General features: G+C 72.3%; 53 protein-coding genes and 1 pseudogene (1 of these 54 only partly in view). 35 read left to right on the forward strand and 19 right to left on the reverse strand.

Annotated elements, in window-relative coordinates:
• Positions 1-254, reverse strand: a 254-nt coding sequence (locus AB0O11_RS24185) for a condensation domain-containing protein (RefSeq protein ID WP_363390620.1), incomplete at its 3' end; no start/stop codon positions are given.
• A 327-nt stretch (positions 255-581) separates the two neighbouring features.
• Between AB0O11_RS24185 and AB0O11_RS24190 the strand changes: the two genes are divergently transcribed.
• The 10 genes from AB0O11_RS24190 (at position 582) to AB0O11_RS24235 (ending at position 16,167) form a co-directional block, all read left to right on the forward strand.
• Entirely contained in the window at positions 582-1,784 is a 1,203-nt protein-coding gene (locus AB0O11_RS24190; protein WP_363390623.1) for a pyruvate carboxyltransferase, read from the forward strand.
• A complete protein-coding gene (gene leuC, locus AB0O11_RS24195) occupies positions 1,781-3,256 on the forward strand; it encodes a 3-isopropylmalate dehydratase large subunit (RefSeq protein ID WP_363390626.1) in 1,476 nt (491 codons plus the stop codon). Before AB0O11_RS24190 ends, leuC begins: the two co-directional genes overlap by 4 nt.
• The gene (leuD, locus tag AB0O11_RS24200) at positions 3,253-3,891 is read left to right on the forward strand and encodes a 3-isopropylmalate dehydratase small subunit (protein ID WP_363390629.1); all 639 of its coding nucleotides are present in this window, start codon (positions 3,253-3,255) and stop codon (positions 3,889-3,891) included. Before leuC ends, leuD begins: the two co-directional genes overlap by 4 nt.
• Entirely contained in the window at positions 3,888-5,042 is a 1,155-nt protein-coding gene (locus AB0O11_RS24205; RefSeq protein WP_363390631.1) for a pyridoxal phosphate-dependent aminotransferase, read from the forward strand. The genes leuD and AB0O11_RS24205 overlap by 4 nt, the downstream gene beginning before the upstream one ends.
• A gap of 45 nt (positions 5,043-5,087) precedes the next feature.
• Positions 5,088-6,125, forward strand: a complete 1,038-nt coding sequence (locus tag AB0O11_RS24210) for an isocitrate/isopropylmalate family dehydrogenase (protein WP_363390634.1) — start codon at positions 5,088-5,090, stop codon at positions 6,123-6,125.
• Positions 6,126-6,188: 63 nt separating this feature from the next.
• Positions 6,189-7,214, forward strand: a complete 1,026-nt coding sequence (locus AB0O11_RS24215) for a TauD/TfdA family dioxygenase (protein ID WP_363390637.1) — start codon at positions 6,189-6,191, stop codon at positions 7,212-7,214.
• An 85-nt stretch (positions 7,215-7,299) separates the two neighbouring features.
• A complete protein-coding gene (locus AB0O11_RS24220) occupies positions 7,300-9,090 on the forward strand; it encodes a non-ribosomal peptide synthetase (protein WP_363390640.1) in 1,791 nt (596 codons plus the stop codon).
• Positions 9,091-9,148: 58 nt separating this feature from the next.
• Positions 9,149-9,910 carry an alpha/beta fold hydrolase gene (locus AB0O11_RS24225; RefSeq protein WP_363390643.1) on the forward strand — a complete coding sequence of 254 codons (762 nt, stop codon included), beginning with the start codon at positions 9,149-9,151 and terminating at the stop codon, positions 9,908-9,910.
• Positions 9,911-9,937: 27 nt separating this feature from the next.
• Positions 9,938-10,684 carry an aspartyl/asparaginyl beta-hydroxylase domain-containing protein gene (locus AB0O11_RS24230; protein ID WP_363390646.1) on the forward strand — a complete coding sequence of 249 codons (747 nt, stop codon included), beginning with the start codon at positions 9,938-9,940 and terminating at the stop codon, positions 10,682-10,684.
• A gap of 83 nt (positions 10,685-10,767) precedes the next feature.
• Positions 10,768-16,167 (forward strand): amino acid adenylation domain-containing protein, encoded by a 5,400-nt coding sequence (locus AB0O11_RS24235; protein ID WP_363390649.1) that lies wholly within the window; start codon positions 10,768-10,770, stop codon positions 16,165-16,167.
• Between the two features lie 185 nt (positions 16,168-16,352).
• Here the strand turns inward: AB0O11_RS24235 and AB0O11_RS24240 are convergent, their stop codons facing one another.
• A complete protein-coding gene (locus AB0O11_RS24240; protein WP_363390652.1) occupies positions 16,353-16,514 on the reverse strand; it encodes a hypothetical protein in 162 nt (53 codons plus the stop codon).
• Between the two features lie 220 nt (positions 16,515-16,734).
• Here AB0O11_RS24240 and AB0O11_RS24245 point away from each other — a divergent pair, with 220 nt between their 5' ends.
• The 10 genes from AB0O11_RS24245 to AB0O11_RS24290 all read left to right on the forward strand — a co-directional run bounded on the left by AB0O11_RS24245 (position 16,735) and on the right by AB0O11_RS24290 (position 25,874).
• Positions 16,735-17,556, forward strand: coding sequence for a 4'-phosphopantetheinyl transferase superfamily protein (locus AB0O11_RS24245; protein ID WP_363390655.1), 822 nt, complete (start codon positions 16,735-16,737; stop codon positions 17,554-17,556).
• 241 nt (positions 17,557-17,797) lie between these two features.
• Positions 17,798-18,658: an alpha/beta hydrolase gene (locus tag AB0O11_RS24250; RefSeq protein ID WP_363390658.1), complete on the forward strand. Its 861-nt coding sequence runs from the start codon at positions 17,798-17,800 to the stop codon at positions 18,656-18,658.
• 216 nt (positions 18,659-18,874) lie between these two features.
• Complete coding sequence (locus AB0O11_RS24255; protein WP_363390661.1) at positions 18,875-19,384, forward strand: hypothetical protein; 510 nt, start codon at positions 18,875-18,877, stop codon at positions 19,382-19,384.
• Between the two features lie 268 nt (positions 19,385-19,652).
• Positions 19,653-20,543, forward strand: coding sequence for a hypothetical protein (locus AB0O11_RS24260; protein WP_363390664.1), 891 nt, complete (start codon positions 19,653-19,655; stop codon positions 20,541-20,543).
• Positions 20,544-20,611: 68 nt separating this feature from the next.
• Positions 20,612-21,481 (forward strand): hypothetical protein, encoded by an 870-nt coding sequence (locus AB0O11_RS24265; RefSeq protein ID WP_363390667.1) that lies wholly within the window; start codon positions 20,612-20,614, stop codon positions 21,479-21,481.
• A complete protein-coding gene (locus tag AB0O11_RS24270; RefSeq protein WP_363390670.1) occupies positions 21,478-22,320 on the forward strand; it encodes a hypothetical protein in 843 nt (280 codons plus the stop codon). The genes AB0O11_RS24265 and AB0O11_RS24270 overlap by 4 nt, the downstream gene beginning before the upstream one ends.
• The gene (locus tag AB0O11_RS24275; RefSeq protein WP_363390672.1) at positions 22,317-23,279 is read left to right on the forward strand and encodes a hypothetical protein; all 963 of its coding nucleotides are present in this window, start codon (positions 22,317-22,319) and stop codon (positions 23,277-23,279) included. The genes AB0O11_RS24270 and AB0O11_RS24275 overlap by 4 nt, the downstream gene beginning before the upstream one ends.
• A gap of 176 nt (positions 23,280-23,455) precedes the next feature.
• The gene (locus tag AB0O11_RS24280) at positions 23,456-24,091 is read left to right on the forward strand and encodes a hypothetical protein (protein ID WP_363390675.1); all 636 of its coding nucleotides are present in this window, start codon (positions 23,456-23,458) and stop codon (positions 24,089-24,091) included.
• A 233-nt stretch (positions 24,092-24,324) separates the two neighbouring features.
• Positions 24,325-25,524: a transposase gene (locus AB0O11_RS24285; RefSeq protein WP_363390958.1), complete on the forward strand. Its 1,200-nt coding sequence runs from the start codon at positions 24,325-24,327 to the stop codon at positions 25,522-25,524.
• 47 nt (positions 25,525-25,571) lie between these two features.
• Positions 25,572-25,874, forward strand: a complete 303-nt coding sequence (locus AB0O11_RS24290; RefSeq protein WP_363390678.1) for a hypothetical protein — start codon at positions 25,572-25,574, stop codon at positions 25,872-25,874.
• A 223-nt stretch (positions 25,875-26,097) separates the two neighbouring features.
• On the opposite strand, the gene AB0O11_RS24295 is transcribed toward AB0O11_RS24290, so the two are convergent.
• On the reverse strand, positions 26,098-26,997 hold the full coding sequence (locus AB0O11_RS24295) for an endonuclease/exonuclease/phosphatase family protein (protein WP_363390681.1): 900 nt from the start codon (positions 26,995-26,997) through the stop codon (positions 26,098-26,100).
• 173 nt (positions 26,998-27,170) lie between these two features.
• Positions 27,171-27,803, reverse strand: coding sequence for a M15 family metallopeptidase (locus tag AB0O11_RS24300; protein WP_363390684.1), 633 nt, complete (start codon positions 27,801-27,803; stop codon positions 27,171-27,173).
• A gap of 143 nt (positions 27,804-27,946) precedes the next feature.
• Between AB0O11_RS24300 and AB0O11_RS24305 the strand changes: the two genes are divergently transcribed.
• Positions 27,947-28,630 (forward strand): response regulator transcription factor, encoded by a 684-nt coding sequence (locus AB0O11_RS24305; protein ID WP_363390687.1) that lies wholly within the window; start codon positions 27,947-27,949, stop codon positions 28,628-28,630.
• On the forward strand, positions 28,627-29,790 hold the full coding sequence (locus tag AB0O11_RS24310; protein ID WP_363390690.1) for a HAMP domain-containing sensor histidine kinase: 1,164 nt from the start codon (positions 28,627-28,629) through the stop codon (positions 29,788-29,790). Before AB0O11_RS24305 ends, AB0O11_RS24310 begins: the two co-directional genes overlap by 4 nt.
• 261 nt (positions 29,791-30,051) lie before the next feature.
• Here the strand turns inward: AB0O11_RS24310 and AB0O11_RS24315 are convergent, their stop codons facing one another.
• Positions 30,052-31,155 carry an NADH:flavin oxidoreductase/NADH oxidase gene (locus tag AB0O11_RS24315; RefSeq protein ID WP_363390693.1) on the reverse strand — a complete coding sequence of 368 codons (1,104 nt, stop codon included), beginning with the start codon at positions 31,153-31,155 and terminating at the stop codon, positions 30,052-30,054.
• 153 nt (positions 31,156-31,308) lie between these two features.
• On the opposite strand from AB0O11_RS24315, the gene AB0O11_RS24320 reads away from it, so the two are divergent.
• Positions 31,309-31,752, forward strand: coding sequence for an NUDIX domain-containing protein (locus AB0O11_RS24320; protein WP_363390696.1), 444 nt, complete (start codon positions 31,309-31,311; stop codon positions 31,750-31,752).
• A gap of 129 nt (positions 31,753-31,881) precedes the next feature.
• Here AB0O11_RS24320 and AB0O11_RS24325 read toward each other — a convergent pair whose 3' ends face one another.
• The 5 genes from AB0O11_RS24325 to AB0O11_RS24345 form a co-directional block, all read right to left on the reverse strand.
• The gene (locus AB0O11_RS24325) at positions 31,882-33,267 is read right to left on the reverse strand and encodes an MFS transporter (protein WP_363390699.1); all 1,386 of its coding nucleotides are present in this window, start codon (positions 33,265-33,267) and stop codon (positions 31,882-31,884) included.
• Between the two features lie 390 nt (positions 33,268-33,657).
• Positions 33,658-34,314, reverse strand: coding sequence for a TetR family transcriptional regulator (locus AB0O11_RS24330; RefSeq protein ID WP_363390702.1), 657 nt, complete (start codon positions 34,312-34,314; stop codon positions 33,658-33,660).
• Complete coding sequence (locus AB0O11_RS24335; protein WP_363390705.1) at positions 34,311-35,273, reverse strand: quinone oxidoreductase; 963 nt, start codon at positions 35,271-35,273, stop codon at positions 34,311-34,313. Before AB0O11_RS24335 ends, AB0O11_RS24330 begins: the two co-directional genes overlap by 4 nt.
• A 140-nt stretch (positions 35,274-35,413) precedes the next feature.
• The gene (locus AB0O11_RS24340) at positions 35,414-36,241 is read right to left on the reverse strand and encodes a MerR family transcriptional regulator (protein WP_363390708.1); all 828 of its coding nucleotides are present in this window, start codon (positions 36,239-36,241) and stop codon (positions 35,414-35,416) included.
• A 283-nt stretch (positions 36,242-36,524) separates the two neighbouring features.
• The gene (locus tag AB0O11_RS24345; protein WP_363390711.1) at positions 36,525-38,021 is read right to left on the reverse strand and encodes a zinc ribbon domain-containing protein; all 1,497 of its coding nucleotides are present in this window, start codon (positions 38,019-38,021) and stop codon (positions 36,525-36,527) included.
• 138 nt (positions 38,022-38,159) lie between these two features.
• Between AB0O11_RS24345 and AB0O11_RS24350 the strand changes: the two genes are divergently transcribed.
• Positions 38,160-38,465, forward strand: coding sequence for a hypothetical protein (locus tag AB0O11_RS24350; RefSeq protein ID WP_224285364.1), 306 nt, complete (start codon positions 38,160-38,162; stop codon positions 38,463-38,465).
• Positions 38,466-38,546: 81 nt separating this feature from the next.
• Here the strand turns inward: AB0O11_RS24350 and AB0O11_RS24355 are convergent, their stop codons facing one another.
• From AB0O11_RS24355 to AB0O11_RS24375, 5 genes are all read right to left on the reverse strand, one after another.
• Positions 38,547-40,223: a DUF4157 domain-containing protein gene (locus AB0O11_RS24355; RefSeq protein ID WP_363390714.1), complete on the reverse strand. Its 1,677-nt coding sequence runs from the start codon at positions 40,221-40,223 to the stop codon at positions 38,547-38,549.
• A 320-nt stretch (positions 40,224-40,543) separates the two neighbouring features.
• The gene (locus AB0O11_RS24360) at positions 40,544-41,098 is read right to left on the reverse strand and encodes a hypothetical protein (protein ID WP_363390717.1); all 555 of its coding nucleotides are present in this window, start codon (positions 41,096-41,098) and stop codon (positions 40,544-40,546) included.
• Between the two features lie 14 nt (positions 41,099-41,112).
• Entirely contained in the window at positions 41,113-41,529 is a 417-nt protein-coding gene (locus AB0O11_RS24365; RefSeq protein WP_363390720.1) for an ATP-binding protein, read from the reverse strand.
• A 158-nt stretch (positions 41,530-41,687) separates the two neighbouring features.
• Positions 41,688-42,176: an NUDIX hydrolase gene (locus AB0O11_RS24370; protein ID WP_363390723.1), complete on the reverse strand. Its 489-nt coding sequence runs from the start codon at positions 42,174-42,176 to the stop codon at positions 41,688-41,690.
• A gap of 14 nt (positions 42,177-42,190) precedes the next feature.
• Positions 42,191-42,397 carry a hypothetical protein gene (locus AB0O11_RS24375; RefSeq protein WP_363390726.1) on the reverse strand — a complete coding sequence of 69 codons (207 nt, stop codon included), beginning with the start codon at positions 42,395-42,397 and terminating at the stop codon, positions 42,191-42,193.
• A gap of 178 nt (positions 42,398-42,575) precedes the next feature.
• On the opposite strand from AB0O11_RS24375, the pseudogene AB0O11_RS24380 reads away from it, so the two are divergent.
• From AB0O11_RS24380 to AB0O11_RS24410, 7 genes and pseudogenes are all read left to right on the forward strand, one after another.
• Positions 42,576-42,740, forward strand: a pseudogene (locus AB0O11_RS24380) (helix-turn-helix transcriptional regulator); the annotation flags it as partial.
• A gap of 18 nt (positions 42,741-42,758) precedes the next feature.
• Positions 42,759-43,364: a DUF5753 domain-containing protein gene (locus AB0O11_RS24385; protein ID WP_363390961.1), complete on the forward strand. Its 606-nt coding sequence runs from the start codon at positions 42,759-42,761 to the stop codon at positions 43,362-43,364.
• Entirely contained in the window at positions 43,357-43,566 is a 210-nt protein-coding gene (locus AB0O11_RS24390; protein ID WP_363390729.1) for a DUF397 domain-containing protein, read from the forward strand. The genes AB0O11_RS24385 and AB0O11_RS24390 overlap by 8 nt, the downstream gene beginning before the upstream one ends.
• Before the next feature lie 73 nt (positions 43,567-43,639).
• Positions 43,640-43,849: a DUF397 domain-containing protein gene (locus AB0O11_RS24395; RefSeq protein ID WP_363390732.1), complete on the forward strand. Its 210-nt coding sequence runs from the start codon at positions 43,640-43,642 to the stop codon at positions 43,847-43,849.
• A 248-nt stretch (positions 43,850-44,097) separates the two neighbouring features.
• Positions 44,098-44,526 carry a peptidase inhibitor family I36 protein gene (locus AB0O11_RS24400; RefSeq protein ID WP_363390735.1) on the forward strand — a complete coding sequence of 143 codons (429 nt, stop codon included), beginning with the start codon at positions 44,098-44,100 and terminating at the stop codon, positions 44,524-44,526.
• 49 nt (positions 44,527-44,575) lie between these two features.
• Positions 44,576-45,013 carry a peptidase inhibitor family I36 protein gene (locus tag AB0O11_RS24405; RefSeq protein ID WP_363390738.1) on the forward strand — a complete coding sequence of 146 codons (438 nt, stop codon included), beginning with the start codon at positions 44,576-44,578 and terminating at the stop codon, positions 45,011-45,013.
• A 45-nt stretch (positions 45,014-45,058) separates the two neighbouring features.
• Positions 45,059-45,493 (forward strand): peptidase inhibitor family I36 protein, encoded by a 435-nt coding sequence (locus AB0O11_RS24410; RefSeq protein WP_363390741.1) that lies wholly within the window; start codon positions 45,059-45,061, stop codon positions 45,491-45,493.
• A 248-nt stretch (positions 45,494-45,741) separates the two neighbouring features.
• Here the strand turns inward: AB0O11_RS24410 and AB0O11_RS24415 are convergent, their stop codons facing one another.
• The 3 genes from AB0O11_RS24415 to AB0O11_RS24425 form a co-directional block, all read right to left on the reverse strand.
• Positions 45,742-47,136, reverse strand: a complete 1,395-nt coding sequence (locus AB0O11_RS24415) for a hypothetical protein (protein ID WP_363390744.1) — start codon at positions 47,134-47,136, stop codon at positions 45,742-45,744.
• A gap of 558 nt (positions 47,137-47,694) precedes the next feature.
• Positions 47,695-48,414, reverse strand: coding sequence for a hypothetical protein (locus AB0O11_RS24420; RefSeq protein WP_363390747.1), 720 nt, complete (start codon positions 48,412-48,414; stop codon positions 47,695-47,697).
• A 151-nt stretch (positions 48,415-48,565) separates the two neighbouring features.
• Entirely contained in the window at positions 48,566-49,957 is a 1,392-nt protein-coding gene (locus AB0O11_RS24425) for a solute carrier family 23 protein (RefSeq protein ID WP_363390750.1), read from the reverse strand.
• A gap of 368 nt (positions 49,958-50,325) precedes the next feature.
• On the opposite strand from AB0O11_RS24425, the gene AB0O11_RS24430 reads away from it, so the two are divergent.
• From AB0O11_RS24430 to AB0O11_RS24440, 3 genes are all read left to right on the forward strand, one after another.
• On the forward strand, positions 50,326-53,196 hold the full coding sequence (locus AB0O11_RS24430) for an AfsR/SARP family transcriptional regulator (protein WP_363390753.1): 2,871 nt from the start codon (positions 50,326-50,328) through the stop codon (positions 53,194-53,196).
• Positions 53,197-53,286: 90 nt separating this feature from the next.
• Positions 53,287-53,772, forward strand: a complete 486-nt coding sequence (locus tag AB0O11_RS24435) for a hypothetical protein (protein ID WP_363390756.1) — start codon at positions 53,287-53,289, stop codon at positions 53,770-53,772.
• Entirely contained in the window at positions 53,769-54,068 is a 300-nt protein-coding gene (locus AB0O11_RS24440; protein ID WP_363390758.1) for a hypothetical protein, read from the forward strand. Before AB0O11_RS24435 ends, AB0O11_RS24440 begins: the two co-directional genes overlap by 4 nt.
• Positions 54,069-54,106: 38 nt before the next feature.
• Here the strand turns inward: AB0O11_RS24440 and AB0O11_RS24445 are convergent, their stop codons facing one another.
• On the reverse strand, positions 54,107-55,135 hold the full coding sequence (locus AB0O11_RS24445) for a YihY/virulence factor BrkB family protein (RefSeq protein ID WP_363390761.1): 1,029 nt from the start codon (positions 55,133-55,135) through the stop codon (positions 54,107-54,109).
• A 318-nt stretch (positions 55,136-55,453) separates the two neighbouring features.
• Between AB0O11_RS24445 and AB0O11_RS24450 the strand changes: the two genes are divergently transcribed.
• On the forward strand, positions 55,454-56,595 hold the beginning of the coding sequence (locus AB0O11_RS24450) for a phosphocholine-specific phospholipase C (RefSeq protein WP_363390764.1). 1,978 nt of this gene lie beyond the right edge of the window; only the first 1,142 of its 3,120 coding nucleotides appear in the window; it begins with the start codon at positions 55,454-55,456; its stop codon lies beyond the right edge, outside the window.

The raw sequence follows: 56,595 nt of genomic DNA on the forward strand, positions 1-56,595 counted from the left end.
TTGCTGAGGTCGAGGTGGTCGACGGTGACGTGCCAGGGGTCGTCGATGATCTGGACGGGGTCGCCGTCGGGGCCGGTGGTGAACCGGGTCCGTAGGACCTCGTGACGCTCCACGAGCGCGTCCAGCGCGGTGTTCAGGGCGGTCGGGTCCAGGGGGCCTTCGACGCGGAAGGCGGTGGGGACCACGTACTCCGCGCTGCCCGGGTCGAGCTGGTCCAGGAACCACAGACGCTGCTGCGCGAACGACAGCGGCACCTCCCGCACCCCTTCCCCACGACGGGGAATCCGGACGGCCGCACTCGCGCACCGCATGCGAGAAAGAAGGCGTGCCTCGGAAGAGAAATCACCCATTAAAATCACTCCTTGATTCACCGCTCGATGCAAATGGAATTGCGCGTTGAAGCCCATTATCCAATAGCCCTCCATTCGCTCGCTATCGGCGCCCTATTTCGCTGGAAAGGCTTGACGGAGGGCCCTCCGGACTGCGTAAAGTCTGGGTCGCTGGCCACAAGCCCCCGCCGCCGCACAGTTCGACCGTCCGGTCCTGTGCCCTTATGGCGGCGTTCCCGAAAGAGGCGAAAAATGACTTCGAACTCTCCTGCCCCCGCACGCCGGCTCCGGGTCTTCGACTCCACGCTCCGCGACGGCGAGCAGGCCCCCGGCAACGCGATGAACCCCGAGCAGAAGCTCGAACTGGCCCTCGCCATCGAGGCCACCGGCGTCGACACCATCGAGTCCGGTTTCCCCAGCTCCTCCCCGAGCGACCTCGAGGCCACCAAGCTGATCGCCCAGGCGCTCACCACCGCCAAGGTCGCCACCCTCAACCGCGCGGTCCGCGAGGACATCGAGCTGGCGGCCGAGGCCGGCGGCATCGACCACCAGGTCCAGATCATGGCCACCGGCAGCGACGTGCACCTGGAGCACAAGCGCGGCCTCACCCGCGTCGAGGGCATGAAGGAGATCATCGACAGCATCAAGTTCGCCCGTGAGCTGGGCTTCACCGACATCACCCTCGGCATCGAGGACGCCAGCCGCGGATCCGACGACATGCTGCGGCCGCTGATCGAGGCGAGCGTCGAGGAGGGCGCCCGTACGGTCGCGCTCGCCGACACCACCGGCTGCCTCATCCCGTCGGAGTTCGGCGCCCAGGTCGCCCGGGTCCGCTCCTGGGTCCCCGACGACGTCATCCTCTCCACCCACTGCCACCAGGACCTCGGGCTCTCCCTCGCCAACGCCCTGGCCGGCGTCGAGGCGGGCGCCGACGAGGTGCAGGCCACCCTCGCCGGAATCGGCGAGCGGGCCGGCAACACCCCGCTGGAGGAGCTCGCCGCCGTCCTCCTCTACAAGGGCGAGCAGCTCGGGGTCACCAGCCGCCTGCGCACCGAGAAGCTGTACGACGCCTATCTGATCCTCGGCCGGATCATCGGAATGTCCGCCCCGCGTAACAAGGCCATTTTCGGAGAAAACGCCTTCGCGACGCAGGCCGGTATCCACCAGGCCGGAATGCTGCGCAACCCGGTGACGTACGAGTACGTGGAGCCGCACCTCTTCGGCCGCGAGCGCGGAATTCTCATCGGCCGCCACTCCGGGCGCAACGTCATCCGGAACATGTTCGACCAGATGGGGCTGGGCGTGGAGCGGGAACTCCTTGACGAGATCTACGACACCTACATCGCCGGCCGCAAGGACGGCACCTGCATCGAGCTGGGCGAGTTGCGCCAGATCATCACCGGCCGGCTGCGCCGCGCCACCGCCCCCGCCGAGCTGGCGGTGGCCGCGCGATGACCGCCACCACCGTCGAACGCAACCTGATCGAGAAGGTCTGGGAGAGTCACATCGTCGACCAGGCGCCCGGCGAGCCCGACCTCCTCTACATCGACCTCCACCTGCTCCACGAGGCCAGCTCCCCGCAGGCCTTCGACGGCCTCCAGCTGGCCGGACGCCGCGTCCGCAGGCCCGACCTGGCCCTCGCCCTCGAGGACCACAACGTGCCCACCAACACGCTGTTCGTGAAGGACGCGATGGGCAGCGCCCAGCTGGAGCGGCTCCGCGAGAACTGCGAGGAGCAGGGCATCGAGCTCTTCTCGCTCGGCGACGACCGGCAGGGCATCGTCCACGTCGTGGCCCCGGAGCTCGGCTTCGTCCGCCCCGGCATGACCGTGGTCTGCGGCGATAGCCACACCTCCACGCACGGCGCCTTCGGGGCCCTCGCCTTCGGCGTCGGCACCAGCGACGTCGAGCACGTCCTCGCCACCCAGACCCTCGCCCTCCAGCGGCCGAAGACGATGTCGGTGGAGTTCGTCGGCGAACCGCCGGCGGACGTCACGCCGAAGGACCTGATCCTCGCGCTCATCGCCCACATCGGCGCCAACGGGGCCAACGGATACGCCATCGAGTACCGCGGCAAGGCCGTCGAGAACCTCTCCATGGAGGGGCGCATGACGGTCTGCAACATGAGCATCGAGGCCGGCGCCCGCGCCGGGCTCATCGCCCCGGACGACACGACGCTGGAGTACCTGCGCGAGCGCTGGGACCCGGCCGCCGAGGCCGACTTGGAGGAAGCAGCCGCCTACTGGCGGTCCCTGCGGACCGACGAGGGCGCCGCCTTCGACCGCGCCGTCGAGCTGGACGTGACCGGCCTCAAGCCCTTCGTCACCTGGGGCACCAACCCCGGCCAGGCCGTCCCGCTGGACTCCGAGGTCCCCGCCCCCGAGTCCTTCGGCACCGGCGCCGAGCGCGACGCCGCACGGCGGGCCCTGGAGTACATGGGCCTCGAACCGCACGTCGCCCTGCGGGACATCGAGATCAACACGGTCTTCCTCGGCTCCTGCACCAACGGCCGCATCGAGGACCTGCGCGCCGCGGCCGACGTACTCCGCGGCCGCAAGGTGGCCCCGTCGATCACCATGCTGGTCGTCCCCGGCTCCATGGCCGTGCGCGCCCAGGCCGAGGAGGAGGGTCTCCACCAGGTCTTCCTCGACGCGGGCGCCCAGTGGCGGCTCTCCGGCTGCTCCATGTGCATGGGCATCAACGCCGACCGCCTCCAGGGCATCCAGCGCGTCGCCTCCACCTCGAACCGCAACTACGAGGGCCGCCAGGGCACCCACGCCCGCACCCACCTGGTCTCGCCGGTCGTGGCAGCCGCCACCGCCGTCGCCGGCCGCCTGGCCGCGCCGACCGAGCTGCCGGCCCCCACCGACACCACGACCGCCGACCCGATCGGCGGCACCACCGAAGCGCAGGGGAAGAAGGCATGAGAGAGCCGCTGAAGGCGCACACCGGCCAGGCCGTGGCGCTGCGCAGGGACGACGTCGACACCGACCAGATCATCCCCGCCGAGTTCTGCAAGCGACTGACCAAGTCCGGTTACGCCGACACCCTGTTCGGCCACTGGCGCAAGGAGGACGACTTCGTCCTCAACCAGCCGGAGCACCAGAGTGCCAGCGTCCTGGTCGCGGGCCACAACTTCGGTACCGGAAGCTCCCGCGAGCACGCCGTCTGGGCGCTGCGCGACTGGGGATTCCGCGCCGTCATCGCCACCAGCTTCGGCGACATCTTCCTGCGCAACGCGCTGAAGAACGGCCTCCTCGCCGTGGCCCTGCCGGTGCCGGTCGTCGCCGAGCTGACCGAACTGGCCCTCGCCGACCCGGCGTTCGAGATCACCGTGAACCTCCAGGAGCTGACCGTCAGCGCCGCCGACCGGACCTGGGAATTCGAGGCAGACCACCGCGCCCGCTGGCTGCTCCTCAACGGCCTCGACGACATCGACGTCACCCTCCGGAAGGCCGACGCCATCGCCGCGTACGAGGCCCGCCGCCCGGCCTGGATGACCAGCATCGCCCGCGGTGCCTTCTCGTCGCCGGACGCGGCGAAGCTGCGGCGGGCATCATGAGGCCGGCGGTCTCCGCCCGGGCGGACCGGGTCCCCAAGGGCAGCCTCGCCGAGCTGTTCGTGCTGGCGCGGGCCCGCGGGGCGATCGACCTGGCGGTCGGCACCCCCGAGGCGCCCGAGACGCCGCGGTCCCTCGTCGAGGAGGCGGTACGGGCCCTGCGCGGCGGCGCCAACCAGTACGAGTTCCCCCAGGGCGGCGCGGACGTCCGGCGGGCCATCGCGGAGTCCTTCGCGACCCCTGCCGACCCGGACACCGAGCTGACCATCACGGTCGGCGGCACCGAGGCGCTGTGCGTGGCTCTGTTCTCGCTGGTCGACCCGGGCGACGAGGTCGTCCTCCTCGACCCGTACTACGAGAATTTCCTCGGCGCCGTCGAACTGGCCGGCGCGCGGCCCCGGTTCGTCCGGATGCGCGAGCCGGGCCCGGACAGCCCCGACTGGCGGCTGGACCCGGAGGAGCTGGCCGCCGCCTTCGGCCCGGCCACCCGGGCGGTCATCCTCAACACTCCGGCCAACCCCACGGGCCAGACCCTCACCGCCGAGGATTTGGAACTGATCGCCGCGCTGTGCGAGCGGTGGGACGTGACCGTGATCGCCGACGAGGTGTACTCCCAGCTCGTCTTCGACGACCGGCCGCACCTCTCGGTCGCCGACGTGCCCGCCCTGCGCGACCGCAGCGTCGTCGTCGGCTCGCTGTCCAAGAGCCACGCCATCAGCGGCTGGCGGCTCGGCTTCCTCCGGGCCCGCCCCGAACTCACCGCCGTCTTCCGTCGGGTCCACGAGATCACCACCAACGGCGCAGCTGCCCCGCTCCAGCTGGCCGCGGGCCTCACAAACCTCTTCGACGCGGGCACCCTCACGGCGGCGAAGGAGCTGTCCCAGGCCCGCGACGAGATGGCGGACATCCTGACCCGGATGGGGCTGACCTTCCGGATGCCCCAGGGCGGCTGCTTCATCCTGGCCGACATCCGCAGCGCCACCGACGACGACTGCCGGACATATGCGCGGCGCGTCCTGGCAGAGTCCTCCGTGCTCCTCGCGCCCGGCACCCCGTTCTTCGCCGATGAGGAGCGCGGCCGGAACTACGTCCGGGTGGCGTTCAACCGCACCCCCGAGACCCTCACGGCCGCACGCCGCCGGCTGCTGCCCTGACCGCAGGCCCGACCACCCGACCCCGCAGAAACGGTGAGACCCCTCATGACGAAGACAGTGGCCGTCATCCCCGGTGACGGCATCGGCCCCGAGGTGACCCGCGAGGCCCTGGAGACCCTCGACTCGCTCGGCCTCGACCTCCGCTTCGACGTCCTCGACCACATCAACGCGGACACCTACCTCCGTACCGGCGTCTCCCTCTCCGACGAGGACTTCGAGCGGGTCAAGGCCAGCGACTCGGTCCTCTTCGGCGCCATCGGAGACCCCCGCGTCACCACCTCCGACTACGGCCGCGGCGTCCTGCTCCGCCTCCGCTTCGACCTCGACCTGTACGTCAACCATCGTCCCGCCCAGCTGCTCCACGAGAAGCTGAGCCCGCTGCGCGACGACCGCAGCCGCGGCATCGACTGCGTCATCGTCCGCGAGAACACTGAGGGCCTCTACACCGACATCGGCGGCGTGCTGCGCAGCGGCACCGAGCACGAGACCGCCATCGACGCCGACGTCAGCACCCACATGGGCGTCTCCCGGGTCATGGAGTACGCGTACTCCATCGCCAAGCGCGGCGTCTGCATGGTCGACAAGTCCAACGCCGTCCGCCACGGCGGCCAGGTCTGGCAGCGCGCCTTCAAGGAGGCCGCCGCCCGCCGCCCGGACCTGCGCTCCACCCACCTCTACGTCGACGCCGCGGCGATGAAGTTCATCTCCGACCCCTCGCAGTTCGACGTGATCGTCACCAACAACTCGTACGGCGACATCCTCAGCGACCTCGCGGCCATGCTCGCCGGCGGCCTGGGCAACGCGGCCTCCGCCAACATCAACCCAGTCACCGGGTTCGGCCTCTACGAGCCGGTCCACGGCAGCGCCCCCGACATCGCCGGCCAGGGCATCGGCAACCCCTTCGGCGCGATCCTCAGCTCCGCCCTGATGCTCGAGAACCTCGGCTGGGCGGCCGAGGCCGGCGCGCTCCGCCGGGCCGTCGGGGTGGCCATCGGCGCCGGCCAGGTCACCCCCGACCTGGGCGGGAACCTCGGCACCAAGGAAGCCGGAGAGGCGCTCCGCAACGCCCTCGCGCAGGTCTAGCCGAAGGCACACGGAGCACGCCACCGCCCCGATCTCCCGACAACACCACGAAAGGACACCCTGGTGAGCACCACCACCGTACGAGAGGCCGCCGCGCTCGACTGGCGGACGGCCCCCGGCAAGCCGGCCACGGCGGAGGCCCCCGCGTTCGCCGGCATCGACGAGGCATGCGCCTGGCTGAAGGACCGCCTGCCCGAACTGACCGCGGCCCTGCACGTACACGGCGCCCTCTACCTGCGCGGGCTGCCCGTCCGGACCGTGGAGGACTTCGCCCGGGTCCGCGACGTCCTCGTCCCCGAGCGCACCCCGTACCGCGAGAAGGCCACCCCGCGCAGCAGCTTCGGCGACGACGTCTTCTCCTCCACGGACCTGCCGCCCTCGCAGTCCATTCGCATGCACAACGAGAACAGCTACACGCTGACCTTCCCCCGGGCGCTGCTGTTCGGCTGCCTCGTCGCCCCCGCCGAGCAGGGCGCGACCCCCGTCGCCGACGTCCGCCAGGTCCTGGCCCACGTCCCGCCGGCCCTCGCCGACAAAATGCGCGCCCACGGCTGGCTGCTGCATCGCAGCTACTCGGAGTACATCTCCACCGACTGGAAGACGGCCTTCGCCAGCGAGGACCCGGCCGACGCCGAGCGCTACTGCGCCGAGAACCTCATCGCCCTGGAGTGGCAGGAGGACGGCAACCTCCGCACCAGCCAGCTCCGTCCGGGCACCATCCACCACCCGGACACCGGTGAGGAGGTCTGGTTCAACCACCTCGTCTTCTGGAACGAGTGGGCCCTCGACGAGGAGCTGCGCGAGACCCTCGTCGACGAGTTCGGCCGCGAGGGCCTGCCGTTCAACACCTCCTTCGGCGACGGCACCCCGCTCACCCGCGAGGAGCTGGACGCGCTCCAAGAGGCGTACGACAAGGCGACCGTCCGCGAGCAGTGGCAGGTCGGCGACGTGATGCTCGTCGACAACATCCTCACCTCCCACGGCCGGGACCCCTTCCGCGGCGACCGCAAGATCGTCGTCGCCATGGGCAACCCCATCGGGGTCGAGGAGTGCCGGCCCTCCGTCGCGCCCGCCGCCCGTTTCGCCTGAGTGCCACGCGATACGCGTCCTCCGCACCCTCCGCGCCTTCCGGCACCCATCCCACCGGCCCGTCCCGTACCAAGGAGCGTCCTCCATGACCGCCGCCCCGCACGAGCCGCCGCTCGACGCGCTCGCCCGCTTCCTGCGGGTAGCCCGAAGCCACCCCGACCGCCTCGCCGTCCACGGCCCCGACGGCGCCCTGACCTTCGCCGCCCTCGAAGAACGGACCCGCCTCCTCGCCGGCGAGCTCATCGCCCTCGGCATCACCCCCGGCGACCGGATCGGCGTCCACCTCCGGCGCGGCACCCAGCTCGTCGTCGCCCTGCTCGCCGCCTGGCGCGCCGGGGCCGCCTACGTCCCCCTCGACCGGGCCTACCCGCACGACCGGCTCGCCTTCATGGCCGAGGCGGCCGGCATCCAGGCCCTCGTCACCGACGACCCCGCCGCGACCGGCTTCGCCCCGGCGGGCGTCGTCACCGTCGACCCGGCCGCCCTGCCCGGGCGCACGCCCGTCCCCGTCCCCTTCGATGACCTGCCGCCCGCCGACGCCGCCGCGTACGTCATCTTCACCTCCGGCTCCACCGGCCGCCCCAAGGGCGTCGCCGCCACCCGCGCCGGAGTCGCCTCCCTCCTCGCGGCCCTGGAGGAGTTCGGCGCCTACGCCGACGAGCCGCGCACGGTCGCCTGGAACGCCAGCGTCTCCTTCGACGCCTCCGTCCAGCAGTGGGCCCGCGTCTGCCGGGGCGACAGCGTCGTCGTCCTGGACGAGGACATCCGCAAGGACCCCGAGCGCCTGGAGGAGCTGCTCGACCGTCTCGCCGTCACCGACCTCGACCTCACCCCCTCGCACTGGGAGATGCTCCGCACCGCCCTGCTGCACCCCCGCGCCGACGGCCGCACCCTGCGTCTCTTCATGGGCGGCGAGCCCGTCCCGGAGCGCACCTGGTGCGAGCTGTCCGCCGCGGCCGCCGAGGGCGTCCTCGACGCGGTCAACCTGTACGGGCCGACCGAGTGCACCGTCGACGCCACCGCCGCCTGGATCACCGGGCCCGGCCCGCACATCGGCGACGCCCTGCCCGGCAACGTCCTACGCATCCTCGATGAGGAGGGACGGCCGGTCCCCGACGGGGAGAGCGGCGAGCTGTACATTGCCGGCCCGCGCCTGGCCCTCGGCTACGTCAACCAGCCCGAGCTGACCGCCGAGCGCTTCCCGCAGGATCCGTTCGGCGTGCCCGGCACCCGCATGTACCGGACGGGCGACCTGGTGCGGCGCACCGCGCACGGCCTGGAGTTCCTCGGCCGGGCCGACCGGCAGGTCAAGTTCCGCGGCTACCGCATGGAGCTGGGCGAGATCGAGTACGCCCTCGCCTCCCACCCGGACGTCGCCAGCGCCGTCGTCCTGGTCCGCGCCGACGACGGCGGCGACCGGCTGGTGGCGTACGTGGTCCCCGCGGCGGGTGCCGAGCCGAGCCCGGCGGCGCTGCGGACGTACGCGGCGCTCACTCTCCCGGAGTTCATGCTCCCCTCCGACCACGTCTTCCTCGACGCGCTGCCGCTGACTCCCAACGGCAAGCTGGACACCGCCGCCCTGCCCGCCCCCGAGACCTCGGCCGCGCAGGCCGCGGGGACCGCCGGCCGGGCTCCGGCCACCGAGACCGAGCAGCTCATCGCGGGCGTCTGGTCCGAGGTCCTGGGCCGCCCCGAGATCGGCGCCGACGACGACTTCTTCGCACTCGGCGGTCACTCCCTCATGGCGCTCCGCGTGATCGGACGCCTCAAGAAGCACCTGCGTCGGCCCGTCCCGGTCAAGGACATCTACAAGCACCCGCGGCTGAGCAACCTCGCCGCGTACGTGGACAGCCTGCGCGACACGACCGCCGCCTGAGCCGACCCCTCCCACCGAACCCCCGACCGAAACCCCCACCGTAGAAAGGAACCGGACCGTGCAAGACACCATCGTGGTCCGTCCCCGGCAGGTCCCCGACGCGCGCCTCAGGCTCATCTGCCTCGGCTTCTGCGGCGGCGGCGCCGGATCGTACGTGCCGTGGGCGGACGTGCTTCCCGAGGACGTGGAGCTGGCCGCGATCTGCTACCCCGGCCGCGAGGGCCGCTTCGCCGAGGACTGCGCCGAGAACTGGGACGAACTCGCCGAGGACGCCGTCCAGGCCGTGCTCTCCGCTGCCGACCGGGACTACGTCCTCTTCGGCCACAGCATGGGCGGCTGGATGGCCTTCGACGTCGCCGCCCGCATCGAGGAACGCGGCGGCCCGGCGCCCAGGGCGCTCGTCGTCTCCTCCGCGAACGCGCCGAGCCGGGGCCTCACTGTCCAGGACATGTTCCCCGCCCGGCGGGACACCGACGAGCAGATCATGCACTGGATGGAGACGTTCGGGCTGCTGCCCCAGTACGTCCTCGACGACCCGGACCTCCGTGACATGGCCCTGGAGCTGATGCGGGCCGACGTACGGGTCCGCGACACCTTCTACTACCGCGACGGCTCCACGGTCACCGTCCCCGTCCACGTCCTCAGCGGGGACTCCGACGAGGTCATCGACGCCCGCGCCCCCGAGCAGTGGCGGGCCCTGGCCGCCGGCGACTACCGCCACGACGTACTGCCGGGCGGCCACTTCTACACCCCCGAGATCTGGGCCTCGCTGCCCACCCGGATTTCCGCCCTGTACCCGGAGCCGGCCCTCGCGGTCTGACGGACGCACGGGCCGAAGGAGACAGACATGACCCCCGAGATCGACCAGCTCTTCCAGGACGTCAAGGACCGGCACGGAGCCGACTCCATCACCCGCGTCGAAGAGATGCTGTACATGAAGCAGCAGGAGCGCCACCCGCTCCAGCGCGACGCCAAGTGGGTCATGCCGGGGATCTCGCAGACCCCCTGGCACGACCCGTACGGACACCCCGAGATCGAGCCGGTCGTCCGCGCCTTCGAGGCCGGGCACGCCGCCATCAAGCGGGAGCTGGACGAGGCATGGGCTGAGCGCAAGAGTGCCTTCTCCGACTACGAGCACTACCTGACCCGGCAGGAGAACTGGCAGGCCCTGTACCTGTTCCGGGACGGCGCCCCCGTCGAGTCCTCCGCGCCGCTCGTGCCTACCGCGTACGAGATCCTCACCCGCGAGGTCGTGGAGCAGGGCAAACTCTGCCCCCTTCTGGAGAGCCACTTCTCCACCCTGCTGCCCGGCGCCTCGATCGCCCCGCACTGCGACCTGTGGAACTTCAGCATCAACCTGCATCTCGCCGTCGACATCCCCGAGGGTTGCGGCATCACCGTGGCCGGCGAGACCCGGCAGTGGAAGGAGGGCGAGTGTCTGCTCTTCGACTACTCCTTCGTGCACGAGGCCTGGAACGAGGGTGTGCGGCCGCGCACCTGCCTCCTCGTGGACCTGTGGCACCCGGAGACGACCGTCGCCGAGCGCGAGGCCCTCGTCGGCCTCATCACCGAGATCCGCAAGCTCATGGCCTAAGGGCTGCCATTCCTGCGTAGCAGCCCGGCAGCAGCCCGCTTGACCCATCCGGAATTTCTTTTCGATCAACGACTGAGGAGTGAATGGTGAACGTGTCCGTGCAGGAGGAGATTCTGTGTGGGTTGTTCGGTGATGTGCTGGGCGTGGAGCGGGTGGGGGTCGATAGCAACTTCTTCGCGCTCGGCGGGCAGTCGCTGCTCGCCACGCGGCTGGTGAGCCGGGTGCGGGCGGTGCTCGGCTGCGAGGTGGGGGTCCGGGACCTGTTCCGCGCCCCGACGGTGCGGGAGTTCGCGCGGCACCTCGCGTCGGCGTCGGCCGGCGAGCGTCCGGTGCTGGCCCCGGTGGAGCGCCCGGCCGGTGGTGCCGCCGAGCTGCCGGTGTCGTTCGCGCAGCAGCGGCTGTGGTTCCTGGGGGAGCTGGAGGGGCCGAGCTCCACGTACAACATGCCGTGGCTGATCCGCCTGGCGGGGCGCCTGGACGTGGACGCCCTGGAAGCGGCGGTGAACGACGTGGTGGGGCGCCACGAGGCGCTGCGGACGGTGTACCCGTCGGTCGGCGGCGAGCCCTGGCAGTCGGTGCTCCCGGCCGAGGAGGCCCGGGTGCCCGTCCAGCGGGTGGACGTGGCCGCGGGAGAGGTGGACGCGGCGGTGGCCGCCGCGGCGGAGCGGGTGTTCGACCTGTCATCCGAGATTCCGGTCCGCGCGTGGGTGTTCCGGGTTTCGGAGGACGAGCACGTCCTGCTGCTGCTCCTGCACCACATCGCCGGCGACGGCTGGTCGGTCGGCCCCTTCGGGCGTGACCTCAGCGCGGCGTACGAGGCCCGCCTGGTCGGGGCGGACCCGGCGTGGGAGCCGCTGCCCGTCCAGTACGCCGACTACGCGGTCTGGCAGCGCGAGCTCCTCGGGACCGCGGACGACCCCGAGAGCGTCGAGGGCCGCCAGCTCGCCTACTGGCGCGGCCAGTTGGCCGACCTGCCGGAGGTCCTGGCCCTGCCCACCGACCGCCCCCGCCCGCAGACCGCCTCCCACCGGGGCGGCATCCACCGGCTCGGCGTGCCGGCGGCCCTGCACGGGCGGCTGGCGGAGCTGGCGCGGGAGAACCAGTCGACGCTGTTCATGGTGATGCAGGCGGCGGTGGCGGCGCTGCTGACGCGGCTGGGTGCGGGGACCGACATTCCGATCGGTGCGCCTCTGGCGGGTCGTACCGAGGAGGGTCTGGACGACCTGATCGGTTTCTTCGTGAACACGGTTGTGCTGCGGACGGACACGTCGGAGGATCCGACGTTCCGGGAGCTGCTGGGCCGGGTGCGTGCGACGGACCTGGAGGCATACAGCCACCAGGACATCCCGTTCGACCGTCTGGTGGAGGAGCTGAACCCGGCCCGCTCCACCACACACCACCCCCTCTTCCAGGTCATGCTGGCCTTCCAACACTCCTACGAGGGCCGGATCGCCCTACCCGGCGCCGAGGTCACGTGGACCGACGTTCCGGGCGGGACCGCGAAGTTCGACCTGTCCGTGTCCGTGGCCGAGCAGCACGGGACGGCGGGCGAGCCAGCCGGTCTCACCCTGGAGTGGAACTACACCACGGACCTGTACGACGAGGACACCGTCGCCGCGCTCGCAGGCCGTCTGATCCGCTTCCTCGAAGCCGCCGCCGCCGACCCGGACGGCCGTATCGAGATGCTCGGCCGGACCGCCGAGTCCGCCGCCTCCGCCGGTTTCGCCGGCACCACCGACATCGAGGACGCCCTGCGCACCCACGAGCAGGTCGCCGACGCCGTGGCGCTGGTGCGCGCGGACGCGGACGGCGGCAGGCGGATCGTCGCGTACGTCGTGCCCGAGACGGGCGCAGCCCTCGACGAGGCCGCCGTACGGGAGCACCTCGCGGCCGTCCTGCCCGCCGCCCGGATCCCCGCCGCCTTCGTCCTGCGCGCCACCGCCCCGGCCGGGGACTCGGACGGCTCCGGCTCCGCCGCCCCGGCCCGTACCCCTGCGGCCGCGCTGACCGCCCAGGAGGAGATCCTCTGCGGCCTGTTCGCCGAGGTCCTCGCCCTGGAGCGGGTGGGGGTCGACGGCAACTTCTTCGCGCTCGGCGGCCACTCGCAGCGCGCCACGCGGCTGGTGAGCCGGGTGCGTGCGGTACTCAACTGCGAGGTGGGGGTGCGCGATCTGTTCCGCGCCCCGACGGTGCGGGAGTTCGCGCGGCACCTCGCGTCGGCGTCGGCCGGCGAGCGTCCGGTGCTGGCCCCGGTGGAGCGCCCGGCCGGTGGTGCCGCCGAGCTGCCGGTGTCGTTCGCGCAGCGGCGACTGTGGTTCCTGGGGGAGCTGGAGGGGCCGAGCTCCACGTACAACGTGCCGTGGCTGATCCGCCTCGCCGGACGCCTGGACGTGGACGCCCTGGAAGCGGCGGTGAACGACGTGGTGGGGCGCCACGAGGCGCTGCGGACGGTGTACCCGTCGGTCGGCGGCGAGCCCTGGCAGTCGGTGCTCCCGGCCGAGGAGGCCCGGGTGCCCGTCCAGCGGGTCGACGTGGCTGCCGACAGCGTCGACGAGGCCGTCTCCGCCGCCTCCCGCGCCCCCTTCGACCTGTCAAGCGAGATCCCCGTGCGCGCCTGGGTGTTCCGCATCTCGGACGACGAGCACTTCCTGCTGCTGCTCCTGCACCACATCGCCAGCGACGGCTGGTCGGTCGGCCCCCTCGGGCGTGACCTCAGCACGGCCTACGCGGCCCGCCTGGTCGGGGCGGACCCGGCGTGGGAGCCGCTGCCCGTCCAGTACGCCGACTACGCGGTCTGGCAGCGCGAACTCCTCGGGACCGCGGACGACCCCGAGAGCGTCGAGGGCCGCCAGCTCGCCTACTGGCGCGGCCAGTTGGCCGACCTGCCGGAGGTCCTGGCCCTGCCCACCGACCGCCCCCGCCCGCAGACCGCCTCCCCCCGCGGCGGCATCCACCGCTTCGGCGTGCCGGCGGCCCTGCACGGGCGGCTGGCGGAGCTGGCGCGGGAGAACCAGTCGACGCTGTTCATGGTGATGCAGGCGGCGGTGGCGGCACTGCTGACGCGGCTGGGTGCGGGGACCGACATTCCGATCGGTGCGCCTCTGGCGGGTCGTACCGAGGAGGGTCTGGACGACCTGATCGGTTTCTTCGTGAACACGGTTGTGCTGCGGACGGACACGTCGGAGGATCCGACGTTCCGGGAGCTGCTGGGCCGGGTGCGTGCGACGGACCTGGAGGCATACAGCCACCAGGACATCCCGTTCGACCGTCTGGTGGAGGAGCTGAACCCGGCCCGCTCCACCGCACACCACCCCCTCTTCCAGGTCATGCTGGCCTTCCTCCAGGCGACCGACGGCGACCAGCTCGCCCTGCCGGGCCTTACCACCAGCTGGCACGACGTCCTCACCCACACCGCCAAGTTCGACCTCGACTTCGGCATGACCGAGCGGCACACCGCCGACCGCGTGCCCGCCGGCATCGACGCCCACATCGAGTACCTCTCCGACCTCTTCGACCACGCGACGGCCGTCACCATCGCCGACCGTCTCCTGCGCTTGCTCGAAGCCGTCGCCGCCGACCCGGACCAGCCGATCGGTGCCGTCGACGTCCTCGGCGACGAGGAGCGCGCGGCCCTCCTCCGCACCGGCGGCGACACCCGCGTCGACCACGCGGACGAGCAGCCCGTCCACCGGCTCTTCGCGGCGCGTGCCGCGAAGACCCCGGACGCCGTCGCCGTCGTCTGCGGGGACACCGAGCTCACCTACCGGGAGCTCGACGTCCGCTCCAGCCGGCTCGCCCGCCACCTCGTCGCACGGGGTGCGGGTCCGGAGATCCCGGTCGCGATCTGCCTGGAGCGCGGGCCGGAGATGATCGTGGCGATGCTCGGCGTCCTCAAGGCGGGAGCCGCGTACGTCCCGCTCGACCCGGCCAACCCGGTGCGGCGCCTCCAGTTCATGCTGGACGAGACCCGAACCCCGATCGTCGTCACCCAGGAGTCGGTCGCCTGCCGGCTGCCCGTCTCGGCCAGTCGGCAGACGCTCCTCATGGACCGCGACCGCCCGCTCCTCGACGCCCTCGACGGATCCGACCCGGCCATCCCGGTCGGCCCGTCCTCGCTCGCGTACATCATCTACACGTCCGGTTCCACGGGCACGCCCAAGGGCGTGATGATCGAGCACCGTTCGATGAGCAACCGGCTCCAGGAGATGGGCCGACGCTACGGCCTCGGCCCCGCCGACCGCACCCTGCAGTTCGCGTCGATCAGCTTCGACGCGGCGGCTGAGCAGATCTTCCCGACGCTCATGGCCGGCGGCCGGATCGTCCTGCGCGACGGCGAGACCTGGACGCCCGCGCAGAGCCTGCGGGTGATCCGAGAACAGGGCATCACCGTCGCCGAGTTCACCCCCGCGATGTGGCAGCAGATCGCGGCGCGCCTGGAGTCCGGCGACACGCACGGCGACACCTTCCGGCTCCTCGTCCTCGGCGGCGAGGCGGTGCCGGTGAACCTGGTCGAGCAGTGGTTCCGTACGACCTCGGTGCCTATCTGCAACACGTACGGCCCCACCGAGACGACCATCTCGGCGACGGCGTTCACGCTGACCGGACCCGTCGACCGGGTCCCGATCGGCCGGCCCATCGGCAACACCGAGGCGTACGTGATGGACGCGCGGGGCGGACTCGTGCCGACCGGGGTCCCCGGCGAGCTGTGGCTCGGCGGCGTCGGTGTCGCCCGCGGCTACTGGGAGCGGCCCGAGCTGACCTCCGGGGCATTCGTGCCGCACCCCTTCTCGGCCGACCCGGACGCCCGCCTCTACCGCACCGGCGACCTCGTGCGCTGGCTGCCCGACGGGAACCTGGAGTTCCTCGGCCGCATCGACCACCAGGTCAAGCTGCGCGGTCTGCGGATCGAGCTCGGCGAGATCGAGGCGGCGCTCGCCGCCCAGGAGGAGATCGCCTCGGCGGTCGTCCTGGTCCGGGAGGACGAACCGGGCAACACCCGGCTCGTGGCCTACGTGGTGCCCGCGCCGGGGCGGTCCGTGGACGTGCCCGCCGTCCGGCTGCGCTGCAAGGACGCCCTGCCCGACTACATGATCCCGGGCGCGTTCGTGGTCATGGACGCGCTGCCGCTCACCACGAGCGGGAAGATCGACCAGCGGGCGCTGCCGGCGCCGGCCGCCGAGCGCGAGCACCTCGCGAGTGGGTACAGCGCCCCGCGCAACGAGGTCGAGGCGGTGCTGGCGGAGGTGTGGAAGGACGTCCTGGGCATCGAGCAGGTGGGCATCCACGACAGCTTCTTCGAGCTGGGCGGCCACTCGCTGCTCGCGACCCGGGTGGTCAACAGGGTCGAGCTCCTCACGGGTCTGGAGACCTCTCTCAAGGAGTTCTTCGCGGCGCCGACGGTGGCGTCGCTCGCCGCCCGCCTCCTGGAGCTGATCGCCCTGGAGGACGACGAGGAGCCCGTACTGGAGAACGCCGGGGCCTGACGGGCCCCGGGGAGCCGGAGGGCCAAACGGCCTTGACCGCGCTCACCGGACGCTCCGGGATTCCGGGAGCGGTGAGCACGGCCAGGGCCGGTCGGACCGGCGAAAGATCAGGCGCCGGTACACGCACCGATGAAGTCGCAGGCGCAGGCACGGACGGACGCGGTGGGCGCGGCCGCCGGGCCGGTTCAGCCCCACGGGTTGTGCGGGTCGGGGGACTCGGTGATGACGACCGTGGGCTCGTTCTGCGGGGTGGTGGCGTCCTCGGCGTAGGCGTTGCCGGAGAGGGATGCGGCCGCGGCGACGAGGAGGGCGAGACCAGCGATGCGGAGCGCGACGTTCTTGATCATCTTCTACTGACTCCAAGTCCGTGAAGTGCGGCCGACCGGCTGCTGCTTGAGGAATGCCTGAAGCTTGGCAGCCCCGGCCATCGGGTCACTATTGATGCATTTCCAGGACGGATAGGCGATCCATGGGACCGCATCTGACCTGGCCTTTCGAACCTATCGACAGCTTCGGACAGTGCGTTTGACGCGCGATTCGTTGTCACCTGAGGATTTGAGGATTCGCATGAAGCTGATGAACCCGCCGCGGGTCGCACCGGTTACCGCGCCGGCCGGGGGGAAGACCCTGTCGCCGGTGGTCGACTGCCATGTCTGGCTCTCCCGCGTTCCGGACCGCCCGGAGCTGAGGTTCGACCTGCTCGACGAGACGGAACGGGCCCGCTGCTCGCAGTTCGTGAACGGGCGGGACCTCGCCCTCTTCGTCACCGGCCGCACCCTCGCCAAGTCGGCGGTGGGACTCCTCGCCGGCATCCGCCCCGAGGAGGTGCTCCTGCGGGCCCTGTGCCCCGACTGCGGCGGCCCGCACGGCAAGCCGTGGGTGGAGGGCAAGGCGGCCGGCTGGGAGCTGTCGCTCTCCCACGCCCGGGACATGGTGGCGGTGGCGGTGGCGCACGGCCACGCGGTGGGCGTGGACGTCGAGTACTTCGTCCCGGCCGCGACCCCCGGCGTCCCCGTCGAGTACGAACTCGTGCTCACGCCCGCCGAGCGCGCGGTCGTGGAGGCCCTGCCCGTGGAACGGCGTGCCAAGGCCTGTCTGACGCTGTGGACGCGCAAGGAGGCCGTCCTGAAGGCGACCGGCGAGGGCCTGAACACCTCGATGGAGTCCTTCACGGTGTCCCCGGCGTTCACGCCGCCCGAACTGATCGCCTGGCACGGTCCGGACGCGCCCGGCCGCCCCCGGCTCGCCCTGGCGGACCTGCCGAGGGTCGGCGACTGCCACGGAGCGCTCGCGGTGATGGGTGCTCGATCCGTAGTCGTTGACGTCCGTACGGACACGGGACCGGGCTCGGGAACGGGTTTGAAGACGGGCCCTAGTACTCCACTGTGACTTTGAGATCTTGCGATGGAGCCGGGTGAGAACGGCAACGGCCACCGCGTGATCATCAGTATTAGAGGAGCTGACAGAACTGCGTAGCGCCCATGTCTGTTCGCCCGTCGGCTCGTTGCGGAGACCGCGGGGAAGCGACCGCCGTGATCGGTGTCGGACGACCTGTGGGGCCGGACGCCTCCGGAACGCCCCCGGCCGGTAATCCGTGGCGGGCGGAGGTGGCCGGTGCCAGGATGACCGGATGCCGACATTTCCTGCTCCGGACGGAACCCGCCTCGCCTACCGCACCGTGGGGGAGGGCGATCCGCTGATCTGTCTCCCCGGAGGCCCGATGCTGGCCTCCGCCTACCTCGGTGACCTGGGTGGCCTGCCGGCCGCCGCGGGGCGCTCGCTCGTGCTGCTCGACCTGCGTGGCACGGGGGAGTCCGGGACTCCGGCTGACCCGTCGAGCTACCGCGTCGACCGGCAGGTGGACGACATCGAAACGCTCCGGGCTCACCTCGGGCTGGAACGGATCGACGTCCTGGCCCACTCCGCCGCCGGCGACCTCGCGTTGCTCTACGCCGGCCGGTATCCGCAGCGGATCCGGTCGCTGGTGCTGGTGACCGCCCGGGCCCGGGCGGCCGGCATCGAGTTCCCGCTGGAGGGACGGCGCGAGGCGCTCGCGCTGCGCAGCGGAGAGCCCTGGTACGACGAGGCAGTGCCCGCCTTCGAGCGGGCGATGGCCGGGGAGGCGACCAAGGACGATTGGCGGTTCCTGGACCGCCTCATCTACGGCCGCTGGGACGCGGAGGCGGAGGCCCACGCCGCCTCCGGCGAGGACGGCCAGAACGAGGAGGCCGCTCACGCCTACCCCGGTCCCGGCGCGTTCGACGACGCGGCTGCGGTGCGTGAGGTGCTGACCGAGCTCGACGTGCCGGTGCTGGTGCTCGCGGGCGAGCTGGATCCGTCCCCTCGCCCGGACAAGGCCGCGGAGGTCGCGGCGCTCTTCCCACGTGGGGAGTTCGTCGTCCAGCCGGGTGCCGTGCATTTCCCGTGGCTGGACGATCCGAAGTTCTTCGTCCGGACCGTCGGCGAATTCCTGAGCCGCAGCGATGCGTAGCGGTCGGCTCCGGAGTCAACCCCCGAAGGATTCTCGGCGCTGATCGCTCGGCTCCGCACGGAGCCGACCCCGGGAACCGGTCGGCGGGGGCTCGGCCGGCCGGTGACCATCCGCCCGCCGTCCTCCAGCCAGACGCGGGTTTCGTGGCCGTCCGGGTAGGGACCGCCGACCGGGCGCTCCTCGTCGAACTCCCGTCCGTCCACGTTCCAACGGTAGGTGCAGCCGTACGTCCTGGCGCCCAGGCCGCCGCCCTCCACCGGCAGCCGGCCGGTCACCCGGCAGTGCGTCACCACCGCCGGCACGCTGCGCGGCTCGTGCACCCGCACCTGGACGGTGTGGACGGCCTGGGCCGTCGCGAACGCCGCACCCCAGACGGCCGCGAGCAGCAGCACCGCCCACACGCAGAGCCCCGTGTACGGGCCGCCGCCCGCCCGCCGGCGCAGCGGGAGCGAGGCGGTCACGGCCACCGCCAGTGCGGCGGCGCACAGCCATGGCAGCCACCCGCCCACCGGCTCGTCCAGCGACCACGCCCACACCGCCGGCGCCCCGGCGGCGGCCGGCACCGCGAGCCCCGCCGCGGCCGGTACCGCCCGCCGGCGGCCGCACTCCTCCTCGGCCATGGCTCTCTCCTTCCCTCCCGTCAGGTGGCCTCTGCCCGTTCCTGACGCCGTCCGGCCCCGCGGGCGGGCCTTGGTGCGGAGCGGTGACGGGACCGCGACATCGTGACGGGCCGGACGGGGCAGCCGTGTTCGAAATCGATGTGTCGACACTGCGTCATCACCGCAGGACAGCGGCCCATTGCGGTTCGATCACGACGTGCCCGGTTCATCGAACATTGGGTGAGAGTGTGGTGATTGATTGCTTTGGCAGCGCTGTCAGCCGGCTCTCATAATTCCTGGCGACACGCGTGACGGAACGGCCGGAACCCGCTTGGGGAGTGGTTCCCGCGAGGGGCCCGCGCGTGAGATTCCGCATTCTTCCTGGGGGGATTCCCTTGCCCGAGCCCGAGAACGAGAGCGCCGCCGCCGGACCTCCGGCACCGGCCGAGCCGGCTGCCGTGGCGCCGCCGGTCGCCGTGCCGGAGCAGACCGCCGCCGAAACCGGGGGCGTCGCGTCCGTCCCGGAGCCGGCCCCGCGCCGGCTGCCGCGCGCGGTCGGCGTCGCGCTGGCCACCGCCGGCCTGCTCGCCGTCACCGCGGCCAGCGCCGCGGTGACCGTCGCCGTCGGCAAGCCCGACGCCCGCCCGGCCGCGACCGCAGCCGCACCCGCCCCGTCGAAGCCGGCCGCGAGTGCCACCGCGAGCGCCACGCCCTCGGCCGCGCCCGTCCCGGTGCCCACCGCCGTCCCGGCCGAGCCCGCCCCGGCCAGCACCGTCAAGGGCACCGTCAACGGCGGCAAGCACGAGGGCGACCTGCGCTACTTCCTGCTCCCCATCCCGGCCGGCGGCGAGTCCTACGGACCCGTGGACGGGATGACCATGACCGACGACGACGTCGCCGCGCTCTTCGGCAAGCAGGACGGCATCATGGACATCCTCAAGTCCTACGGCTACAAGGGCGGCGCGACCCGGATGTACCGGACCGCCGACGGCAAGGCCGAAGTCACCGTCACCCTGCTGAAGTTCGGCTCCACCGCGATGGCGGACGACTTCGTCAAGGGCTACAAGGTCAAGTCGCTGGACCCGTTCGACATCGACGGCGACCCGGGCGGCCGCGGCTACCTGAAGGACCCCAAGCAGCAGGCGTACACCGGCTCGATGAGCGGCATCTCCAGCCAGGGCGACGTCCAGTACACGATCGACGTCGACGTGAAGGGGACGCCCGACAAGGCGCTGCTGAACGAGCTGATGAAGCGCCAGCGCGAGTGGCTCACCACCGGCGGCTGAGCCCGGCTCCGCCCGCCCGTACGACGCCACCCCCTTCCTCTTCCTCCTTCTCCTCTGGAGCCACTTCCGTGACCACCGAACCCGCGGAGCCGGCGCCCGCCGCACCCGCGTCCGGGCCCGCAGCGCCTGCCGCGCCCGCTGTTCCGCCGCCGCCGCCCGCCGCGCCGCCCGCCGCGCCGCCCGCCGCGCCGGAGCTCGGCGAACCCTTCACCCCTGCCGAGCCGTTCGAGCCGTCCGAGGCCGGTGCCGCCCCCGCCCCGCGCGGCCCGCGCCGCCCCCGCCCCGTGCTGCTGACCGCCTGCGCCCTGGTGCTGGGTGCCCTGGCCGGCGGCGGCGTCGGCTACGCCGTGCAGGCCCAGCGCCCGCCCACGCCGCTGCCGCCGCTTCAGGTCGCCCACCCGTCCTACCCGGCCGACACGGTCGACCCGGCCGCCCTCGCCGCCGAACAGCCCAAGCCGCCGGCCATCGACGGCGACCTGACCAAGCTGCTGATCGCCGCCCCCGAGGGCAGCACCCCCTGGGCGGACTTCGCGGACAAGCCGAGCTGGATCTCGATCGGCGAACTCGCCGAGGAGAGCGGCAAGGAGGCCGCCACGTTCAAGAACCTCGCCTCGCACGGCTTCCGGCGCGCGGCCGAGGTCAACTGGAAGAAGGACGGCGTCCTCTACCGCGTCCAGCTGGTCCAGTACACCGCGGAGCACGCCGACGAGGCGAAGTCCTTCGACTGGCAGCAGCAGTTCGCCGAGGGCGCCAACGGCGGCTACAGGGTGGACACCGAGCCCCACCACTGGGCCGAGAGCACCGAGCAGTACTACTACGGCGAGGCCATCGCCAAGCGCGGCACGGTGCAGATGACGATCGAGATCTTCGACACCCAGCCGGTGAACCCCGACACCCTCAAGGACCTCGCCAAGCGGCAGTGGGAGCGGCTCGTATGAACGACAACACCGTGACCACCGCCGTCCCGGGCGCGCCCGAGCCGGCGCCCGAAACCCTGCCCGCCGCACCCGCCGCACCTGCCGCACCCGCCGGGCCGAGCCCCGCCTCCCGCCGGCTGCTGCGCGCCGGCGCCGCGACGGCCGCGGCCGCGCTGGTCGGCGTGGCCATCGGCGTCGGCATCATCAAGACCCAGTACGACGACCCCGCACCGGCCACCGCCGCCGCCCCGTCCACCGCTCCCACGCCCACCGCGACCGCCACGCCGTACGGCGCCAAGTCCAACGGCAGCCACTTCGGCTCCCTGCGCGACCTGCTGCTGCCCGTCCCGGCCGGCTACGAACCGGGCCCGGACGACGGCGGCTACGGCAACGACACCGAGCTGAGCGGCGAGCAGCTGTCCGCCGAGCTGGACGCCGACCTCCAGCAGCTCCCCAAGGAGAAGCGCGACAAGATGCGCTCCTACTGGGAGGGCATGCACGTCAAGGCCACCGGCGTGCGCACCTACCGCGCCGCCGGGAACGACCTGGTGGTCAGCCTGAAGCTGCACCAGTTCAACCAGCAGGAAGTGCAGCGGATCAACGAGTACACCGCGGTCTTCACCGGCGACACCGGCCTGTTCCGGATCGGCCCGGCCATCCCGGGCCACCCCGAGGCGCACTGCTACCTGATGCCCGCGCCGCCGTCCGCGGCGATCGACTACCTGGAGTGCTCGGCCGCCGAGGGCGACCTCCTGGTGATCATGAACGCCGAGGGCGTGGCACCGCTGCCCAAGGACAAGATCGTCGCCCTCTTCACCTTCCAGCTCGACCGCCTCGCCCGCCCGGGAGCGTCCGCATGACCGACCACGCCACCCCGCCGCCCGTTCCCGAGGCCGTCGCGGACCCCGCCGTCCCCCTCGTTCCCGAGGACCCGGCCGTTCCCCTCGTTCCCGAGGACCCCGCCGTCCTCGCGGAGCAGGAGGCCCGCCGCACCCGCCGCCGCAAGGCCGCGCTGCGCTGGAGCTGCGCCGCCCTGGTGTTCGCCCTCGCCGGCACCGGCACCGCGCTGGCCGTCACCGCGCCCGAGCGCACCGACCTGCCCGGGCTGGCCACCGCGAGCGACGGCCGCTACACCTTCGCGCCGCTGACGCTGCCGCCGCTGCCCGCCGGCAAGGAGGCCCCGGGCGGCAAGGACAGGTCCCCGCACCACGCGGACCTGCGCTACCTGCTGCTGCCCGCCCCCAAGGAGGCCGGTGGCTCCCTGACCCCGCCCGTCTTCCTGGCCCCCACCCTCGGCCCCACCCCCTCGGGATCGCCGACGGCCTCCCCGACGCCCTCGGCCTCCGCCACCGCGCTCGCCCCCGTCTCCGAGTTCGGCCAGTGGGTGCCCTGCGACGCGATCGCCGAGGAACAGCAGGACCCGGCCAAGATGCGCTCCCTGCTCCTGGAGGACGCCTGCCGTGCGGCCACCGTCCGGGAGTGGACCGCCTCCGACGGCACCCGCACCCAGATCCGGCTGCTGCGCTTCGGCTCCTACCGGGAGTCCTGGGACGCCTTCACCGGCCTGCGCGGCAAGGCCAACCCCAAGGCCGCACCCGACACCAGGGCCACCCCCCGCTCCGACTGGGACACCGTCGACGGCATCATCCGCACCGTCATGGAATCCACCACGGCCGGCCCCAAGGGCGACCCCACCGCCCGCTTCGCCTACGTCTCCGCCTCCGACGTCCTCGCCGTCATCACCATGACCAACCCCGCGGGCGTCCCGACCGTCCCGTTCCGACAGGTCGTCACCCTCCAGTCAGACCTCCTCGCCTGACACGACCTCAGTACACGTACCACCGGGCCGGATCCCCTCGGGGAGCCGGCCCGGTGGCTTTCTCCGCCTTCTGGAACAAGATCGGGATATTTCCCGCACCGGCTCGTGAACGACCCCCACGTACGGTGGTCACGCATCACAGACCCGCACCACCCGAACGACAGCAGGAGAGCCTCATGCGCACGCGCCGCCTCGTCCTCACCGCCGCCGCCGTCGCGGCGATCGCCGCCACCGCAACGGCCTGCGGACCGGACAACAGCGACGCGGCCCCCGCGGCCACCGCTGCACCCACCACCGCTGCACCCGCCACCGGCGCACCGGCCCAAGCCGCACCGACGCAGACCGCCGCCCCCAAGTCCTCCGCCCCCGCCGCCTCCACGCCCTCCGCCCCCGCCGCCGACAAGAGCGGGTACGGCCAGGCCTGCGGCGCCAACGACCTGGTCTTCGGCGCGAAGGCCGAATCCCAGGCCGGCGGCTACATCCTGATCAGCGCCAAGGCCAAGCCGGGCATCACCTGCACGCTCCCCGCCGGCCACCCCGTCATCGCGTTCGGCTCGCGCGGCATCGAGGCCGCGGCCTTCGAGCACGCCGCCGGTGAGCCGATCACCCTGAGCGGCGCCAAGACCGCGTACGCGGGCATCATGGCCAAGACCACCAAGGGCAACCAGGCGGTCGAGTTCACCGACGTCACCATCGGCATCGGCAACCCCGACCCGAACCCGGCGAGCGTCCCCGTCGGCACCACCCCGGTCGACAAGCCGGTCGTCACCAACTGGCACACCGCACCGAAGGACGCCGTGCCCGCGAACTGACGGCAGATCACGGAAGTGACGTCGCTGCCTGATCCCGGTATCTGTCAGGCCGTTGCCCGGTCATGATCCCGGGCGGGGCAGTTGATCGGCTGCCATCCCTGATCTTCGGAGGGTATCCCCGGCTTCAGCCGGGGAGGGAATCCGATTCCGGGACGCGGCGGAGCGCTCGTGGTGTCTTCTGTCAGTGGTGTGTGGCATGTTGATTGCGGCGGCGGTGGAGGGGGTGGGTCGTGTTGATTCGTGCGTACAAGTTCATGCTGCGGCCCACCGTGGGCCAGCAGCAGGCACTGACGGAGATGCTGCGGGATCACTGCTCGCTCTACAACGGGGCGTTGCAGGAACGCCGGGATGCCTGGCGGCATGTCTCCGGGACGACGGTCCGCTATGGCGATCAGTCCGCGCAGCTCAAGGAGATCCGGGCGTTCGACCCGGAGTGTCAAGGCCGCTGGTCCTTCTCCTCCCAGCAGGCCACGCTTCGACGGCTGGACAAGGCGTTCGCCGCGTTCTTCCGCCGGGTCACGTCCGGCGGGAAACCCGGATACCCACGCTTTCGCGGCGTGAACCGGTTCGACACGGTGGACTTCCCCCAAGACGGTGACGGCTGCCGCTGGGACTCAACCCCGCACGACCCGGTGACCCGTGTCCGTTTCCAGGGCGTCGGCCACGTCAGGGTGCATCGGTACCGGCCGGTGGTCGGCAGGGTCAAGACGATCTCGGTCAAGCGTGAGGGCAAGCGCTGGTACGTGGTGTTGACGGCCGAGCAGGCCCGGCCCGGGCCGCTGCCCGCGACCGGATCCGTGGTCGGCATCGACATGGGCATAGCCAGCTTCCTCGCCGACTCCGACGGCGGGTTCGTTCCCAACCCCCGCCACGGCCGGAAGGCCGCCGCGAAGCTCGCAGCCGCCCAGCAGGCCCTCTCCCGGTGCAAGCGCGGGTCGAAGCGCCGCCGCAAGGCCGTGGAGACCGTCGCGCGGCTGCACCGCAAGGTCCGCCGTCAACGGCTCGACCATGCCCACAAGACCGCCCTCGGTCTGGTCCGCGCGCATGATCTGATCGCGCACGAGGACCTCAGGATCCGCAACATGGTCAAGGCTCCCGCGCCGAAGCCTGATCCCAAGCGGGCGGGCGTGTTCCTGTCGAACGGGGCTGCGGCCAAGGCGGGGTTGAACCGTTCGATCAACGATGCCGGGTGGGGGGTGTTCCTCACGATCCTGCGCGCCAAGGCTGAAAGCGCCGGGCGGGAAGTGATCGCTGTGGACCCCCGCAACACCTCCCGGACGTGCCCCGCATGCGGGCACGTCTCGGCGGAGAACCGGCCCACCCAGGACACCTTCCACTGCGTCAGCTGTGGCCATGCGGCGCATGCTGACACGGTGGGAGCCGTCAACGTTCTCCGGGCCGGGCTGGCCCGTCGCAACGCCCGCCCGGGTTAGCGAGAAGCCCCCGGCTTCAGCCGGGGGAGGAGTCACATCCTTCTGCCATGGCGAACTGGCGGCGGTCCCTGGGGGATGTCTTCTGGGCTGTGGATCGTGCCCTGGGCGGGCAGAAGCGTCCGACGCGGATCCAGAAATGGGTGGCCCGGCACCCGATAGGCACGGGCCTTTGCATGGCCGTGCCCTTCACACTCTTCTTCTTGATGCTGTCGCGTGAGGAGGAACCCGGTGATCCCCTGTTCGCTGTAGTGTTCGGGCTGCTCTTGGGGCTTGTCTTCGGTCTCACGGCCGTGTCAGAGCGGCTCCGGCAGCGTCGTCTCAAGCGCCTGGGGATGTGGGACGGGTCTTGAGGGCCGGGGGCCGAAGGGACGGCTTCCGGCCTCAGCCCCCGGGCGGTGGGACGTGCGTGGGTCGGCCGGCCTTCGCCGGTTCTTCGGCCCGCGCCCGCGTCGGTCAATCCCGGGCCCGCGACGCGCCCCCGGCCTGGCGGCCGGGAGGTGCCCCCACCTCCGCCTCGCCCTGCACGCACCCCAACGCCGAGAGCCGGCCCGAGCCGCCCGCCGGGGCCCACCGTCACGCCGACAGCCTCGCCGCCACCGGGCGGTGGTCGCTGGGGGTGGCGGGCAGGGCCCAGGTGGCGGTGGCCGGCAGGCCGCGGGTGAGGACGTGGTCTATGCGCACCAGGGGCAGTGCGGCGGGCCAGCTGAAGCCGAAGCCGCTGCGGGCCGGGGTGAGGCGGCTGGTCAGCGGGGCGAGGGCGCGGTCGTCGGCGGCGGTGTTGAGGTCGCCCAGCAGCACGACCCGGCGCAGCGGTTCGGCGTCCAGGGCCCCGGCGAGGGCGCCGATGTCGCGGTCGCGGTGGGCGGTGGCGAAGCCGGTCACCGTGGTCCGCACCGAGGCGAGGTGGGCGACGTACACCGCCACCGGCCCGCCCGGGGCGCGGACCTCGGCCCGCAGGGAGCGGTTCCACCCGGGGTCGATGACCAGCCGCCGGGACTCCGTCACCGGGTAGCGGCTCCACAGGGCGACGGTGCCGGTGCGGGCGTGGTGGGGCAGCGCCTGGTCCAGCACGCCCCGGTAGGCGGGCAGGGCCGCGTCGGTGACCTCCTCCAGCGCGACCAGGTCCGGGCCGGCGGCGAGCAGCGCGCGGGCGGTGCCGGCCGGGTCCGGGTTGGCGGCGTTCACGTTGTGGGTGACCACCGTCAGACCCGGCCCGCCGGCCCCGCCCGCCGGCGCCCCGCCGGACAGCAGCAGCGGCCCGAACACCACCGCCCACACCACGGCCAGCACCCCGCCCGCGCAGGCCGCCGCCGGTGCCCGGCGCAGCGCCGCGCACAGCAGCGCCGCCACCGCCACCAGGCCGCTCCACGGCAGGGCGCTCTCCCACAGGCTGCCCAGGCCCAGACCCAGGTCCGGCACCAGCCGGTGGCCGCCGAGGGCGAGCGCGGTGAGCAGCCCGAGCGCGGCGGGCACGCGCCCGCGCCGCCACCGGGGCACGGCCCGCCACACGGGTGCGGCCCGGCGCCCCGGTGCGGTCAGCCGCCTCGGTGCGGCCCGCCACCTCGGTACGGTCCGTCGCCGCCGGTCCGGCGGGCCGGCCTTCGTGGGCGTTTCGGAAAGCGCGGAAGACGTCACGGCGCGCCCCCTCACCCTGCGGCGTCCGGCAGCGGAGCCGGGCAGGTCCCACCCGGCGGGGTGAGCAGTTCGAAGTGCCAGATCTCGTTGTTGTACACCTGGCACAGCCCGTACTTCGCGCCGTGCTGGATCAGCCAGTAGTCGGCGTTGGTCGGGCCGACGTCCACCGCCTTGCCGGTGACGTGCGCGGACTTCTCCGGCGTGTTGACGAACCTGCGGGCCTGCTCCACGCTCCCGTACTTGACCACCCCCCGGTCCAGCAGCCGCTGCTGGTAGGCCTTGCTGCGCCAGCCGGAGGTGACGGTCATCTCGATGCCCTGGGCCCGGGCGTCGTCGGCCGCCCGTTGCAGGGCCTCGCGCAGCGGCTTGTCCAGGTTGCGCACGGCCGGGGCCTCGGTGTCGAAGGGGCTCAGCGTCCGGCCGTCGGGTACCTCCCCGTCCGCCTCACCCCCGGCCGTGACGGGTTGGGCGGTGACGGTGGAGGCCAGGGAGCGCAGGGCGGCCTCGGTGCCCGGCGGGTCGGCGGCGTACACCCCGGCCAGGGCCAGCACCGCCGCCGCCGAGCCGCCCGCGGCCAGCCACCGCCTGCCCCGCGCCGTCGTCGTTGCCGTGTCCTCTTCCGTCCGCGTCTGCGTCGAGTCCATTCCTGCCTCCCGGTGTGCTCGTCCGTTGCGGACCATTGGAGGAGACACGGTGTTGCGAGGACGTCTGCGCAGGCCGATACGTTTTCGATAGGCCCCATCCGGTCCAATGGGGTGTGCGAACGGCGACGACGGGAGAACGGCACGTGCGGGTCCTGGTAGTGGAGGACGAGATCTACCTCGCGGAGGCGGTCCAGGCGGGCCTGCGGCTGGAGGCGATCGCCTGCGACATCGTCACCGACGGCGACGCGGCGCTGGAGCGCCTGGCCGTCCACAGCTACGACGTCGTCGTCCTCGACCGTGACATCCCCGGCACCCACGGCGACGACGTCTGCCGCAGCATCGTCGAGCGCGGCCTCGGCTGCCGGGTGCTGATGCTCACCGCCGCCGCCCGGCTGAACGAGAAGGTCGCCGGCTTCGAACTCGGCGCCGACGACTACCTCACCAAGCCCTTCGACCTCGCCGAACTCGTCGTACGGCTGCGCTCGCTGGCCCGCCGCCCGGCCCAGGCCGCCCCGCCCGTCCTGGAGTACGCCGGGCTGCGCCTGGACCCCTTCCGCCGCGAGGTCTACCGGGACGGCCGCTACGTGGGCCTGTCCCGCAAGCAGTTCGCCGTCCTGGAGGTCCTGATGACGGCGCGCGGCGGCGTCATCAGCGCCGAGGACCTGCTGGAACGCGCCTGGGACGAGAACGCCGACCCCTTCACCAACGCCGTCCGCATCACCATCTCCGGCCTGCGCAAACGCCTCGGCGACCCGTGGGCGATCCAGACCGTGCCGGGGGTGGGCTACCGCCTCACCGGCCCGGGCGGGGAAGGCACCCCACGATGAAAAAGCCCCCTCGTGCCGAGCACCCGCCCGGCAAGCGCCGTCCGGGAAGCCGCCCGCGCCGCCTGACCGCCCGGATGCGCCTGACCCTCAGCTACGCCCTCTTCGCCGTCACCGCCGGCACCCTCTCCCTCGCCGTGGTCTACGTCGGCATGCGCTACGTCCCCAACTACCCCCTCACCTCCTCCAACCCGCGCTACCGCTCCGACGCACCCTCCCGCCAGGAGATCCTGCGCTCCCTGCTCACCGCCAGCGGCTACGCCCTGGCCCTGCTGACCGCCGTCGGCCTGGCCGGCGGCTGGCTGATCGCCGGCCGGGTGCTGCGCCCGCTGCAGGACATCACCCGCGCCGCCCACACCGCCGCGAGCGGGGCACTGGAGCACCGCATCGCCCTCACCGGGCCGCGCGACGAGTTCACCGATCTTTCCGACGCCTTCGACGAGATGCTGGCGCGCCTCCAGCGTTCCTTCGAGGCCCAGCAGCGCTTCGCGGCCAACGCCTCCCACGAACTGCGCACCCCGCTGGCGATCACCCGCACCATGCTCCAGGTCGCCGCCGCCGACCCGTCCGGCCAGGACTGGGGAAAGCTCGTCACCCGGCTCCAGGACACCAACCAGCGCGGCATCGAGATCAGCGAGGCCCTGCTCCAGCTCGCCGACCTCGGCCACGCCCCGCCCGACCTCGCCCCCACCGACCTCGCCGCCGCGACGGGGGAGGCGCTGGCCGCCGTCCGCGACGAGGCCGCGGCCCTCGGCATCACCCTCACCACCGACCTGCGCCCCGCCCCGACCACCGGCAACCCCGTCCTGCTGCGCCAGGCGGCCGTCAACCTGCTGCACAACGCGCTGCGGCACAACCTGGCCTCCGGCGGGCGGGTCACCGTCGCCACCGGGGCCGACCCGCAGCGGCCCGGGCGGGTGCGCCTGACCGTCGCCAACACCGGCCCGCAGCTGACGGCGCAGGCCGTGGCCACCTTCACCGAACCGTTCCTGCGCGGGCGCGGGCGCACCGCCGAGACCGACCCGGCCCGCCGCGGCCACGGCCTGGGCCTGGCGATCGTCGCCGCCGTCACCGAAGCCCACCACGGGGAACTCCACCTCGCCCCCGACCCGGCCGGCGGCCTGCGGGTGACCCTCGACCTGCCGGGCTCGCCCGAGGGGTAGGCGGTTCGGACGGGCTCGGGGAAGCGGTCGAGTTGCGCTCCACCCAGGTGCGCAGGTGCGCCGGCGGGACGCAGGCGTCCACGCTGACGAGGAGACCCCCTGATGGCCGAGATGCCCGCGACGCCCGCCGCCGCATGACCGAGGTGATCGACAAGGCGGCCCGGGTCCACCCGGACGAGGGCCGGCTGCCGGCCGCCCGTACCCACGGCCGCGACCGGTTCCACCGGCCCGGCCGCTTCCCGCCCCGGCTGCTCGCGGGTGTCAGATGCGGTGGTACTGGACGGGGGTGGCGACCTCGCCGCCGAGTTCGGCGGCGGCGTGGCGGGCCCAGTAGGGGTTGCGCAGCAGTTCGCGGCCGAGCAGGACGGCGTCGGCGTGGCCGTCGGTGAGGATGGCCTGGGCCTGGGCGGGGTCGGTGATCAGGCCGACGGCCGCCACCGGCAGGTCGGTCTCGCGGCGCACGGCCTCGGCGAAGGGCACCTGGAAGCCGGGCGCGGCCTCGATGCGGGCGTCGGGGACGATGCCGCCGGTGGAGACGTCGAGCAGGTCGACGCCGTGTGCCCGGAGCTCCTTGGCGAGACGGACGGTGTCCTGCGAGGTCCACCCCTCGCGGCCGTCCTCCGGGTTCTCGGTGAGCCAGTCGGTCGCGGAGACGCGGAAGAAGACCGGCAGGTCCTCGGGCCACACCGAGCGGACGGCGTCGACGACCTCCAGGGCGAAGCGGATGCGGCCCTCGAAGGAGCCGCCGTAGCCGTCGGTGCGGTGGTTGGCCGCGGGGGAGAGGAACTCGTGGACCAGGTAGCCGTGGGCGCCGTGGATCTCGGCGACCTGGAAGCCGGCGTCGAGCGCGCGCCGGGCGGCGTCGGCGAACTGCCGCACGATGTCGCCGATCTGCTCCTCGGTCAGCTCGTCCGGCGTGGTGTGGGCGGCGGAGAAGGCCTCGGCGCTGGGGCCGACCGGGGTCCAGCCGTGCTCCTCGCCCGGGGCGACGGGGCGTCCGCGGTCGACCCAGGTGCGTTCGGTGGAGGCCTTGCGCCCGGCGTGGGCGAGCTGGATGGCCGGGACGGTGCCCTGGCTCTTCAGGAAGGAGGTGATCCGGCGGAAGGCCGCGGCCTGCTCGTCGTTCCAGATGCCGAGGTCGTACGGGCTGATGCGCCCCTCGGGGCTGACGGCCGTGGCCTCCGTGATGATCAGCCCGGTGCCGCCGGCGGCGCGGGCCGCGAGGTGGGTGAAGTGCCAGTCGGTCGGGACGCCGGCCGCGTCCCCGTCCGGGGCGGCGCTGTACTGGCACATCGCCGGCATCCAGACCCGGTTGGAGACGGTCAGGGCTCGCAGGGTGAGCGGGGCGAAGAGAGAGGTGCTCATGTCGGACTCCCGGTGGGGTCGGCTGGCGCCAGGACAAAGGGGCGAGCATGCAACTTTTGCGGCTGCATTTACATTCATGAACAATAGTTGCATGCGCAGAGACTTGCAAGGGTGTCCCGTCGGCGCACCCTCCCACCTGCGACAATCCCTTCCATGATCGACTCCGCCGCCACCAGCACACCGGCCACCCCGACCGCACCGGCCACCCCCCTCGCCGTCGCCGCCGCCGCGATCATCCAGGACGGCCGGCTCCTGGTCGTCAGCAAGCAGGCCGCCCCCGACGTCTTCTACCTCCCCGGCGGCAAGCCCGACCCGGGCGAGGACGCCCTCCAGGCGCTGGCCCGCGAACTGCGCGAGGAACTCGGCGCGGCCCCGGTCGACCCCCGCCACCTCACCGACATCCGCGCCACCGCCGCCCTCGAAGGCGTGCCCATGCTGATGACCGTCTTCACCGCCACCCTGGACCGCGAGCCCGTCCCCGCCGCCGAACTCGCCGACCTGCGCTGGACCGACGGCCGCGACGACACCCTGCGCCTCGCCCCCGCCGTCCGCGACCACCTCCTGCCCCTGCTGCGCCAACGCGGCGACCTGGCCTGACGGGGTGGGGCCCGGGGCCGGCGGAAAACCCGTCGGCCCCGGCCGCCCGGCCCCGTGACGCCGGACGGCGCCGCCCGGAGGAACCGGACGGCGCCGTCGGTGGCGCAGAGGAGCGGCCTCAGCCGGCCGTCAGCGCGCCGTCTGCGGGACGCGCCGGGCCGGGACGGCGGTGCCGCGGGCAGGGCGCGGGGCGGCGGGGGAGGCGCCGAGCGCGGTGCCGCGGGTCTCCTCGGCCCACAGCACGCTCACCAGCAGGCCCAGCGCCGTGGCCCCGGCGGCGATCAGCATGGTGGTGCCGGTGCCGAGCCCGGTCAGCGACAGCGGCAGCAGGTAGGTGCCCACGGCCGCGCCGATCCGGCTGACCGAGGTGGCCACGCCCACGGCGGTGGCCCGGATCTCGGTGGGGAACAGCTCGTTGGGGTAGGTCCAGTCGAGCACGTTGGGCCCGCCGCACAGGAAGGCGTACGCGCACAGCGCGAGCAGGGCGACGGCGGCGGGGGCGGTGGGCCACACGCCGAGCAGGGCGAGCGGGACGGTCATCAGGGCGAAGGACCAGATGATGACGGGGCGCCGGCCGCGGGTGTCGATCAGGCGCAGTGCCGGGTAGCAGCCGAGCAGGAAGACGAGGCTGATCAGCCCGGTGCCCAGGGTCTCCATCATGTTGCCGCCGGGCATGCCGAAGGAGGAGAGGATCTGCGGGCCGAAGGTGAGCATCGCGAACAGCGGGCCGACCTGGAAGAGGAAGAACAGGCCGCAGAACAGGGTGCGGCGCCGGTAGGGCTGGGTCATCAGCAGGCGCAGTCCGCCGGGGCGGCCGCGCTCGGCCGGGTCGGGCATCAGCTCCCGGCCGTCGACCCGGACCCCGAGGTGCTTCTCGACCACACGCACCGCTTCGCCGACCCGCCCGTTGGCGGCCAGCCAGCGCGGGGACTCCGGGGAACCGCGGCGGATCACCAGGAACACCACGCACAGCACCGTGGAACTCGCCAGCATCCAGCGCCAGCTGCCCGGCCCGGCCAGCTCCAGGAACAGGTAGCCCACCACGTAGGCCAGCACGGAGCCGGCGTACCAGGCGATGATCTGCTTCCCGAGCAGCCGGCCGCGGTGCTTGGTGGGCAGCCACTCGGCGAGCAGCGAGGTGGCGATGGGGTAGTCGGCGGCCACGGCCATGCCGAGCACGAAGCGCAGCACGGCGATCGCCCACACCGCGTCGACCCAGAAGGAGAGCACCGAGCAGGCGACCATCACGAGCAGGTCGGCGGTGTACATCACCTCCCGGCCGATCTTGTCGGTCAGCACGCCGAAGAGCGCGCCGCCGACGAACATTCCGACCAGCGCGGCGGCGCCGATCAGGCTGACTTCCGCGGTGGACAGCCCGAGGTCCGGGCGCATCCCGATCAGGGCGACGCCGACGATGCTCAGGATGTAGCCGTCGAGCAGCGGTCCGCCCGAACAGGCGAGGGCCAGCCTGCGGTGGAATGCGGTATACGGGGCGTTGTCGATGGTCTGGGACATGTGCTTGGGGTCCTCCGGAGCGTACGGCGCGCACTGCGCACCGTGCGCCGGGTAGACGGCAGGGAAAGACACCGCCCACGTCGGACGGCGCCGCCGCCCGGTCACAACGGGCGACCGTCCACAGTTGCCCCGGCCCCGACGGGCCGCCACCAGGGCGAAGGTCGAGCGGATTCACGACCAAGGTCCCGAAACGGACAGGCCCTTCGCCCGTGCCCCGACGGCGCCCGCCCAGTCCTGCCGGGGCCCGCGCCGTCGGCCGCCGTGACCGCGTGCCGTTCGTGACCCTTCTCACCCAAAGCCCTCAACAGCCCCTGGAATGTGGCCCATTCCACACCGGGGCCGTGCCCGTCCGTACGGACCCGACCCCGCTGCGTCACCTGCGGCGGGCCCTCAGCCGGTTTCCCGTGAGCCCGGTGTCAGCCCCAGCCGCGCGAGGCCCGAGTCCAGCGCCGCCTCCAGGTGGCCGGTGGAGCCGGTGGTCATGAGGATCAGCACCCCGCCCTGGACCCCGGCCAGCAGCGCCGCGGCCTCCCGCTCGGCGTTCAGGCCGGCGGCGACTGTCCCGCTGCCCTGTAGGTGACGGATACCCGCGGCGAGCCGGTGCTGCCACTGCCCCAGCAGTTCGGCGGCCACCGTCCGGCCCGCGCCGGTGGCCGCGCCCAGCTGGGACAGGGCCACGTGCAGGGGGCAGCTGACGCCCTGCGCGCGGTAGCGGGCGAGGACCTTGTCGCGCCACTGCCACCAGGCCTCCCGGGAGGTGAGGGAACCGAGCTCGGGTTGCTGGGCGTCGAGCACCCGGGCCGCCTCGAAGCGGGCCACCGCCAGCAGCAGCTCGTCCTTCCCGCCGGGGAAGTAGTGGAACAGCTGGCTCTTGCTGGTGGCGGTGCGGGTCGTCACGTCCTCCAGGCGCAGCGCGAACACCCCCTCCGCGCGGATCTCCTGGGCGGCGCCCTCGACGATGCGCTGCCTGGTCGCGGCGCCCTTGCGGGTCGGCGGAACATGTCCTCCGGCTGCGGCCCGTCCGGCCTGCGTCCCGAGCCCGGTCACGGGACGAGGACCAGCTTGCCGGTGGTGCGCCGGGACTCCAGGTCCGCGTGCGCCCGGGCCGCCTCGGCGAGCGGGTAGCGGCCGGTGATCCGCGGGGTGAGCCGCCCGTCCAGGACGAGGTCGAACAGCCCGCCGGTGCGCCGCACCAGCGCCTCGCGGGTGGGGACGTGGTGGTGCACCACCGGGTACGTCAGCAGGATGCTGTTCGGCAGGTCGGTGGGACGCAGTACGGGCACGCCCATGAAGGGGCCGTAATAGGCGTGCACCCCGTGCGGGCGCAGGGCCAGCTGGGAGGAGCGGAAGGTGTCGGCGCCGCCGCCGTCGTAGACGACGTCGGCCCCGCGCCCGCCGGTCAGCTCCTTGATCCGGTCCTCGAAGCCGCCGCCGGAGTGGACCAGCACGTGGTCGGCGCCGGCCTCCTTCGCGACGGTGGCCTTCTCCTTGCGGGAGACCAGGCCGATCACGTTCCCGCCGCGTGCCTTGACCAGCTGGGTGAGCAACCGGCCGACCCCGCCCGCCGCCGCGTGCACCACCGCGGTGTCGCCCGGGGCGACGGGGTAGGTCTCGGTGCTCAGGTGGCTGGCGGTCAGACCCTGCATCAGCAGGCCGCCCGCGACCTCGTCCGGCACCCCGTCGGGCACCTTGACCAGCGAGGCCGCCGGGATGGCGAGCAACTCGGCGTAGCTGCCCGGGTGGTAGAACCAGGCCACCCGGTCGCCGACGGCCGGCCCGTCCGCCTCCGCGCCGAGGGCGGCGACGTACCCCATGCCCTCGGCGCCCAGGACCACCGGCGCCGCCCAGCCCGGGCCGCCCTCGGCCCGGGCACCGACGTCCACGTAGTTGACCCCGGCTGCGCCCAGGCGCACCAGCGCCTCGCCGGGGCCGGGGACCGGGTCCGGCAGCTCGGTCCAGCGCATGACCCCGGGGCCGCCGTGCTCCTCGATCCGGATCGCGTGCATGGGCTGACACCTTCCTGTGCGGGCTCGTCCGGGAGTGAACCCAGGAGTGAACCCGGGAGCGAATTCGGGAGGGAACGAGCAGCACCGTAGGCAGCCGAAAATGGACCCACAAGTCCAGAAATCCCTGTGGCGACGGGCAGTTACCGCGGGCCCGCGGCCAGCGGCACGGCGACGTCCGCGACGTGCTCCTCAGGCCCGCCGGACGCCCAGTTCGGGTAGTACACCTCCCGGTTCGGCCCGCCCCGCCCGTACCCGCGGGCGGTGACCCAGGCGCCCACCGCGTCGTGGACGGCGGCCATCGCGGCGGTGCGCTGCCGGGTCAGGGCGGTGTACGCCTCGCGGTGCGCGGGCTCGATGCGCACCCCGAACGGCCCGTGCGGCCCGACGGCGTTCGGGGTGGGGGCGCAGACCTCGACCAGGGCGTCGCAGTCCTCGCCCACCAGGCCGTGGTAGACCGCGAACAGCGGCCCGGACAGGCACGCGCCCACCTCCCGCAGCCGGCCGAGCAGCAGCGTACTGGCCTCGGCGAGGAAGCCGGGCAGCGCGGCGGCGTCCACGTGCCGCCGGACGAACAGGACGTGCTGCTCGGGCACGTCGCGCTCGGCGATCTCGAACATGGTGGTGCTCCTTCCCATCAAAACCTCTCGGGCGTAGCCCACCGCCTCCCGGCGGGCCGCGTGCTCGGCCTCCCGCTCTCGCCAGTACGCCAGCAGCTCCCGCTCGCCCGCGCCCTCGCCGCCGTCCGCGTCCAGCACCGCCGCGATCCGCGCCAGCGGCAGCCCGGCGGCGCGCAGCAGCGCGATGCGCCGGGCCCGCTCGACCTGCGCCGGGCCGTAGCGCCGTACCCCGGTGCGCGGGTCGACCAGGGCGGGCGGCAGCAGCCCCCGCTCGCCGTAGAGCCGCAGGGCCTTGAGGCTGAGCCTGGTCCGGGCTGCGAGTTCGCCGATGGTGATCACGTTCTCCTGCACGCCCGCCACTGTGCCCCCTGCCCCTGGGGGAGGGGCAAACCCTGAACCGACATGCAGCGGTACGTCGGCTTTCCCGCCGGATCCGCCCGCCTGCTCGCGGCGCCGAGAAGCTGTGGCGAACCATCGCGAACGAAAGCGAACCGCGGGCCCGGACCGCCAAGTGCGCGGCCCGGGCCCGCCGTTCACGAGCGCGGTGCCGACGCGCGGGGGCGCGGGCCGGTGATGGATCGAGCCGAACGTGGTTCATGTGACTCCTCCCCCGTGTGAGCGCGGGGGCTTCTCGCTAACCCTTCCGGGCGTTGCAACGGGCCAGCCCGGCCCGGAGAACGTTGACGGCTCCCACCGTGTCGGCGTGCGCCTGATGGCCGCAGCCGGTGCAGTGGAAGGTGTCCTGGGTGGGCCGGTTCTCCGCCGCAACGTGCCCGCATGCGGGGCACGTCCGGGAGGTGTTGCGGGGGTCCACGGCGGTCACTTCCCGTCCGGCGCTTTCAGCCTTGGCGTGCAGGATCGTAAGGAACACCCCCCATCCGGCATCCGATATCGAGCGGTTCAACCCGGCCTTGGCCGCGGCCCCGTTGGGGAGAAAGGCACCCGGCCGATCGGGGTCGGGCTTCGGCGCGGGGGCCCAGCCGAGCAGCAGTTCGGCCACCAGATCGAGCCGGGGCGGCTCCAGGAGCGCGGCGTACTGGCCGACCAGCGCGCCGATGCCGTGGTAGTCGACGCGACCGTGGGGCGCCACCGTGCGGGAAGCGGCGTCGGCACCGGGCAGGGCGGCGCGGGCGGCGGACGGGCCGAGGGCCGCGACGGTCTCGGCGTGGTGACGGGCCGCCAGGCGGGTGAGGACGGCAGCGGGGCGGTCCGCCTGCGCCGCCGGGCCCGCCTGCGCCTGTGGGCCCTCCACCGTGTCCGGGGTGAGCTGCTGGGCGAAGGCACGCAGCAGGTCGTGGTACCGGTAGCGGTCCGGTGGCGCCGTCTCCAGCATCGAGCAGTCGACCAGTGACTCGACCAGTTCCTCGGCCTCCTGCTCGGGCAGCCCGAGCACCGCCGCCACCGCGCCCGGCGACAGGTCGGGCACCCCCGGCACCGCCAACAGGCGGAAGGCCCGGGCCTGTTCGGGCGTCAGCTGGTCGTAGCCGAAGCGGAACGCCGACTCGACGTCCAGGTCCCCGGCGCGCAGCACGTCCAGCCGGCGGCGATCGCCGGACAGCTTGTCGAGCAGCAGGTCCATGCTCCAGCCGGGCCGGCAGGCGAGGCGGGCGGCCAGGATGCGCACGGCCAGCGGGAGATGGCCGCAGAGCCGGACGAGTTCCGCGGCCGTGTCCGCCTCGGCCCGCAGCCGCTGCCCGCCGATCACCTGGCCGAGCAGGCCGAGGGCCTCCTGCGGGGCGAAGGCGGTCAGTTCGACGACATGCGCGTTGGGCAGCGAACCGAGCCTGGACCGGCTGGTGACGAGCACGGCGCAGCCGGACCGGCCGGGCAGCAGCGGCCTGATCTGCTCGGCGTCGCGGGCGTTGTCGAGGACCACCAGCACGCGCCGGCCGGAGAGCAACGAGCGGAACTGGGCGGAGCGTTCGGCGAGTCCGGAGGCCAGCCCGTCCTCCGGCACGCCGAGGGAGCGGAGGAAGGCGCCCACCGCCTCCTCGGGCCGGGTCGGGCGGCCGTCGGCCCCGTGCAGGTCGAGGTAGAGCTGGCCGTCGGGGAAGTCGGCGGCCAGCTCGTGCGCGACATGGACGGCCAGGGCCGTCTTGCCCACGCCGCCCAGCCCCGACACGGTTGCCACGGGCATGGTGTGGGGGGCGAGCAAGACGGTAAGCGGAAGGACAGGTTTCGGCCAGTTGTGTCGCCGGTGGATACATTCGATCACATCTTCGGCATGCTGACCGCACACGTTGTTCGAGACGCGACAAGGGAGAAGGCCATGCGTCGAATTGCGGCTCTGGGTACGGGTGCGGCGCTGCTGGTGGCCGCGGGTGTGATGGCGGCGCCGGGGGCGTCGGCGACCTCGTACTGCAGCACCACCCAGGGGACGAACTGGGGGTCGGTGAGCTGCCAGACCACCGCCACGAAGAACCACTGGCAGCTGGTGCTGGTCTGCAACAACGACAACGTCAAGGGCATCCAGACGACGGTCATGGGCGCCTGGCACATGGGCAACGGGAGCGACACCCTCTACTGTCCGACCGGCTACAGCGCGGCCTACACCAAGGTCAACAACGACAACTGACCTTCCGCACAAGGGTGCCGGCCGTCGCCGCAGCGGTGACGGCCGGCACCCTTGTGCGGGTGGGGCCCCGGGCCGGTCGCTCTACGCCATCGTGTAGCTGAAGTTCGCCTTGAAGGCGTTCATGGAGCCGACCGCGATGCTCTCGCAGGCCTCGTAGAACTGCTTCTCGTCATTGGGGTCGAAGCCGTTCGCGGACACGAGCTGGGCCAGTGACCTGAACTCCTGGAGAATGCGGGCGTTGAGCTCCGCGTCGGGCTCCTTGCTGTCGCGGTGGTACTGCGAGTCCGCCGATCCGCCGCCGGTCTTGGCGAACAGGGTGAACTGGTTCATCTCGTCGTGGAGCGTCGCCGTGTCGCTGGCGGCGACCCTGTTGAAGGCCGCTATGGCCGTGGTCGGGTTGGCGGCGGCCCGGCGGAACTCGGCGCCCTGGATGATGGCCACGATCTTGGCGCAGTACTTCTGCGCGTCCTTGGGCAGGTCCTCGAACGGTTTGCTGCCGCTTTCGGCCAGTGCCTTGATGAACCGGTTCGCCAGCTGCTGGTCCGTGAGCCCCGACTTGCTCTTGGCCAGGTCGAACAGCTGGGAGTAGTCGCCCTCCTGCACGCCGCCGAGGACGAAGTTCCCGGTGGCGCCGATGGTGTAGGAGGCGCCGTCCTCCACGTCGTTGTACGTGAACGGGTTCACCATCGCCTGCCGGTTGCGGAACGCCTCCAGGTCGAGGCTGATACCGCGCAGGGACAGACGCCGGCGCACTTCCTTGTGCCGCTTCATCTGCTCCTCGTCGGAGATCGTCAACTCGTGCTGGAAGCCTCCGGTGGCGATGGCGGTGGGGGTCACGGGAGCGAGGTTCCTGCCGCTCGCCGCCCGTACCCGCGCGTGGGCCTCGTCGATGAGTTTCTCGTACGAGGCGAACCGTACGGATTCCTCCGCCTCGGCCATCCTCCCGATCTCGGCCAGGATCGCCTGCTTCTCCGCCTCCGGCAGCCGCTGGTGACGCGGGGCCTTCCACTGGACCTTGTCGGTCTCCTCCGGCTTGCTGATGGTCGCCTTGGCGACGTTGACGACCCGCTGCACCGCCGGGGCCGCCCCGGCCGGGGTACGGTCCGTCGGGCCCGGGGCGTCCGGGGCGGCGACGGCCCGCTGCACCGGCGCCGCCATCACCCGGCGCGCGGTCGCCTCCGCCTCGCGTTCGAAGCGGTCGGACGGGTCACTGACGCGCAGGCCGTTCCCGTGGTCCGTGCCCAGGACCGGACCCTGCCGCTGCTGGATCACATGCGTCAACTCATGGGCCAGGGTGTGCCTGTCCGCTCCTCCGGCGCCGATGACGACATGACTGCCCGAGGTGTAGGCGCGGGCGCCCACCTCCTGCGCCGAGCGCTGCGCGGCCGTGCCGGTGTGCACCCGCACATCGGAGAAGTCCGCCTGGAGCCGGTGTTCCATCTCCTCGCGGAGCGCAGCGGCGAGCGGCCGGCCCGGTGACCCGAGGACCTGGTGCACGGCGGAGCGCTGCACGGGCGCCCCGCCGTCCGACTCCTGGTGCCCGCAGTCCGGGCCGTGCCGGTGGCGGGCCTCTTCGAGCATCCGGGCCACGGCGGCGTTGCCGACGGTGCGCTGGAGGGCGGCCACCTCCTGCGGGGACGGAAGGCCCGCCCCCTGCCGCACCGGTACGGCTGCGGTGCGGGCCGTACGCGCGGTGTCGGCGGCCGGGCGGCCGGGGCGGGCGCCGTCCGGCGTTCTGGCGGCTTCCCGTGCGTGCATGAGAGACCCTTTCGCGGCGGAGGACGGCCTGGCCTCCTGTATACGTGTCACGGGTCGCCCCCGGCCAGGTACGCAGGGGCAGAGCCGCTGCCCCCGCGGGCAGACCCGGCCGAGGAGGAAGGTCAGGGGCGGGCCCGTCACTTCGCCGACCGCTTGGTGGGCCCGGAGTTCTCCCACGAAGTCAAACCACAGCAGTGTGCTGGGCGGTGGTCATCCGGGTGCTGCGCGCAGGCCTGCGGTGGTGGAGGCGTTCGGCTGGTCAGGCCGGGGCGAGCGTGCTGCGCAGGAAGTCGGTGGGGTCGACTTCCTGTGCGCGAGGTTCAGGTGTGGGTGGCTGCTTGGGTGCGGCAGTGGGTGAGGGCGTAGGTGATGCGGGTGTCGGGGTTGGGGGTGGTGGTGAGGAGTTCGCCGGCGGTGGTGAGGGCGGTCCAGTAGCGGGCGGGGTCGCCGGTGAGGGGGAGGGGGTGGGTGGCGGCGAGGGAGAGGTAGGCGGCGGTGAGGTTGCCGGTGGTGAACCAGCGGGTGAGGCCGTGGTGGTGGCCGGGGCGGATGCCGCCGAGGGCGTCGACGGCGGTGAGGAAGTGGTCGACGATGGCGAGTTCGGTGTCGGTGAGGGACTTGGGGATGTCGAAGACGCCGAGGGCTTCGAGGAGTTCGCCGGTGTCGGTTTCGGAGCCCGGGCGGGGGTTGGCGAGCAGGGCGTCGTAGCAGTCGTCGAGGCGGCGGGTGGTCTCGGCGAGGGGGATGGTCAGGGCGAGGCACACCGCGCGGGCGGAGGGCAGGGGCTTGCGGGTGCGGCGGGCGAGGAGGGCGTACGTGGCGGCGGGGGTGCGGCCGCGGGAGAGGGCGTGGCGGGCGAGGGTGGCGAGGTGCATGGGTGGGGTGGCTTTCAGGCGGTGGAGGAGGAGATGAGGGCCCAGACGAACTTGCCGGCGCCGTCGGGCCGGGAGGTGCAGCCCCAGCGTTCGGCCAGCTCGTTGACGAGGAACAGGCCGCGCCCGTGCTCGTCGTCGGGGGCCGGGGCGTGGAGGGCGGGATGGCCGGTGCCGGTGTCGTGGACTTCCAGTCGGAGGTGGTCGCCGGCGAGGGCGAAGCGGATCTCGATGTGGCGGTCGGCGGGGGCGTCGCAGTGCTGGACGGCGTTGGCGAACAGCTCGCCGAGGAGCAACTCGGCGGTGTCGCAGTAGGCCTCGCCTGCGGACAGGCCGGAGAGGTAGGCGCGGAGCAAGTAGCGCGCCAGGGGCGTTGACTCGGTGCGGGAGTCGAGGCGCGCGACGAACGTGCCGGGCCGGTGGGTTTTGAGCATGGCGAAGTACCTCAAGGGAGGATTGCGTGTGAAGGGGGTGCGCCGTGCTGCTGGGCTTGCCTGACGCAGCGGCCCCGGCGATCAGGTGCGCACGGCTCCTGCCGAAGCGAAGGCCCGGACCGCGCCCGTGGCGGTCCGGCCTCGGGGTGTCTCCTTGATCAGCCGACCGGGACCGGGACGCCCCGGACGAGAAGGGGGAGGCCGTCGCCGTGCTCCCAGGCGTCCCAGGCGTCCTCGACGCGGCGGTACTGGTCGCCGGCCATGACGTCGCGGAGCTGGTGACGGGGGACCCAGTGGAGAGCGCGGATCTCCTCCGGGGGCTGGTGGTGGCGGGCGGTGTCGGCCTGTTGGTGCGTGAGCACCCCGCCCGCGTAGACGAAGTCGAGGCCCTCGGGGAACTCGGCCGCGGGCACGTAGTCGACGGAGAGGATGGTGCGGAGGGGCAGGACGAGGCCGGTCTCCGTTTCGAGGTGCCGGCGGGCCGCGAGGTGGGGAAGCTCGTCCTGTTCGGCGCTGCCGCCGGGGAGGGTCAGGCCGTCCCGGTAGACGGGATCGACCAGGAGGACGGAGAGTTCGCCCGATCCACCGGGGTCCTCGCGCAGGGCGAAGACCTGCTGGCCCGAACGGCGGGCGGGGGGCTTGCTCATGATGCGGGTCCTGCTCAACTCTGCTCCAGGTGCGAGGAATTGATGACGGGCGGCAAAGGACACCCGTCGACGGTTCGGCGGTAGGGCGGCCGAAGCGCCGCCTTCCCGAACGCGACCTCCACGAAGACGCTCTCGCGCGGCTCGCCGTCCTCCAGATTGCTGAAGTCGAGGACGACTTCGCGGAGTTGGAAGAGGGGCTCGGGATTCCGCGGGTCGGGCATGGGGTCTCCGCAGGTTGCGCTGTGCGCCCGGTGGATCACCGGGTGTAGCCATAGTGGCGCGATTGCCTCTACGATCGGAACCCGATCTGAATCTTGAAGTCAGTGCTCGGCAAGTAGGTGAAGATCATTGAACCTCAAAGAACTTGATCCAACATCAGGCCCATGGGCGCCCTTTGGGGTGCAACTGCGCAGGTCGCGCAGGGCTGCTGGCCTCACGCAAGCCCAGCTGGCGAGGCGCTTGAGGGTTGATCCCTCCTACGTCTCCTATGCCGAACTTGCCCCGCCTGGCCGGACTCCGCCAAGTGAGAAGTTCGCACGTGATGCCGATCGAGTGCTTGAGACGGGCGGAACCCTGCTGCTGATGTGGCTCCAGGCCAAGCACTCGGCATTGCTGGAGGGCTTCCCGGAGTACGCAGCCCATGAGACGCGAGCCAGTGAGATCCGGATCTTCGAACTCGGCGTCATCCCTGGCTTGCTTCAAACGAAGTCCTACGCGGCGGCTCTTGCAAGGGCGGATGTTCGTCGAAGGGACATCACCCCCAAGCAGGCAGAAGAGAGGATGACCTTTCTGCTTGCGCGACAGGAGGCACTGGCGCGACGAGACCCGCCGCTCATCCATGCCGTACTGGACGAGAGCTGCCTCCGGCGGATCATCGGTGGTCCGGAGGTCATGTGGGAACAGCTTGAGCAACTTGAACAGCTCTGCGAACAGGGGCGTGTAGTACTTCAGGTGGCGCCCTTCAGCATGGGAGAACACAGGCCATTCGCCCTGCCCATGCGGCTGCTGACACTCCCCGATGGCTCCCTGTTTGGCTACTCTGAGTCTGAGGGGCGCGGGCACGTCGAACGAGATGACGACAGGCTCCGCGACTGGCGTAGGAGATACGATCGCCTCCAGGTAGGGGCGCTGGCCGAGTCAGCGACTCTCGAATTGATACTCCACGCTCGGAAGGACTCTCATGGCTGATTTCGACTTGACTACCGCTTCGTGGGTGAAGTCGACGTACAGCCAGCAAGGTGGCGACTGCCTTGAGGTTGCGCGGGGCTCTCGTACATTGATGCCCGTCCGTGACTCCAAGGACCCCCAGGGCCCGGCTCTGGTGTTCCCGGCCGAGGCTTGGAAGTCGTTCGTTGCTGCTGTCCGCAGCGGCGAGTTCGGCGAGGTCTGAAGTCGGCCTGACGCCCGGCTGGGGGTTCCCCAGCCGGGCGTTTTGCCTCCATGGGGGAGGGCAGGCAAGGGCCATGAGCGCTCTGAAGCCCGACCTGGCCGGCGCCGCGTGGCGCAAGAGCACGTACAGCAACAATGGCGGTGACTGCATCGAGGTGGACGACGCGCACCCGGGCAGGGTCCGCGACTCCAAGGATCCCGACGGGCCGTCCCTCCTCTTCCCCTCCGAGGCCTGGAAGTCCTTCGTCATCGCCGTCCGTAGCGGCGAGTTCGGCGACGTCTGAACTGACGCCGGACACGACGCCGACGCCGCCGGGAAGCCGATTGCGCCGCCGGCGTCGGTTCCACATGCAGTCAGATGGCTGATGTCTCCCCTGTGCCCTCGCCGCCGCCACGGGGTTCCACATGCAGTCAGATGGCTGATGTCTCCCCTGTGCCCTCGCCGCCACAGTGGTGGTGCTCCGCAAGCGAAACGTCGGAGCGCCCACCTGGCAGTTGGAGAGCAGAGGAGATCATGATGAACCTGCGGCGAATGGCGACGAGGCTCGCGCTGGGTGCTGCCACAGTGGCCGGGGTGCTCGCCGCCACGACGACGAGTGCGAGCGCCGACATCCTCACCACGATCCAGACCGGCCCCGGCAAGTGCCCCGCCAACTGGGTCTGCCTGTGGAGCGAGAACAACTTCATCGTGGGGAACCCGAAGGGCGGGGTCGACTACGGGGCCGTGGGCGCGAACGAGAACATCCCGGACCTGGCGCAGTTCAAGTTCGAGAGCAAGCTCTGGCGCTGGAAGGGCATGGCGGACGAGGCCTCCTCGGTCGTGAACAACACCGGGAGCAGCATCTGCTTCTACGAGAACACCAACTACGGCGGCCTGGAGTTCAGGATCGGCCCCCGGGAGCAGTGGGCCTCGGTCCCGTCGTGGATCAACGACAAGATCAGCTCCTTCAAGTTCTGCTGACCTGGCCCCCTCCCTTCCCCTTCCCTTCCTTTGACCTGAACGGATCGTCATGAAGTTTTCCAGGAACCTGGCCAAGCTCGGCCTGTGCGCCGCCGCCGCTGCCGGTTTGATCGTGACCGGGGCGACCTCCGCGAGCGCCACCAACGTCTACAACATCGGCCACGGGGCCGGGTCGTGCCCCAGCGGCTACGTCTGCCTGTGGTCGGAGTCCAACTTCATCGAGGGCGGCTTCGTCAACGACAGCAAGTTCGGCTCCTTCGCGTCGAACCAGAACACCGGCGACATGGGCAAGCTCCAGCACACCTCCGGTGGGGACAAGGGCATGCAGGACGTCACCTCGTCGGTGCTGAACAACACCGGGAGCAGCATCTGCTTCTACGAGCACAACAACTACGGCGGCGCGGAGTTCAGGATCGGCCCCTGGGAGCACTGGCCCTACGTCCCGTCGTGGATCAACGACAAGATCAGCTCCTTCAAGTACTGCTGACCTGACCCCCCTCCCTTCCCCTTTCCCCGACCTGAACGGATCGTCATGAAGATTTCCCAGAAGATGACCAGGCTCGGCCTGTGCGCGGCCGCCGCCGTCGGGCTGGTCGTGACCGTGGCGGGCTCCGCCAGCGCCAACACGGTCCTCGGCATCGGGCAGGGCGCCGGAGCGTGCCCCACCAACTACGTCTGCCTGTGGTCCGAGAGCGGTTTCGTCGCCAACACCGGCCAGACCGGCAAGTTCGGGTCGATCGCCTCGGACCAGAACATCAGCGACATGGGCAAGCTGGAGCGGAAGAATGGCCTGTGGACGGGGATGCAGGACATCACCTCGTCCGTGGTGAACAACACGGGGAGCAGCATCTGCTTCTACGAGCACAACGACTACGGCGGCGCCGAGTTCAGGATCGGCCCCCGGGAGCAGTGGCCCTCCGTCCCGTCGTGGATCAACGACAAGATCAGCTCCTTCAAGTACTGCTGACCCGTCGCAGGCCCCGACCGACTTCCGCACGCGCCTGAAGCGCAGGCCCGGACCGCATCCACGTGGTCCGGGCCTGGGGGCTTTCACGAGTCGACGGTCACGAGCCGTCGGTGGCCGCCTCCGGCGTCGTCGCCATGACCGGGCTGGTGAAGGTGTTCGTCCCGTCCCCCGTGGAGGGGTGGTACGAGCCCCACTTCAGGCAGACGGGGGATCCGGGGCGGACGGCTGTGTGCCGTCCGCCGAGGGTTTCACCCGTGACGGTGGTGGTCGCAGCAGTCGGAGAGCCGGAAGGAGGCGATACGGGTGTTCCAGTTTCCGGTGCCGTCGGCCGGCTGGTACTGGTTGGTGTACCAGAACGTACAGTCGTCCACCGGGTCGATCGCCATGGAGGTGTAGTCACCCCAGCGGTTGCTCCCGGTCTGGGAGCCTGTGCCGGTCCACACGGTGGTCTCCCGGAACGTCATCACGTTGCGCGGGTCACGCGCCAGGCGTCCGGTGACACTGATCGAGGGGTGGTCCTGGGAGGACGACGTCGAGTATCCCAGGGCGATGTCGCCCTCCTTGTCCTGGGCCGCGGAGCCCATCCACCGGTACGTGGACCCCGGAGCGTAGGTGCTCTGCTGATGGACGACCGGCCGGTCGTGGTCCAGCCGCAGTTCGTACCAGCGCACCCCCACGCTGCCGCCGGGCGCGTCGACCGCGTGGTTGACGACCAGGGACTGGTGGTCGCCGAAGTTGCGGTAGGCGAGCCGGTACATGGCGGAGTAGGAGAGCGAGTCCAGTTTCTGGGTGGTACCGGCCTGGGGGACGCAACGGGTGGGATCGGTGCTCTGGCAGGCCGGGGTGTAGGGGGCCACCGGCAGCTCTCCCGGGCCCGTGACGGCGGTGCGGGTCTGGTCGGCCCAGTCGACGTGGAACCGCCAGTACTGCAGGCTGTCGTCGGCGGGGTTGAGGGCGACCAGCAGGTTGGGCTCGCCCTGCGGGGGAGGGGTCGGGCCGTCGAGGTCGGAGCTGAGCGGGAAGGAGGGCACCGGGACGTCGTAGCACTGCTGGTCGGCGTCGGCTCCCTGCAGCATCCTGTGCCGGTCCCAGGCGCACGCCTCGAAGACCGTCCCGGCGCCGGTGAGGGTCGCGTAGTAGGCGTCCGGCCACACCGCGACCTTCGGGTGATCGATGAAGTGCCGGTACCCGAACTCGTACCGGTAGTACTCGCCGGTGGCGTCCTCGGTGGTGGAGACGGCCACGCACAGCCGGTTCGTGGTGCCAGCCTGGTCGAGGGCGAACTGGTTGATGATCCAGCGGTGGGCCAGGGAGTCCCAGCGGACCACGGGATCCCCGATGTCGACGTTCTGGGCGGTCTCGCACGGCCCGCCGAACCCGCGGAACAGGGTCTGGGTCGTCAGCGGCCCCAGCTCCGTGGCACCGGTCTTGGAGTACACCGCGAGGTCGTAGTTGGTGATCTCCACGATCTGGCGGGAGCCCACCGAGGCGTTGGGGTCGGGCGGGACGCCCCCGGCTTCCCGGATGCCGTCGAAACTGACGTCCAACCGGATCGGGCCCCGGTTGCCGTCGCGGTCCTGCACCACCTGATCCGGATGGGCGGCCTCGGTGAGGGACGGGTCCTGCACCTTTCCGGTGGGCATGACGCCGGGCGTGGACCGGCGCTCTCCGTGTCCCTGCCACAGGTCACGCAACGGCGGTGAGGTGTCATGGTGCAGCGCGGGTCCGGAGTCAGGGGACCGAGAAGCCTGCGTGTGGTCGGCCGGCCTGAGTGCGGCCCTGGCGGCGGGCGTGGCGGACCACGCCGGGGCGGCCACCAGCGCGGCTCCCACCGAGGCGACGGCGACGATCGAACGCAAGGCACGGGATACGTGCATCAATCCTCCGAGCGGGTCGGTGAGTCAACCCGCTCGGCCGTCCGGTGACGGCGTCGTCCGAGGCAACCCCCACCCGTGTGCGGCGGCTGTCGCGACCTCCCCGCGCCCCGGGCACGCCGGGCACGTTTCCAGGCCGCAGTATGAGGGCGGGCGACTCATCTGAGGGTGTGGCAGAGCCCAGTTATCCACCTCCTCCGCCCGAACGCCGGGGTGATCGGTGCCGTGTCGGCTGCGGCTCAGCCGTATGGCGCTGCCTGCATGACGGTCCGACGCCGCAGGCCCGGACCGTTCGTGGTCCGGGCCTGCGGTTCCGTCGTCGCTCCCTTACGAGCCGGCGGTGGCCGCCTCCAGGGTCGTGGCCATCACCGGGCTGGTGAAGGTGTTCGTCGCGTCGCCCGTGGACTCGTGGTAGGAGCCCCACTTGAGGTAGTTCCGGTCGCCGTCCCAGGTGGTGCCCTTGAACGTCCCCGAGCCCGTGGTGAACGTCTGCTTCACGCCGTCGAACCAGAAGTCGATCGTCCCGTCCGTCCGCCCCAGGCGGATCTTCAGCGCGTAGGAGTGCCAGGTGTTGTTGGCGGTCTGCGCGGTCCACAGGGAGTGGGAGACGTGTGCGGTGTCCCACTCCTGGAGGCGCACACGCCCGTTCACGATGTCGATCTCGATCGGGTGGTTGGCCGTGTCGGTGCTCGGCGAGCACTTCAGCTGGAACACGTACCGGCTGTTGGTGTCCTTGACGTCCACCTTGGACGACCAGCCCAGGTAGAACGTGTCGCCCTCCTTCAGGTCCGGGCTGAGCGTCTCGCAGCGCTCCTCCCCGGCGGCCTGGAAGGCCCGCCACACACTGCCCTTGACGGAGTCCTTCACCACCCCGAAGTTGCCGGCCGCGCACTGGACCGCTGCGAACGAGGACGCGCCCTTGCTGGTGCTCGGGGTCCACAGGACCTTGCCCGCGTCGGCGGCAGAGGCCTGGCCGCAGGTGATCGCGAGGGTGGCGAGGGCGACGGCCGCAGCAGCGGCCTTGCGGCGGTGGGTCAGAAGGGACATGCCTCTCCCGGGGGATGAGTGGCCGATACGAGCGAGCAGTGATTCGACCACCGACCGGCCCGCGCGGCCAGACGGAACGGCCGGCGGAAGATCCTTTTCGGACTTCCGCCGGCCGTCCTCCCGAGTCTGAACCCGAACCCGGTCCCGTCCGTTACCGGCGCGGCTCCTCGGAGCCCTCGTCGTACGAGGAGGTGCCCTCGTCCAGCAGCGGCTCCTGCGTCTTGAGGTGCGCCGGGGCCAGCGCCCGCAGCGCGTGGTAGCCGGTGATGACGACCAGCGTGCCGAGCGCGATGCCGCTGAGGCTGAAGGTGTCGGTGAACTTCAGCGTCACGTTGCCGATGCCGATGATGATGCCCGCCGCGGCCGGCACCAGGTTCAGCGGGTTGCGCAGGTCCACCTGGGACTTGGTCCAGATCTGCGCACCGAGCAGGCCGATCATGCCGTACAGGATCACCGTGATGCCGCCGAGCACCCCGCCCGGGATCGCGGCCACGATCGCGCCGAACTTCGGGCACAGGCCGAACAGCAGCGCGAAGCCGGCCGCGGCCCAGTAGGCGGCCGTCGAGTAGACCCGGGTGGCGGCCATGACGCCGATGTTCTCCGAGTACGTGGTGTTCGGCGGGCCGCCGACCGCGGTGGAGAGCATGGAGCCGACGCCGTCCGCCGAGATCGCGGTGCCCAGCTTGTCGTCCAGGTTGGTGCCGGTCATCTCGCCGACCGCCTTGACGTGCCCGGCGTTCTCCGCGACCAGCGCGATCACCACGGGCAGTGCGACCAGGATCGCCGACCACTGGAAGGACGGGCCGTGGAAGGTCGGCAGGCCGATCCAGTCCGCCTTGCCGACGCCCGACAGGTCCAGGCGCCAGTGGTCGGTCAGGTGCCCGCCCGCGTCCACCGAGTGGATCTTCCCGAAGACCTGGTCGAACAGCCAGGAGATCCCGTAGCCGAAGAGCAGCCCCAGGAAGATCGCCACCCGCGACCAGAAGCCGCGCAGGCACACCACGGCCAGACCGGTGAACAGCATCACCAGCAGTGCCGTCCACTGGTCCTGCGGCCAGTACACCGAGGCGGTCACCGGGGCGAGGTTGAAGCCGATCAGCATGACCACCGCGCCGGTGACGATCGGCGGCATCGTGGCGTGGATGATGCGCGCCCCGAACCGCTGGACCGCCACACCCACCAGGAACAGCACCACGCCCACCACGAACACCGCGCCGGTCACCGTCGCGCTGGTGCCGCCCTGCGCCCGGATCACCGCGGCCACGCCCACGAAGGACAGCGAGCAGCCCAGGTAGCTGGGCACCCGGCCCTTGGTGGCCAGCAGGAAGATCACGGTCGCCACGCCGGACATCATGATCGCGAGGTTCGGGTCGAGCCCCATCAGCACGGGCGCCACGAAGCTCGCCCCGAACATCGCCACCACGTGCTGGGCGCCGAGCCCTACCGTGCGGGGCCAGGAGAGCCGTTCGTCGGGACGGACCACCGCCCCCGGTGCGGGCGTGCGCCCGTCACCGTGCAGCTTCCAGCGCACGCCGAGATCCATGGTGAGGTTTCGCTTTCTCTGTACTTCCGGGGAACTGTCCGCACCATTGTGGTGGCCACCGGGTGTCCCGGCGATCACACGGCCGCGCGTGAGCTGCGGATACGTGTGGGCAGGGGTCTGGCAGGGCCTGATGCTGTCGGGATCTTACGGCCACCGCCCCCGCGCCGCGGCGGCCGCACCGGGACCTCACCAGCCGCCCACGTCCACGGCCCCTGCGGCACGAGAGCGTCGGCGAGGCAAGCAACCTTTCGTTGCCCGCCGGGGTCCCCACACCGACGGCGACATCGGCCCCGCCGCCCCGGGCGACGCTCCGCGATCGACGGATCGCCTGCTGTCATATACTTGTCATATACATCTAAGGGGGGTGCGTGGAGTTCCGACTGCTGGGCTCGGTGGCCGTGGTGGCCGCGGACGGCCGGGAGCTTCCGGCCGGATCGGCCAAACGCCGCAGCCTGCTGGCCATGCTGCTGCTGAACCCCGGAGCACCGGTCACCGTCGAGCGGCTCACCGAGACCCTCTGGGACGAGGAGCCACCCCGGCACTCACGCACCGTCATCCACAACCACGTCTCCGGGCTGCGCGCCCTGCTCACCGCCCACGACGCCCCCGCCGCCGGCATCGAACTCGTCACCGACAACGGCGCCTACCTGCTGCGGGTACCCGACCTGGCGGTGGACACCGTCCGGTTCGAACACCTGGTGGCCCGCGCCCGCTCCCTGGACGACGCCGGCGAGGCCGCCGCCGCCCTGCGCGAGGCACTCACCCTGTGGCGCGGCCCCGCCCTCGCCGGCACCATCGCCGGCCTGCCACTGCAGTGCGCCGCCCGGACCCTGGAAGAACAGCGGCTGGCCGCCGCCGGGGAACTGGCCCGCGCCCACGGCCGGCTCGGCGACCACGGCACGGCCGCGAACCTGCTGCACGCCGAGGCCACCGCCAACCCGCTGCGGGAACCGCTGGTCGCCGAACTCATGCACACCCTCGGCCGGGCGGGGCGCCGCTCGGAGGCCCTGGACTGGTTCCACCGCACCCGCCGGGCCCTCGCCGAGGAACTCGGCATCGGCCCCGGGCCGGAACTCACCGAGGCCTACGACCGCCTGCTGCGCGCCGACGCCCCGCCGAGCCGGTCCGACCGGGTGCCGCCCGCGCGGCGTCCCGGTGACCAGGAGCCGCCTGACCGCGTCCCGCCCGCGCGGGTCCCCACCGCCGGCAGTCTGGCCCCCGTCCCCGACCAGCGGCCCGCCCCCGCCCCCGCGCGGCCCGCATCCGCACCGCCCGTCCCCGTACGGCCCGCACCCGCCGCCGGCCCCGGGCAGCAGCACACCCCCTGGCCCTTCCCCCGACGTCCGCGCGGCTTCGCCGGCCGGGAGGACGAACTGGCCGCGCTCGACCGGGCCACCGCCACCCCCGGCGCCGTCGCCGTGCTCACCGGCGGCGCCGGCATCGGCAAGACCACCCTCGCTCTGTACTGGGCCCACCACCGCCACCAGGACTTCCCCGACGGCCGGCTCTTCGTCGACCTGTGCGGCCACAGCCCGCTGCCCGAACGCTCCACCGCCGCCGTCCTGCGCGAACTGCTGCTCGCCCTCGGCCTGCCCGCCGAGCAGATGCCCGCCACCGCCGAGGCGATGGCCGCCCGCTACCGCGAACTGACGGCCGCCCGCCGGATGCTGATCGTCCTGGACAACGCCCGCCGCTCCGAGCAGGTCCGCCCGCTGCTGCCCGACGGCGACGACTGCGTCACCCTGGTCACCAGCCGCGACCGGCTCGGCGGCCTGGTCGCCTCCGACGCCGCCCGCCCCGTCCCGCTCGCCGAACTCTCCTCCCCGCAGTCCGTCAGCCTGCTCGCCGCCACCCTCGGCCCCGACCTGGTCGCCGCCGAACCCGAGGCCGCCGCCCGCCTGGCCCGACTGTGCGACGGCCTGCCGCTGGCCCTGCGGCTGGCCGCCGCCCGCCTCGCCACCGGCCCCGCCCGCGCGCTGGCCGCCCTCGCCGACGAACTCGCCGACGAACAGGACCGCCTGGACCTCCTCGACGTCGAGGACACCAGCGTCGCCGCCGCCCTCGCCCTGACCGTCCAGCACCTGAGCGAACCCGCCCACCGGATGTTCCGCCGCCTCGGCGCCCACACCGGCGCCACCCTCGACAGCCGTACCGCCGCCGCCCTGGCCGGCTGCCGCCCCGACGAGGCCGCCGACGCGCTGGCCCGACTGGCCACCGCCCACCTGATCGTCCAGATCGGCCGGGACGCCTACACCCTGCACGACCTGGTCCGCCTCTACGCCCGCAGCCTGCCCGGCGACACCGACACCCAGGTGCTGCCCCGCCTGCTCGACCACCTGCTCAACACCCTCCTCGCCGCCTGCGCTGCCGCCGAACCGGGCAGCGAACCGTGCTGCACCCTGCCGCCCGGCACCCGCCGACCCGCCGAGGTCCGCCCCTTCCCCGACCGGGCGAGCGCGCTCGCCTGGTACGCCGCCGAACGCGACACCCTGCGCGGCGCGGTCGAGGCGGCGGTCGCCTCCGGACTGCACGACCGCGCCTGGCGCCTGGTGCTGCTCCAGTGGCCGCTGATCGTCTGGCAGGTCCGCGACGGCTGGGCGCCGCTGCTCGAACACGGCCTGGCCGCCGCCGAGGCCGACCGCGACCCCGGCGCCCAGTCCCGCGCCCGGGCCCTGTTGGGCTGGGTCCTGCTGGAGGAGAGCCGCCCCGAACAGGCCCTCGTCCACCTGGAACGCGCCCCCGACCTCGCCGCCCGGGCCGGCGACGGCACCGCCCAGGCCGTCGCCCTGGTCAACCTCGCCGTCGCCCTCGCCCGCCACGGCGACCACGCCGGCCGCGCCCGGGCCCGCGGCCTGCTGGTACGGGCCCTGTCCCTGGCCGAACGGGCCGGCCGCGCCGACCTGGTGGCCCTCGCCCGCCAGCACCTGGCCCACGCGTGCCTGGCCGCCGGCGCCCCCGAGGAGGCCGCCCACCACGCCGCCCACGGCCTGGCCGTCGCCGAACCCCCCTTCCCGGTCACCCGCCGGGTGGTCCTCCAGACCCTCTACGGCCGCGCGCTGGCCGCCACCGGCCACCCGGAGGAGGCCGCGCTCCACCTCGGCGCCGCCCTGCGCACCGCCCGTGACCACCAGTACGGGGAGGGCGAGTCGCAGGCCTGCGCGGCCCTGCGCGCCCTGTCGGCCGGCAGCGCCGCCGTGGTGGGTGCCGTCGCGGCGGTCACCGCCGGCGCGCAGCACTGACGGGCCGCCTCGGTGGGAAGGATGAACACCACGGGGGCGGCCCGGGCAGCGGGCGGAACCGGCACACCATCGGCCCGAGGGGGCTTTGCGATGACCACACCGCCGGAGCCGAACCGTCAGTACGAGCTGCTGGAGCTGTACAAGCTCGCCGTGGAGATGGCCGACCGGATCTCGGCCCGCCGGGGCAGCGCCAACACCTTCTTCCTGTCCGTGCAGACCGCGCTCGTCACCCTGATCGGCTTCGGCATACCCAAGCTCTCCGAATCCCCGTGGTGGGTGCCGACGGCCGTCGCACTGGCCGGCATCACCCTCTCCGGGGCCTGGTGGATGCAGCTGCGCAGCTACCGGGACCTCAACGGCGCCAAGTTCCAGGTCATCAACAGGTTGGAGGACAAACTGCCCGCGCGGATCTACACCGAGGAGTGGGACGTCCTCAGGAACAGCGCGGCGCCCGGCCGCCGGCACCGGCACTACACCGAACTCGGCACCACGGAACGGCTCGTGCCGATGATATTCGCGGTGGCCCATCTGATCCTGCTGACCGGCACACTGGCCACCGGCACACTGGCCGTATGAGCCACCTCGATCCCATCGCGGACCTGATCCGCGCCTGCCTGCCCTCCGAGGCCAGACCTCCCGCGGGCTCCGACGACCTCTTCCGCATCTACGCCGTGCTGCTCCAGGCCAAGGGCGAACAGGTCACCGACGAGGACGTCCACAACGCCTGGACGGCCTGGACCCAGACGACCGACGACACCCACAAGGCCCTGGTGCCCTTCCACGCCCTCGACGCCCGCACCCGCGCCCTCGACGCCCCGTACACCCTCGCCATCCGCACCGCCGCCCGCAGGCTCCACCACCCCACGGCCTGAGGGCGGCGGTCGCCCCGCCCGGCGCGTGCCCGGGGCCGTCACCGGCCGCCGCGGTCCTCCCCGCCGTCCCCGCCGTCCCCGTCCGGGCCCTCGGGCTCCCCGGGCGGGAACGGCCCGTCGTGGAACGAGACGTCGACCCGCTGCTCGGGCCGGCGCTCCTCCTGCCGGGCGACCAAGGACAGCACCGCCTGGTCGGCGTCCGTCAGCGGTGGCTGCAACAGACTGCGCGGCCACAGCCGCCGGGCGAGCACGACGTCGACCTCGGCCGCGTACACGGTGACCTGCGCGGCCAGGTAGAGCCAGAACAGCAGCCCGATCACCGTCGCGAAGAACCCGTAGACCTGGCCCGCGTGGCGCAGCTCGTGGGCGACCAGCAACGAGCCGGTCGCCTGGAGGACGGTGAACAGCGGCCCGGCGAGCGCGCAGCCCGGCCACAGTGCCCGCAGCGGGACCTCACGCGGGGTGAGCACCCGGAAGCAGGCCAGGCACAAGGCGGTGTTCACCAGCGCCGAGACGACCAGACCCCCGATCCGGGCGGCCGGCCCGGCCAGCGTGCCGCCGACCAGCGAGGCGGCGGCGGTGCCCAGCACCAGCCCGCTGCCCAGCACCGCGAACAGCAGCACGCTGCGCGCCAGCCGCGGCCAGTAGCCGGGCCGCTTCACCCCCGGCACGTTCCAGACCTCGGCCATGGTGTGCTGCAGGACCTGCGCGATGCCCAGCGCCCCGTACAGCAGCCCGAGTGCGCCGATCAGCAGGGCCAGGCCGCTGCCCTGAAGGGAGTGGACGTTCTGGCGCAGCTGGTCGCCGATGATCGGGAAGTCGGCGAGCGCGGAGTCCAGCACCGCGCGCTGCGCCCCGGGGTGGCCGTGCAGGGCGAAGCCGAGGACGGTGCTGAGCAGGAGCAGCAGCGGGATCAGGGCGACGAAGCCGTAGTAGGTGATCAGGGCGGACAGCAGCCCGCCCCGGTCGTCCCCGTACTTGCGCACGACGCCGACCACCAGGCCGGGGGCACGGTGGCGCTGCTGGAAGCCGTCCACGGCGCGCAGGCCCCGCTCGATCGGATTCACACCGCGCGTCTGCCCACGGTGCGCGGTGCGACACCCGGCTGCGGCGTACGGGTGGCGGTGGAGTGCGCCGGCCGCTCGGACGGGCCCCGCCCGGCCGGGCTCCCGGCGGCCGGTCCAGTGTGGTCGACCGATCAACCGCTTGATCAACTGACGTCAAGTTGTCTGTACAGCTCGGAGTCCCCAGCCGGTCATCGGCCCGTCATCGGACACCACGGCTGCGTCCACCTCGGTCTCGTACACATAACGGGCCCGGTCCGAACCGCGCGGCCGGCCCCCGTACCGAAGACCCGCGGTCCGTCAGCAAGGAGCCCCACCCCCATGAGTCCGAAGCCCGAACTGTCGCGCCGCAGCATCCTCGGCGGCGCGGCGGCGGCCGCGGTGCTGTCCGCCCTCCCGATCAGCGTCCAGCAGGCGCTCGCCGCCCCGGCCCGGCCCGGACGGCTGGCGGACATCCAGCACGTCGTGGTGTTCATGCAGGAGAACCGCGCCTTCGACCACTACTTCGGCACCCTGGCGGGCGTGCGGGGCTTCGGCGACCGCACCGCCGTGCGCGGCGTCGACGGCCGCTCGGTGTTCCACCAGCCCGACCCCGGCCGCAAGGAGGGCTACCTGCTGCCCTTCGCGATGAACGCCGCCCACACCAACGCCTACCAGCAGGGCGCTCCCTCCTTCGGCTACGGCGACTCCATGAACGCCTGGAACGACGGCCGCGCCGACGGCTCCGTCACCCGCCGCTCCTCCGGCTGGCTCGGCCAGGGCTACTACGAGTCCGCCGACATGCCCTTCTACCACGCCCTCGCCTCGGTGTTCACGGTCTGCGACGCCTACTACGCCTCCGTGCAGTGCAACACCAACACCAACCGCGACCACCTGATGACCGGCACCAGCGGCGGCACCGTCCGGGACACCCCGGTGACCGACAACACCGAGATCCCCGGCGGCTACGAGTGGACCACCTACGCCGAGCGCCTGGAGCAGGCCGGCGTCAGCTGGAAGACCTACCAGGCCATCGACAACTTCGACGACAACGCCCTCGCCTGGTTCGCCCCCTTCGTCAAGGCCAAGCCCGGTGAGCCGCTGTACGAGCGCGGCATGCGCGCCGTCGGCGACCCGGCCAAGAAGAACGACCCGTTCGCCATGGGCGACGCCCTCGTCGAGGCCTTCACCGCCGACGTCCAGGCCGACCGCCTCCCGCAGGTCTCCTGGATCGTCGCCCCCGCCGCGCTGTCCGAGCACGCCAACTACGCGCCGCCGAACGGCGAGCACCTCACCTCCCGGCTGCTCTCCGCACTCGCCGCCAAGCCCGAGGTGTTCCAGAAGACCGTCTTCATCCTCAACTACGACGAGCACGGCGGCTTCTTCGACCACCAGCTGCCGCCCGTCCCACCGCTGGCCGACGGCCGCGGCAAGTCCAACGTCCCGGTCGACGGCGAGGTCGTCGTCCGCGTCTCCAAGGGCTC

The sequence above is a fragment of the Kitasatospora sp. NPDC093102 genome (assembly GCF_040683915.1).
GTDB lineage: Bacteria > Actinomycetota > Actinomycetes > Streptomycetales > Streptomycetaceae > Kitasatospora.

Coding starts and splice junctions, on each gene's coding strand:
- AB0O11_RS24190 (WP_363390623.1), top strand. CDS start 582: ATGACTTCGAACTCTCCTGCCCCCGCACGCCGGCTCCGGGTCTTCGAC.
- leuC (WP_363390626.1), top strand. CDS start 1,781: ATGACCGCCACCACCGTCGAACGCAACCTGATCGAGAAGGTCTGGGAG.
- leuD (WP_363390629.1), top strand. CDS start 3,253: ATGAGAGAGCCGCTGAAGGCGCACACCGGCCAGGCCGTGGCGCTGCGC.
- AB0O11_RS24205 (WP_363390631.1), top strand. CDS start 3,888: ATGAGGCCGGCGGTCTCCGCCCGGGCGGACCGGGTCCCCAAGGGCAGC.
- AB0O11_RS24210 (WP_363390634.1), top strand. CDS start 5,088: ATGACGAAGACAGTGGCCGTCATCCCCGGTGACGGCATCGGCCCCGAG.
- AB0O11_RS24220 (WP_363390640.1), top strand. CDS start 7,300: ATGACCGCCGCCCCGCACGAGCCGCCGCTCGACGCGCTCGCCCGCTTC.
- AB0O11_RS24230 (WP_363390646.1), top strand. CDS start 9,938: ATGACCCCCGAGATCGACCAGCTCTTCCAGGACGTCAAGGACCGGCAC.
- AB0O11_RS24235 (WP_363390649.1), top strand. CDS start 10,768: ATGGTGAACGTGTCCGTGCAGGAGGAGATTCTGTGTGGGTTGTTCGGT.
- AB0O11_RS24240 (WP_363390652.1), bottom strand. CDS start 16,514: ATGATCAAGAACGTCGCGCTCCGCATCGCTGGTCTCGCCCTCCTCGTC.
- AB0O11_RS24245 (WP_363390655.1), top strand. CDS start 16,735: ATGAAGCTGATGAACCCGCCGCGGGTCGCACCGGTTACCGCGCCGGCC.
- AB0O11_RS24250 (WP_363390658.1), top strand. CDS start 17,798: ATGCCGACATTTCCTGCTCCGGACGGAACCCGCCTCGCCTACCGCACC.
- AB0O11_RS24270 (WP_363390670.1), top strand. CDS start 21,478: ATGAACGACAACACCGTGACCACCGCCGTCCCGGGCGCGCCCGAGCCG.
- AB0O11_RS24275 (WP_363390672.1), top strand. CDS start 22,317: ATGACCGACCACGCCACCCCGCCGCCCGTTCCCGAGGCCGTCGCGGAC.
- AB0O11_RS24280 (WP_363390675.1), top strand. CDS start 23,456: ATGCGCACGCGCCGCCTCGTCCTCACCGCCGCCGCCGTCGCGGCGATC.
- AB0O11_RS24290 (WP_363390678.1), top strand. CDS start 25,572: ATGGCGAACTGGCGGCGGTCCCTGGGGGATGTCTTCTGGGCTGTGGAT.
- AB0O11_RS24300 (WP_363390684.1), bottom strand. CDS start 27,803: ATGGACTCGACGCAGACGCGGACGGAAGAGGACACGGCAACGACGACG.
- AB0O11_RS24310 (WP_363390690.1), top strand. CDS start 28,627: ATGAAAAAGCCCCCTCGTGCCGAGCACCCGCCCGGCAAGCGCCGTCCG.
- AB0O11_RS24315 (WP_363390693.1), bottom strand. CDS start 31,155: ATGAGCACCTCTCTCTTCGCCCCGCTCACCCTGCGAGCCCTGACCGTC.
- AB0O11_RS24320 (WP_363390696.1), top strand. CDS start 31,309: ATGATCGACTCCGCCGCCACCAGCACACCGGCCACCCCGACCGCACCG.
- AB0O11_RS24325 (WP_363390699.1), bottom strand. CDS start 33,267: ATGTCCCAGACCATCGACAACGCCCCGTATACCGCATTCCACCGCAGG.
- AB0O11_RS24335 (WP_363390705.1), bottom strand. CDS start 35,273: ATGCACGCGATCCGGATCGAGGAGCACGGCGGCCCCGGGGTCATGCGC.
- AB0O11_RS24350 (WP_224285364.1), top strand. CDS start 38,160: ATGCGTCGAATTGCGGCTCTGGGTACGGGTGCGGCGCTGCTGGTGGCC.
- AB0O11_RS24355 (WP_363390714.1), bottom strand. CDS start 40,223: ATGCACGCACGGGAAGCCGCCAGAACGCCGGACGGCGCCCGCCCCGGC.
- AB0O11_RS24360 (WP_363390717.1), bottom strand. CDS start 41,098: ATGCACCTCGCCACCCTCGCCCGCCACGCCCTCTCCCGCGGCCGCACC.
- AB0O11_RS24365 (WP_363390720.1), bottom strand. CDS start 41,529: ATGCTCAAAACCCACCGGCCCGGCACGTTCGTCGCGCGCCTCGACTCC.
- AB0O11_RS24370 (WP_363390723.1), bottom strand. CDS start 42,176: ATGAGCAAGCCCCCCGCCCGCCGTTCGGGCCAGCAGGTCTTCGCCCTG.
- AB0O11_RS24375 (WP_363390726.1), bottom strand. CDS start 42,397: ATGCCCGACCCGCGGAATCCCGAGCCCCTCTTCCAACTCCGCGAAGTC.
- AB0O11_RS24385 (WP_363390961.1), top strand. CDS start 42,759: ATGTGGCTCCAGGCCAAGCACTCGGCATTGCTGGAGGGCTTCCCGGAG.
- AB0O11_RS24390 (WP_363390729.1), top strand. CDS start 43,357: ATGGCTGATTTCGACTTGACTACCGCTTCGTGGGTGAAGTCGACGTAC.
- AB0O11_RS24395 (WP_363390732.1), top strand. CDS start 43,640: ATGAGCGCTCTGAAGCCCGACCTGGCCGGCGCCGCGTGGCGCAAGAGC.
- AB0O11_RS24400 (WP_363390735.1), top strand. CDS start 44,098: ATGGCGACGAGGCTCGCGCTGGGTGCTGCCACAGTGGCCGGGGTGCTC.
- AB0O11_RS24405 (WP_363390738.1), top strand. CDS start 44,576: ATGAAGTTTTCCAGGAACCTGGCCAAGCTCGGCCTGTGCGCCGCCGCC.
- AB0O11_RS24410 (WP_363390741.1), top strand. CDS start 45,059: ATGAAGATTTCCCAGAAGATGACCAGGCTCGGCCTGTGCGCGGCCGCC.
- AB0O11_RS24415 (WP_363390744.1), bottom strand. CDS start 47,136: ATGCCCACCGGAAAGGTGCAGGACCCGTCCCTCACCGAGGCCGCCCAT.
- AB0O11_RS24420 (WP_363390747.1), bottom strand. CDS start 48,414: ATGTCCCTTCTGACCCACCGCCGCAAGGCCGCTGCTGCGGCCGTCGCC.
- AB0O11_RS24425 (WP_363390750.1), bottom strand. CDS start 49,957: ATGGATCTCGGCGTGCGCTGGAAGCTGCACGGTGACGGGCGCACGCCC.
- AB0O11_RS24435 (WP_363390756.1), top strand. CDS start 53,287: ATGACCACACCGCCGGAGCCGAACCGTCAGTACGAGCTGCTGGAGCTG.
- AB0O11_RS24440 (WP_363390758.1), top strand. CDS start 53,769: ATGAGCCACCTCGATCCCATCGCGGACCTGATCCGCGCCTGCCTGCCC.